Origin of the sequence: Chitinophaga japonensis (genome assembly GCF_007830125.1) — a bacterium.
Classification (GTDB): Bacteria; Bacteroidota; Bacteroidia; order Chitinophagales; family Chitinophagaceae; genus Chitinophaga; species Chitinophaga japonensis.
In genome coordinates this window covers 1-57,671 of record NZ_VLLG01000002.1, presented here as the reverse complement: position 1 = coordinate 57,671, position 57,671 = coordinate 1, and the positions used below count along the sequence as shown (strand labels likewise).

The following is a 57,671-nucleotide window of genomic DNA, read 5'->3' as shown; positions in this document are numbered from 1 at the left end:
AGGCAGGGGATGGACAACCTGCAATCGTTCATTGACAGCAATGCGCCCCTGGCCCGTCTTTTCCGCCCCGAAGCATATTACTATTACTGCTACCTGAAGCAGTTCATGGAGAACAACCCCGATGAACTGTGGCAGTTCATCCGGCAAAAGCAACTGGATACCCGCAACAACTACCTGTTCGCCATCATGGTGGCCAGCCTGGCCGCTACCAACCAGAAAGCGGTGCTGGGCATAGCCGTGCTGACGGATCGGAATGATAACGTGCACTATGTGGATATTCCCTATGCGGACTGCCTGCTGGGGCAGCTAAAGCTGGCCCGTATGGACGACGATGCGCATGTGTACCTGGAAAGATTTATCAGGCGCTATAAAGGCAAGTTCTACCTGAAGCATGCCCTGCAGCGGCTTAGCTGGTACTATTACCTGCACGGGAACATGGACGCCGCCAATAAGTACCGCGCCATGATACTGACCCGCGGCAGCACGGAAGCCGATGAGGACAAGCAGGCCCAGAAAGAGGCCAAAAGCGGCAAATGGCCCAACCCCCTGCTGCTGAAAGCGCGCCTGCTGAGCGATGGCGGCCTTTTCCAGGAGGCGCTGAAACAAATGCAGACCAAAAAGGCAGCCGACTTTGCCCTGCTGGAAGAAAAGCTGGAATATGCCTACCGCCTGGGCCGTATCTATGATGAGATGGGAATGGACGACCAGGCCATTGCCATGTACGAAGCCACTGTAAAAGTAGGCGCCAACCGCCCGGAATACTATGCCGCCCGCTCCGCCCTGCAAATGGGAAACATCTACGAAAAGCGCGGGGATAAAGCCAAAGCCCGGGAATGCTACCAGGCCTGCCTGAACATGGAGGGCCATGATTACAAGAACTCGCTGGACCAGCGGGCGAAGGCCGGGTTACAGCGGGTGAAGTGATGTGCGGATGTGCCGGCAGCGCAAAGCGGAGGGATGCTGTGCGCATATACAATTCGTTCCTGCCGGCTTACTTTGTACCTGCTATGAGCACATCAGCACATTGTTAATAACTTATTGCTTAAAATTCAGGCTTTTCATTTTAATTCGTACCAGTAACACAAACTCCCTATATGTTACAGAAACTGACTATTAAGAACTATGCGATCATTGACCACCTGGAGGTAGATTTCTCCGGCGGCCTTAACATCATTACAGGTGAAACGGGCGCAGGTAAATCCATTCTCATGGGAGCTTTGTCTTTAATACTGGGAGAACGGGCCGATCCCGGCGTATTGTTTGACAAGACCGGCAAGTGCGTGGTAGAAGGCATGTTCAAGGTGAAAAAAGCGCAGGTAGCCGATTTTTTCAGGCAGCATGAGCTGGACCTGGAAGACATACTGATCATACGGCGGGAGATCAGCGCCGCCGGTAAGTCGCGCGCATTTGTGAATGATACGCCCGTGAACCTGGGACAACTGGGAGACCTGAGCAATTACCTGGTGGACCTGCACCAGCAGTTTGACACGCTGGACCTGGAAAAAAGCGATTTCCAGCGCGCCGTGATAGATGCGCTGGTCAACAGGCCGGAACAGTTGCAGCAGTACCAGCAGCAATGGCAGCGCTACAGCCAGGTGCAAAAGGAACTGAAGCAATTGCAGGATCAGCGGGATAACGCCAATAAAGAGCTGGACTACAACAAATTCCTGCTGGACGAGATGGAAGAGGCGGCCTTTACAGAAAATGAAATAGAGCAACTGGATGCAGAATTACAGGTGCTGACCCATGCAGAAGAGATCAAGAATACCCTCACCAGGGTATGCTACCAGTTGAAGGAAGATGAGCAGCCCATCCTGCAGCAGCTCAAACAACTGCAGTCCGCCCTGCAGGGCCTGGCAGGCTTCCAGCAGGAGCTGCCTGCATTGGCGGAAAGACTGCAATCGTCCTACGTGGAGCTACAGGACATAGCGGATGAAGTAGAGCGCATTAATGACGGCGTGCAGTATGACGGCGCCCGCATAGAGCTGGTGAATGAAAGGCTGGCCACCGGCTACCGGCTGCTGAAAAAGCACGGCGTGCAGACCACGGCGGAGCTGCTGCAGTTGAAAGCGGACCTGGAGCTGCGCGTGGAAAGCGCGTTGAACCTGGACGACCAGTTGTTGCAACTGGAAAAAGAACTGGCCGCCCTGCAGCAGTCCCTGCAGCAAATGGCGGATGCCATCACCGCCCAGCGCCGGCAGCAGGCAGCGCCCTTTGAAAAGAAGGTGAACGCCCTGCTGGCGCAGGTAGGCATGCCCAATGCCCGCCTTAAAGTGGATATTGTGCAGGGAGCGCTGCAGCCTTTCGGGCAGGATAATATCGAGTTCCTGTTCGACGCCAACAAGAGCGGGCAGTTTGCGGCTATACGAAAAGTAGCGTCCGGCGGGGAGCTGAGCCGTCTCATGCTGTGCATCAAATCGCTGGTAGCGCAGTCCGTAGCATTGCCCACCCTGATATTTGACGAGATAGACACCGGTATTTCCGGCGAAGCCGCCCGGCAGGTAGGCATGATCCTGCGGGACCTGGCCGGCGCGCACCAGATCATCTGCATTACTCACCAGCCGCAGATCGCCGGCAAGGCCAATGCGCATTACTTTGTGTACAAAGAGGCCCGGTCCGGTAAGGTAACCACCGGGGTGCGGCTGCTTACCGAAGAGGAGCGCATTAACGCTATCGCACAAATGCTGAGTGGCGAAAAGCCTACGGCCGCTGCATTGGAGAATGCCAGGGAGATGGTGAAGTGAGGGAAAGCTAATATCTGATTTTTCAACTATAACAACTATTTTTGCCGAAATCAATTTTTTGACCCAATGGCTCATAACTTACTACAAGGAAAAAAAGGTATCATATTCGGCGCGCTGGACGAGCATTCGCTGGCATGGAAAACGGCGCTGCGCTGTGTGGAAGAGGGCGCGCAGATAGTGCTGACCAATGCGCCTATTGCTTTGCGTATGGGAGAGATCAAGAAGCTGGCGGAAACCTGTAATGCACCCGTGATTCCAGCCGATGTTACCAATATGGAAGACCTGAAAAATCTCTTCACGAAATCCATGGAACATTTTGGCGGTAAAATAGATTTTGTGCTTCATTCAGTAGGTATGGGCATGAACGTGCGTAAAGGCAGGCCCTATACGGACCTGGATTACGACTTCAATCACAAGACCTTTGACATTTCCGCCATGTCACTGCACCGTGTGCTGCAAACCGCCTACCAGGTGGACGCTATCAATGATTGGGGCTCCGTAGTGGCGTTGACGTACATTGCAGCACAGCGCGTGTTCCCGGATTACAGCGAAATGGCCGACGCCAAGGCCCTGCTGGAATCCATTGCCCGCAGCTTTGGCTATCACTATGGCATCCGGAATAAAGTGCGTATCAACACGGTATCCCAGTCGCCCACCAAAACCACGGCCGGCAGTGGCGTAAAGGGTTTTGACGGCTTCATGGCCTATGCGGAGAAAATGAGCCCCCTGGGCAATGCTACGGCCGATCAGTGCGCCAATTACTGCGTGACCCTGTTCTCAGACCTCACCCGCATGGTGACTATGCAGAACCTGTTCCATGACGGTGGATTCTCTTTTACCGGGGTGTCGGCAGCAATCGCAGAACAAATGGAAAAATAATAGCGGGGTTCCCGTTGAAAGTAATGAAAAAGCCGTCCCGTTCAGCTATGTAGCGGGGCGGCTTCATTCTTTTTAGCATAGGAGAGCAGCACAAGGGTCAACAACCTGGATACTTTACGGCCTAATACTCGTCTTCATTGAAGAAAAAGTCGTCCTGAGACGGGTAGTCGGACCATATATCCTCGATCCCTTCATAAATCTCCCCTTCATCTTCCAGTTCCTGTAAATTCTCAATCACTTCTATCGGTGCACCGGAGCGGATGGCGTAGTCTATCAGTTCGTCTTTCGTAGCTGGCCAGGGAGCGTCCTCCAGGTATGAAGCTAATTCTAATGTCCAGTACATGTTATTAAAATTTTTACTTTCTTTAAATTTTCGCAAAAGTATTATTTAATTTGAAATAAACAACTATTACTATTTTAACGGTTAATTACTTTTCTTTGAGTATGTTAGTTGCTCGCAATCTTACCAAAAATTATTCCAACTTACAGGTTTTGAAGGGGGTAGACGTAACCGTTGAAAAGGGGGAGATCGTTACCATTGTAGGGTCTTCCGGGGCCGGGAAAAGCACCCTCTTACACCTGCTGGGCACCCTGGATACCCCCTCTTCTGGGGAGGTATGGCTGCGGGATATGAACCTGACCGCCCTGAGGGGAAACGCCCTGGCCGACTTCCGGAACCGTCATATTGGCTTTATTTTCCAGTTCCACCATTTGCTGCCGGAGTTTACCGCCCTGGAAAACGTATGTGTGCCCGGTTTTATTGCCGGTACCCGGAAAGCGGAGGTCCGGAAGCGGGCCGCGTTCCTGCTGGATACCCTGGGCCTCGGCGACCGGGTGGACCACAAACCCAATGAGCTGTCCGGCGGCGAGCAGCAGCGGGTGGCGGTAGCCCGCGCCCTCATCAATACCCCCGACATTGTAATGGCCGATGAGCCAACCGGTAACCTGGACTCCAAAAATGCCCGGGAGCTGCACCAACTGTTCCTGGACCTGCGGGACCAGTTCCGCCAGACCTTTATCATCGTTACCCATAATGAAGAGCTGGCGCCCATGAGTGACCGGCAACTGGTGATGAAAGACGGAAAAATAATTAGCTGATGGGCGGGTCACACCCGCGGTTTCCAGGTAATTTCCGCTACGCCTAAACGATGCCCCACCCAGCGGGCCAGTACAAACAGGTAATCGCTCAGGCGGTTAATGTACTGTAATATCAACGGATCAATGGGAAGGCCCTGCTCCTGCATGCCCACGCACAAACGTTCTGCACGCCGGCATACGCAACGCGCAATATGGCAGGTAGATACTGCTACATGGCCGCCGGGCAGTATGAAGGATCTCATCGCCGGCAGCTCCCCGTTCATCTGGTCAATGCTGTTTTCCAGGAGCTGTATGTCCCCGGCTTGCAGGTCGGGAATGCTCAATTTGGTTTCCTTTTCCGGATCGCAGGCCAGGGAGGAGCCGATGGTGAACAGGCGATCCTGTATCTCCTTGAGCAGGGTATTGACGGCCTCGTCGTTGATATGGTCATTCACCAGGCCGATGTAAGAGTTCAGTTCGTCTATAGTGCCGTAAGTATCAATGCGGATATGGCTTTTGGGCACTTTGGTGCCGCCAATGAGCGCGGTTTTGCCCTTGTCGCCGGTTTTGGTGTATATCTTAAGCGCCATCGTGTTTTAATTGCAGGTGCTTTTCATTCAGCTTGTCGGTTTCTATTAGGCCGTCCCGCAGGCGTACCACGCGCAGGGCATGGTCTGCAATATCCTCTTCATGGGTCACCAGCACCACGGTATTGCCGGAAGCGTGGATCTGGCCGAATATCTCCATGATCTCCACGGAGGTTTTGGTATCCAGGTTACCGGTGGGCTCATCGGCCAGTATGAGGGCCGGGTTATTCACCAGCGCCCGGGCGATGGCCACGCGCTGGCACTGCCCGCCGGACAGCTCGTTGGGCTTGTGCTTGTAACGATCTCCCAGCCCCACTTTTTTCAATACGTCCAGGGCTCTTTCCTCCCGGTCCTTTTTACTGACGCCGGCATAGATCAGCGGCACCGCTACATTTTCCAGGGCGGAGAGGCGGGGCATGAGGTTGAACTGCTGGAACACGAAGCCTATCTCCTTGTTACGCACGCGGGCCAGCTCGTTGTCTTCCATCTTGCTCACATCATGGCCGCTCAGGATGTACCTGCCGCTGGTAGGGGAGTCCAGGCAGCCCAGCATGTTCATGAGGGTAGACTTGCCGGAACCGGAAGGGCCCATCAGCGCCACGTATTCGTTCTTGAAAATATCCAGGGATATGCCTTTGAGCACCGGCAGCTCGTTGCGGCCGATGAAATAGCTTTTACGGATGTTCTCCAAATGAATGACGGATTCTGGGCGCATAGCAATAGCAATTATTTCTTGATAACTTTCGGTACCCTGAAGTACTGGTCGTTGGAGGAAGGCGCGTTCTGCAATCCTTCTTCGCGGGTAATGGACGGTACCACTTTATCTTCACGGAATACATTGTAGTTGGCTGTCATGAACAACAGGGGGGGAACGTTGCTGGTATCCAGTTCGTTCAGCTTTTCCACAAAAGTGATCATCTGCTGCAACTCCTCCTGGATGCCCGCTTTTTCCTGCTCGCTAAACTCCAGCCTGGCCAGGTCTGCCAGTTGCTGTACCAATGCATCGTTTACTTCCATGATCTCAAAGATAATAAATTCCAAATCCCAAGCACCAAATTCCAAATCCCAAATCCCAAATTCCAAAATTGGCGGATATCATCTGGCCTGTTAGCAACTGCTGTTTACGCAGGCACTTGTCCGGTAGTTTGGAATTTGGGATTTGGAATTTGGAATTTCTTAATTTTGACCTCCATTATGGCAACAGGAAAAGAAATAGTAGTAAGCGGCATCCGCTCCACCGGTTTTTTACATTTAGGCAATTATTTTGGCGCTATCCGCAATTACATCCGGATGCAGGAAGATTATGACTGTTATTTTTTTGTAGCGGACTGGCATTCGCTTACTACGCATCCGGACCCCAAAGACCTGCGGGGCAATGTGTTCCGCGTGCTGGCAGAGAACATCGCCTCCGGCCTGGACCCCGAAAAGGTAGCCCTGTATGCCCAGAGCGATGTGCCGGAAATAGCAGAGCTGTACCTGTTGCTGAACATGCTGGCCTACAAGGGCGAGCTGGAAAAGGTGCCTACCTTCAAGGACAAGGTGCGCCTGCAGCCCCAGAATGTGAATGCAGGCCTGCTCACCTATCCGGTGCTGATGAGCGCCGATATACTGGTGCACCGCGCCGTAAAGGTGCCGGTAGGCAAGGACCAGGAGCAGCACCTGGAAATGGCGCGCAATTTCGCCCAGCGGTTTAACAACCGTTACGGCCAGTTGTTCCCCGAGCCGGTTGCCTTCAATTTCGGCGACAACCTGATCAGGATACCCAGCCTGGACGGCACCGGTAAAATGAGCAAGAGCGAAAATGAAATGGCCACCCTGTACCTGGCGGATACGGACGAGCAGATCCGCAAGAAGATCATGAAGGCCAAAACAGACAGCGGCCCCCTGGAGCCGGGCGCCCCCATGCCGGAAACCATCGCCAACCTCTTTTTGTTAATGCAGCAGGTATCCGCGCCGGCAGTGATCAGCGATTTTGAGCGCGCCTACCAGGACCAGGCTATCCGTTACGGGGACCTGAAAAAACAGTTGGCGGAAGACATGGTACGCTTTATTGCACCTATCCGCGAAAAGGCGCAGGAGTTGCAGCAGGACAAGCCCTACCTGAACCGTATCATGAAAGCCGGTGCAGAGAAAGCCCGGGCAAGTGCGGCACAAACTTTGCAAGCAGCAAGGAAACTGATCGGGATCGACTACTATTGAGATACGATCAATATCCGTTAAGGGGCAACAGGGGAAGTTTTTTTACATAAAACCCATTTATTTATGTAAATTATCCTTCACTATAACACTTACCGGGTCCTAACGACTTACTACTTACCACTATAAATAAGCATGGCAAAACAAAATAAGATCAAGCACATCGCAGTAGCCGGGAACATTGGCGCGGGAAAAACCACCCTTACGGAATTACTGGCCAAACATTATAAATGGGCCCCCCAGTTTGAAGATGTGGAACACAATCCCTACCTCAATGATTTTTATGAAGACATGCCCCGCTGGTCCTTTAACCTGCAGGTGTATTTCCTGCACGGCCGCCTGAAACAACTGCTGGAAATACAGAATGGCAAAGACACCGTGATACAGGACCGCACCATTTACGAAGATGCCCACATTTTTGCACCCAACCTGTATGAAATGGGACTCATGACCAAACGGGACTTTGATAATTACTTTAACTTTTTTGAAACCCTGAAATCGATGGTAAGACCCCCGGACCTGCTGATCTACCTGCAGGCGTCCGTGCCCACGCTGGTAGCGCAGATACAGAAACGCGGCCGTGAGTATGAGGAGAATATACGCCTGGACTACCTGAAACGGCTCAACGAATACTACAATAACTGGATAGAGAAGTATAAAGAAGGCCCCTTGCTGGTGATAGACATTGACAAGAACAAGTTCCCCGACAGCGAGGAAGACCTGGGAGAGATCATTTCCCGGATCGACTCCCAATTATATGGGCTGTTTTAAATTTTTTCTTTTTTACTTTTTACTTAATTTGCCCCCTCTCTCTGTTGCATCCCATCTCTCCCTCAAAATTTTGTTACCAACCAACCATTCTTATGAGAAGGAGCATTGTTACTATTGTTTTCACCCTGGGTATTTCCACGTTATATGCCCAGCCGGTGTGGCTGCCCGGAGGTCCGCAACAGGTAGGCGGTACCTACAGCCAGCAGTTCCAGCACGTTTTTTCTGCTTTGCACAACCAGGCTGCACTGGCAGCGCTGCCCGCCATAACGGCCGGGGTATATGCAGAGCGCCGCTTTATGCTGAAAGCCACCAGCCTGTATGCGTTAGGCCTGGCAGTACCTACCGCTTCCGGTACATTCGGTCTTTCCCTGCGGCATTTCGGCTATACGGCCTTTAACCAGCAGCAGTTGGGCATTGCCTATGGCAGGAACCTGGGTAGCCGCGTGAGCATCGGCATGCAGGTAGACTACCTGGGCCTGTCTATGCAGCAGTATGGCCGTACCGGTACCGTGACCTTTGAGGCGGGCTGCCTGTTCCATGTTACGCCGCAGTTGCATGCGGGTGTCCACGCCTTTAATCCTGTAGCGCAGCAACTGGACAAAAGCGGCCGGCAGGATATACCGGTAGTGTACACGGCCGGCGCAGGCTACGAAGCTTCCAGGGACTTTTTATTGAGCGCAGAAGTGGTCCATACCACGGACCGCGCGCTTACCACCCGGCTGATGTGCGAGTACCGCATTGTACCGCAACTGTCTGTGCAACTGGGGCTTTCCACGGACCCGCAGCTCAGCGGCGGCGGCGTGCGCTTCTCCTGGCAATCCCTGCATATTTATTTGTCGGCCCATTACCATTCACAATTAGGTATTACCCCGGCTACCGCCATTACCTGGCAGCCCCACCCTAAAGAAGCATAGCTTATGACCCGTACCATATTGATAGGAGGCTGCCTGGTGCTGGCAGCCTGCCTGCCCCTGGATGCCCGGCAATTGCCGGACTACCTGCCTGCTGCAGCAGAAGAGCAACTGGAGAGCAGCGAAACAGCGGTGGAGGACGACAGCCGCTGGCAGGACCTGCAGGCTTATACGCGGCACAAGATCCCGCTGAACACGGCAGATGCCGCCGCCCTGCAGTCGCTGGGACTGCTCACGCCATTGCAGGTACGCCACCTGCTGGATTACCGCCGGCTGCTGGGCGCATTTGTCAGCATTTATGAGTTGCAGGCCGTGCCTGGTTTTGATCCTGCCCTGGTAGGCCGGCTACAGCCCTATGTAACCGTGGGCAATGACCTGGAGCCGCATTATACGTTGCGGGATTACACGCGGAAGGGAGAACATGCCCTGCTGCTGCGGTATGGCCGGCAGTTGGAAAGCGCCCGCGGTTACCGGCCCCGCGATACCCTGCCCCCGCATTATGCCGGTACCCCCGACCGGCTGCTGCTGCGTTACCGCTACCATTTTCCGCGCTATGCCAGTTGGGGCGTTACCATGGAAAAGGATGCCGGGGAGCAGTTCTTTAAAGGCGCCCAAAAACAGGGCTTTGATTTTTACAGCGCCCACCTGTTCATCCGGAATTACAGGCATATAAAGGCGCTGGCCCTGGGCGATTTTACGGTGAACATGGGGCAGGGCCTTACCAACTGGCAGGCTTTCGCGTTTGGTAAAAGCCCGCTGACCGGGCAGATCAGGCGGGAGGGGGAAGTGCTGCGGCCTTATTCCTCGGCCGGGGAATTCTATTTTTTCAGGGGCGTGGGCATAACCCTGCAGCAGCGGTACTGGCAGTTGACCGGCTTTGTGTCGCGGCGCAGCCTGGACGGGAACACAGGCAATACGGACTCGCTGCAGGCGGAAGCCGCCATCAGTTCCCTGGTGCCCGGGGGCTACCATCGTTCCATAGCGGAAGCCGCCAGGCGGGGCGCGCTGCAGCAACTTACAGCCGGTGGCAACCTGGCGTATGACAATGGCAACTGGCATATAGGGCTGAACGTTATTCAGCATCGTTTTTCCGCTCCGCTGGAGAAAGGGGATGCGCCCTATGACCAGTTCTCCCCGGCAGGCCGCCAGTTGTTCAATGCCAGCCTGGATTATGCCGGCACCTGGAAGAACGTGCATTGCTTTGGCGAGGCGGCCGTGGATGGCAACGGTCACCTGGCCATGGTGCATGGGCTGGTAGCCAGTGTGGCGCCGGCTGCGGATGTGGCGCTGCTGTACCGGCATTACAGCCGTGCTTACCAGTCCATGTACAGCAATGCGTTCGGCAACAACCAGCACCCGGTGAACGAGAGCGGCTGCTATGCAGCAGTAGCGCTGAGGTTTACCCCGCAACTGAAATGGGAAGCCTATGCGGACCTCTTTCGCTTTCCCTGGTTGAAATACCGCAGTGATGCGCCTTCCACCACCGGGCGGGAGCTGCTGATGTCGCTCACCTACACACCCGGGAAGCTTACAGAAGCCTTTATCCGCTACCGCTACAAGACGGGTATGGAGAATATGGCCGGCACGGACAGCTATATAGCGCCGGTGGTGCCGGTATCCAGGCGCAGTTGGCGCTGCCAGCTAAGTATGTCGCCGGGCCCGCAGTGGAAGCTGCGCAGCCGGCTGGAGCTGACGGATTACCACAAAGAAACCGTGCATGAGCAGGGCTGGCTTTGCTACCAGGAGCTGCAGTACCGCCTGCCTGCTTACCGGCTGCGGCTGTCCGGCAGGCTTACCTGGTTCAGCACCGGCGGCACCGGCAGCAGCGTATATGCCATGGAGAGCAATATGTTATACAGCTACAGCGTGATGCAGCTTTACGGGGAAGGCTGGCAGTATAATATTAACCTGAAATGGAACATCAACCGGCGCCTTGCCTTTTGGGCAAGATGGAGCCGGGTAGCCTACCGGGATGTGACCAGTATCGGGAGTGGCTGGGAGGAGGTGGCAGGATCCCGGAAAAGCAGTGTTCAGTTGCAGGTACAACAGTTGTTTTAGCAAGGAAACCGGGCAACTTGCCAATAAGTGTAAAAAATACATATTTGGGTATTTTCAATTTAACTACCTGTTTTTTAACAGCAATATGAATTAAATATTAAAATATCCTTAACGATATGTTAATTTTTTCTTGGGTCGAAGTAAAAATTTTATCTAAATTGTGGGCCGTGTCAACCAAAATCTAAATCGTTCATAATGAAAAAGGCGTTACTCTTTTTCACCATGCTTATGGTGATAGTAACCCTGGCCTTTGCACAACAACGCCAGGTTACAGGTAAGGTAACAGGAAGCGATGGAGCTCCTATACCGTTTGCTACAATCCAGATTAAAGGGACAAACTCAGGTACCACCACCGACCAGGACGGTAATTTCAAATTAAATGTTACGGGCAACGACGACGTATTGATCGTAAGAAGCGTAGGCTTTGGTACTAAAGAAGTACCTGCAGGCGCTTCCAGCACGGTAGACGTTGTACTGGAAACCAGCAGCGAAAGCCTCCAGGAAGTGGTAGTAACTGCATTGGGTATCCAGCGTAAGAAAAACGAATTGCCCTACTCCGCGCAGAATGTGGCCGGCGAGGACCTCGTTAAAGTAAGGGAATCCAACATCTCCAACTCCCTGTCCGGTAAGGTAGCCGGCCTGGAGGTGCGCAGGAACAACAGCTTAGGCGGTTCCACCAACGTGGTGCTGCGTGGTAACAAATCCCTGTCCGGCAACAACCAGGCGCTGTTTGTAGTGGATGGGGTACCTATTGACAACTCCAATACAAACTCAACTGATCAGCGTACAGCTCGTGCCGGTTACGACTATGGTAACGCTGCTGCGGACATCAACCCGGATGACATTGAATCTGTGAACGTACTGAAAGGAGCCGCCGCTACTGCACTGTATGGTTCCCGCGCTGCCAATGGCGTGATCATGATCACTACCAAGAAAGGCCGCAGAGGCCTGGGCGTAACGGTGAATTCTGGCGTAACCATCGGTAAGGTAGACAAGAGCACCTTTGCCAAGTACCAGAAAAGCTACGGCGCCGGTTACGGTCCGTATTATGACTCGCCGGACGGTTACTTCTTCTACGAGGATGTAGACAATGATGGTACTCCCGATCTGATAGTACCTACCACAGAGGATGCCTCCTGGGGAGCAGCGTTTGACCCGAGCCTGCAGGTATATGGCTGGTACTCTTTTGACCCCAGCAATCCTTACTTCGGACAGAAAAGACCCTGGACGGCAGCAGCGAACGATCCTTACTCATTCTTCCAGACAGCTACCTCCACTGTTAATAGTGTCATGGTAGACGGTGGCGGAGACCAGGGTTACTTCAAATTAGGTTATACTAAGAACATAGATAAAGGCCTGCTGCCTAACAGTAGCATTAAAAAGGACCAGATCAACTTCGGCGCTTCCTATAACATTACGCCCAAGCTGACTGCCAGCGCCTCCGTCAATGCTACCATCCTGAAAGGGCTGGGCCGCTACGGCACCGGTTATGACTCCAAGAACCTGATGACGAATTTCCGCCAGTGGTGGCAGACCAACGTGGATATTAAAGAGCAGGAAGATGCCTATAACAGGACCAAGGAAAACATCACCTGGAACCAGGCGGGAGTAGGTACGTTGAATCCCATTTACTGGGATAACCCTTATTGGACCCGTTACGAAAACTTCCAGAACGACCAGAGAAACCGTTATTTCGGTAACGTGATGATGACTTACAAGATTGCGGACTGGGTGGATGTAATGGGCCGCGTTTCCCTGGACCGCTATAATGAAAGGCAGGAAGAGAGAATTGCCATCAGTAGTATTGATCCTTCTGAATATTCCAGGTTTGAGCGTTCCTTCAGCGAGTACAACTACGACTTGATGCTGAACTTCCACAAGCAGCTCAGCAGCGACTTCAACCTGGGCGGTGTGCTGGGTGGCAACGTAAGAAGGACCAAGATCGAGTCCATCCGCGCCACTACCAACGGCGGACTGCTGATCCCCCGTTTGTATGCCCTGCTGAATACCGCCAACCCGATGGAAGCGCCTGAAGAGATTGCCTCCCTGGAAGAAGTAGACGGTATTTTTGCTGCCGCCAACCTGGCCTATAAGGAAATGCTGTTCCTGGATATTACCGCCAGAAGGGACCAGTCTTCCACGCTGCCGGACGGCAATAACGCTTACTACTATCCGTCCGTATCACTGGGCTTCCTGTTCTCCAAGCTGACAGCATCCAGCCTGCCCTGGCTGTCACATGGTAAGGTGAGGGCTAACTACGCAGAAGTAGGCGCCCCGGCTCCCGTACTGTATACCAAGGATTACTATGATGTGCCTACCGGTATCGATGGCGTGCCCCTGGCCTCTATTAACAATACCAAGTATAATCCTGACCTGAAACCGGAACGCACCAAGAGCTGGGAAACCGGCCTGGAAGCAGGCTTCCTGAACGGCAGGGTAGGTTTTGACGTAACATATTACAACACCCGCTCCCTGGACCAGATCGTGGCCATGCCTGTTTCAAGGGCCACCGGTTACGACTTCAAGGTGGTAAATGCCGGCGAGATCCAGAACAAGGGTATAGAAGTATCCGCATTCGGTACACCGGTAAGAACACCTTCTTTCTCCTGGACCATTAACGTAAACTGGTCAAGGAACCGTAACAAGGTAAAATCACTGCCGGAAGGCGTGCAGAACCTGCAGCTAGGCGCCATGCAGGGCGGCGTTTCTGTTAATGCTTCGCTGAATGAGCCTTACGGCACCATCAGGGGCACTAACTTCGTGTATAACGAAAATGGAGAAAAGCTTGTTGATGAAGATGGTTACTACCAGATATCCGGCACTTCCAATGAGATTATTGGTAATGTAAACCCTGATTGGATCGGGGGGATTTCCAATACCCTGAAGTATAAAGACCTGGCGTTGAACTTCCTGGTAGATATGCGCAAGGGTGGTGATGTGTTCTCACTGGATATGTACTATGGTCTGGCTACCGGTATTTATCCTGAAACAGCGGGCTTAAATGACCTGGGCAATCCTGTAAGGAACTCTCTTTCTGACGGCGGTGGTATCATCCTGCCAGGCGTAACAGCAGATGGCAAGGTGAACGAAACCCGTGCAGAGATGGCTTATGGTACTTACGGTTACGTCTATAACCCGGCTGCAGCTTTTGTATATGACGCCAGCTATGTGAAGCTGAGGGAAGTATCCCTGACCTATTCACTGCCCAGGAGCCTGATGTCAAGGCTTCATCCTATCAAAGGAATTGACTTTTCACTGATAGGCCGCAACCTGTGGATTATTCATAAAAATCTGCCTCATGCAGATCCTGAAGAAGGCATGAGCTCCGGTAACGTACAGGGTTACCAGGCAGGTGCTTACCCTACCGCCAGAACCTTTGGTTTTAACGTTAAAGTGAGATTCTAAAAAATCTATCAATTATGAAGAAGCTGAAATTAACATATATACTTTCTACCGCAGCAGTGCTGCTGGCAGTATCCTGTACCAAGGACCTGACCAAACTGAATGAAAATGAGAAAAAGCCCGATGCGGTAGTGGCATCCACCCTGTTCGCCAATGCGGAACTGGCGGTAACGGATGTTTTGACCAGCACCAACGTAAACCTGAACATTTTCAGGTTGCTGGCCCAATACTGGACTGAAACCACTTATACGGACGAAAGCAGGTACAACCTGGCGAACCGTAATATTCCCCAGAACGTATGGCATGCGCTGTATCGCGATGTGCTGACAGACCTGGCGGAGGCAAAAGCGCTGGTGGAAGCCGATGCTACCCTGGATGCCGGTGTGAAAAAGAACCAACTGGCGCAGATCGATATAGTGAATATCTATACCTACGCTGTTTTAATAAATACCTTTGGTGACATTCCTTACACAGATGCCCTGGATATAGAAAATCTTTCTCCTAAGTACGATGATGCCCACACCGTTTACCTCGACCTGCTGGACAGGCTGGATGTGGCTATCAATAACCTGGACGTAGCTTCAGAAAGCTTTGGCAGCAGCGATTTATTGTATCGTGGAGATGTAGCCGCCTGGGAAAAATTTGCTAACGCTTTGAAGATGAGGTTAGCAATGGTAATCGCCGATTCAGATCCGGCTGTGGCTAAAGCAGCTATTGAAGAAGCTTCGCCCAATGCATTTTCTTCCAGCGATGATGACGCCATTTTTGAGTATTCCACTATTCCACCAAATACCAACCCGCTATGGGTGGACCTGGTGCAAAGCGGTCGTTTGGATTTCGTGGGGGCCAATACAACAATAGACACCATGAATGCCCTGAACGATCCCAGGAGGCAGTTTTACTTCAATGAAGCGCCCGGAGGGGGATATAAAGGTGGCATTTATGGCGCCAGCAACAGCTATAGCTCATTTTCTCCCGCAGGTGACCTGCTCCGCGCCAAAGATTTTCCTTCTGTATGGATAGACTATATGGAGGTAGAATTTCTGCGTGCTGAAGCCGTTGAAAGAGGGTTCACTGTAGGCGGTACTGCCATGACACACTATAATAACGCTATCACTGCTTCCATCATCAATTGGGGCGGTACGGAGGCGCAGGCGCTTACTTACATTGCTCAGCCTAATGTGAATTATCTTACTGCTACCGGCGGCTGGAAAGGAAAAATAGGCGTACAAAAGTGGCTGGCGCTGTACAACCGCGGTTTTGAAGCCTGGACAGAGTGGAGAAGACTTGATTATCCCGAGCTGGTAGCTCCGCCGAGAGCATTATCAGACATTCCGGTACGTTATACTTATCCTGTAAGTGAGCAGAATCTGAATAAGATCAACTATGATGAAGCTGCTGCAGCTATTGGTGGGGATGATGTAGCAACGAAGCTGTTCTGGGATATGCAGTAGCAGATGTTAAATACATAATATTCCATATTGTGAAAGAGGCTGTCTTTTTTCGACGGCCTCTTTTATTTTTGCTATTTCATTTTAGTTAATATCTTTGTAAAGTTGGTAACCCATATAGTATACACCCTATATCAACTACCCTTTGATGGTTTGAGTACAGGGAGCCCTAATCAACCTTTATAGCATATTCACAACCTAAGTGTGTAATCAGAATACAAGTCTATATTAAGCACTTATATTATTTGTTAACAGTTATAAACTCAACTCCATGAAAACCCAATTTACTCTCAAGTCCCTATTCGCTTTATTATTTTTTATTCATTTTCAATCTCAATTATTCTCGCAAAGTATCAGCGGCCCAGCTACAGTATGTCCTAATGCAGGAACGGTACGTTATACTTTTAATAACGCCTCCCCATGTTCCAATCTTCAGTGGCAGATACAGGGGGGACAGGTAACTATTATAAATCAGGTGAATAATTACATTGATCTTCAATTTCCGGCAGTACCATCGGATGTTACCTACCGCATCAATGTCGGTTATATCTGTACAGCAGGTAACGGGAACACCTCCCGTGATGTATTGGTGAAGGCTGGACCTACTATCGCAACTCTCTCTAGAGCTATATCCTGTGGTTTCCAGGGGAACTATACGTTTGATATAGATGTCGTGCCTGGGACCTGGACGGATGTACAATGGACTACCAATACTGGCTGGGTGCCCGGAAGTGAATGGCACGACCCAGGGACGATTGAGTGGCATCATAAAGAATACACCGTCAATAATTTAAATGGCGGTTATGTTAAAGCTGTTGTGCTGGGCACAGGATGTTCCAATGCGCCTATTTACGAATTGACTTACAACATTACCAGGTCTCCTGATAATACTTTACCTGCACCCGCTTTTACGTCCGGTAGCGCTACAGGTGTTTGTGGCACTTCTGTGGTTAATGTTGCGGTTACCCCGCCGCCGGGTAGCGTAGCTCCTACCGGGTACCGCTGGTACAGCACTCCGGCTAATGTGTTGAAAATAAACGGAGGGGTGCATAATGATGCCAGTACAGCATTGCTCACCTCTACTCCATCCGTTAATATAACGGTCAATGGTACTCAGAGCGATGTAGCCGCTACGGTTTACGTAAGTGCAGAATATCCCGGTGGATGCAATACGGCTTTTGCGCCCAGGCAAATAAATGTAGCCGGTACAGTCCCTGCTGCCCCTACAGTTACTTCTACACTTTTATCAGATCCTGGCGAACCTACAGAGTACCTGTTTACGGCAACTCCTATGAGTAATGTTATCTACGATTGGTACTTATCCGGGGGGACATTAGTAAAGAGTAGTACCGAGAACACGTTTGATGAATATTTCCCCTGTCGTGTTAGCCGGACTTATTATTGTATCGTCCGTAACTCCTGCGGCTCCTCCGCTCCCAGCAACAGCGTAACGAGAACCGGCGGATGCAGGGATAGGGAACGGGTAAGTAACTTTACTATTTCCCCTAACCCTGCTACCAATATTGTCACCATTGCTGTAAAGGAAAACCCAGTTGCTAAATCAGCAGAAACATCATCCGTAGCCTCATTTAACGAAGTTAATATATATGATTTCAACGGCAACCTGGTGAAGCGCCAGCAATATGCTCCGGCCAGGCAAGGAACCATAGATGTAGGCAATTTAAGAACAGGCACCTACTATATTGAAATAAAGAACGGCCAGTATACAGAAAAACAGACATTGATCATCCAGAAATAGCGGCATACCGCCCCCCTATAAAAAAAAGAGACCTTGAATCCAAGGTCTCTTTTTTACTTTTGTACCTTAAACCTACCATCATGGATAATCAGCATGAAGAGCAGAACCAGTTGAATATAGAACTGAGTGAGGAAATTGCAGACGGTATCTACGCCAACCTGGCCATTATCACGCATTCCAATGCGGAGTTTGTAGTGGATTTTGTGAATGTAATGCCCGGCCTGCCTAAAGCCAGGGTGAAGTCCCGTATTATTTTAACGCCTCAGCACGCCAAGCGTTTTATGAAGGCGCTGGTGGATAATATCAAGAAATATGAATCGGTGCATGGCCCTATACAGGACCAGGACCCCGTATCACTCCCTATGAATTTTGGCGGACCTACCGCCCAGGCCTGATCAAGACTACTGATACAAAAGCATGAGCCATATTCTTTCCTACCCTTTACTAAGGGAATTTACCCAGGAGGTATTTGTACGGATGGGCTGTTCCCTGGAGCATGCGGATAAAGCCAGTGAAGTACTGCTGTCCGCCGACCTGCGTGGCGTTGATTCGCACGGCGTGGCCCGCCTCAGCGGCTATGTGCGCCTGTGGGAAGCCGGCCGTATCAATACCCGGCCCGATATGCATATTGTGCATGAAACGCCCAGCACGGCCGTAGTGGACGGAGATGGCGGGCTGGGACTGGTAGTGGCGCCTTTTGCCATGGAAGTGGCCCTGCTGAAAGCGGAAACAGCGGGCAGCGGCTGGGTCAGCGTAAAAAATTCCAATCACTTCGGCATTGCCGGCTATCATGCCATGATGGCCCTGGAACGGGATATGATAGGCATGGCCATGACCAATGCCAGCCCCCTGGTAGCGCCCACTTTTGCCAAAGAGCGCATGCTGGGCACCAACCCGATCGCCGTAGCCATTCCCGCCGGGGAGCAGCCGGCCTTTGTAGCGGATTTTGCCACTACCACGGCGGCTAACGGCAAGCTGGAGATATTACAGCGCAAGCAGCAGCAGGCGCCCTACGGGTGGATACAGGACAAGGAAGGCGCTCCCAGCGCGGACCCGCACGAGCTGCGGAACGGGGGGGCTTTGCTGCCCCTTGGCGGCGACCGGGAACACGGAAGTCATAAGGGGTATTGTTTGGGAGCAATTGTTGATATATTTTCGGCCGTTCTTTCGGGCGCCAATTACGGGCCCTGGGCCCCGCCCTTTGTGAGCTTTTTGCCCCTGCCGCCGGATCCTGTAGGGGAGGGACTGGGTCACTTTTTAGGCGCAATGCGGGTGGATGCATTCCGCCCCGCAGCGGAATTCAAGACGCATATGGATCAATGGATCGGGCGTTTCCGCTCCGCTGAGCCGGTCAGCGGTGAACAGGTGCTTATACCGGGCGATCCCGAACGGGTGATGGAGCAGGAAAGACGGGAGCAGGGCATTCCCCTGCTGGAGCCGGTGCTAAAGGACCTGCAGGAAGTAGCAGTGAAGTTTAAGCTTACACTCAATATATAAAACACTCAAAGAAGTAAAATGAAAGTTTTAAAATTTGGCGGCACCTCAGTAGGCAAGCCGGAACGTATGCACGCTGTGGCCAGGCTGATATCTGCGGATAGCGACCCCAGGATCGTGGTTTTGTCTGCCCTTTCCGGCACTACCAATGCATTGGTGGAGATCGGGCAGTCGCTGGCGGAAGGCAATAAGGAACAGGCTAAACAGCAGATCGACAAGCTGGAGAAGCACTACCGTACCTTTTGCGAGGAGTTGGTGAAGCAGGAAGCCCCGCGCGCCAAAGCTAAAGCTGTAGTGGATGAACATTTTGAGTTCCTGAACATCATTCTCAAGATATCTTTCAACGAAGCCCTCAATAAAGACATCCTGGCCCAGGGTGAGCTGCTGAGCACAAAGCTGTTTACCGTGTACCTGGAAGAGGCCGGCATACCCGCCGTGCTGCTGCCCGCGCTGGACTTCATGAGCATAGACGAGTTTGAGGAGCCGGAGATACCCAAGATCAAGATCAAGCTGGGCAACCTGCTGGATAAGCAGAAAGGACAGCACCTGTTCATTACCCAGGGGTATATCTGCCGCAATGCCAAAGGGGAAGTGGATAATTTAAAACGCGGGGGCAGCGATTATTCTGCATCGCTGATAGGCGCCGCCATCCAGGCGGACGAGATCCAGATATGGACGGACATTGACGGGATGCACAACAACGATCCCCGGGTGGTAAAGAAAACCTTCCCGGTAGAGCAGCTTTCCTTTGATGAAGCGGCGGAGCTGGCCTATTTTGGCGCTAAGATCCTGCATCCTGCCTCCATCTGGCCGGCCCAGCATTTCAACATACCGGTAAAGCTGCTGAACACCATGCAGCCGGAGGCCAAAGGCACCATCATTACCGAATTGCCCAATGGCGACGGCGTGAAGGCAGTAGCTGCCAAGGACGGTATTATCGCCATCAAGATCAAGTCCAGCCGCATGCTGCTGGCCTATGGGTTCTTGAGAAAGATATTCGAGATATTTGAGAAATACCGTACGCCCATTGATATGATCACCACTTCCGAAGTGGCCGTATCCCTCACCATCGATAACCAGCAGCAACTGGACCTGATACTGAAGGAGCTGCAGCCTTTCGGCACCGTGGAGCTGGATCATCATCAAACCATTGTATCTATTGTGGGCAACGAGGTGGCTGCTACGCCTTCTATCCTGCACAAGCTGTTTGAGGCGCTGAACGAGGTGCCCCTGCGCATGATCTCCTACGGTGGCAGCCGGCACAATATTTCCATACTGGTAGGCGGCCAATACAAGGAGCGGACTTTACAACTGCTGAATAAGGGACTGTTTAATCTCGGGTAGGAGGTTTCAATATTATTTTTTTGCCTCTTTCAACCGCTGGTCAAACGCAAACGGGTGCTGGCTGGTCACGGCAATCCCCTCCGCCTCCGGGTGCAGGGGATTGATCAGGTAATTGAACTCTTCCGGGATCACCACGGAGGGGATCTTCAACACCGGGTATTTACCTTCTTCCAGCCAGGCGTCGCCTACCTTTTGCAGCTCGGGGAAGGGCGCCAGCGATTGCCAGCCGGAAGGCAGCTCTTTACGGTGGATGGTTTTTACCGGCACCTCGTCCGGGATTTGGATAGTAGCAATGCAGAAGTCCTGTACAATGTTCTTCAGGGGCACGTGCACCAGTACTTCCAGGGCGGATAAGGCCCGGCTGCCGGCGGTGTATACTACGGGGTGGCCCTTGCTGTTCCAGCGCCCGCCGTACAAACGGGCGCCAACGCCATTGAGATCAGTAATGTAAATGCATTTGCTGATACGGTATACTTCCATTCAAAATAGGGTGGGTTATGCAAAAATGCCGTGCGCTATTTTGCCAAGTTCGTCCTGGATCAGTTGAAATCCAAAGGTGGTATCAAGTAAAGAAATAGGTGGTTGGTAGTTGAATGCGGGTAATGGCGTGCGCATCCATTCTTTGAAATTTTCCAGGTCGCCAAATACCTGGGTACCGTGCTGGTAGAGCTGTGACAGTAAGATGGCCCTTTCGGAGGTGTCTGCAGACAGCTTTTCATCGTCTGCATAGCGTTGGAGCGTTCTCTCGGAAATATGCAGTATGCGGGCCACTTCGGAGAGGGAGAAAGATAGCTGCTGGCTCAGGTTCATCAGCGCCTTTTTAATGACCCCCTCCCGGGAAAGCTGTATGAAATCAAAGTAGCCCCGTCCTACGCCATAAGGCATGGCGCTCTCCTGTACTACCAGTAAGGTTTGTTCCTGCACGTGGTACTCCCTGTTTTTGTGTTTCATGATACCTACGACATTTGTCACAAATATACGGCTTTTTGTCCGGTTGAAAAATTTTTATCCTCAAAATACCCAATTTTCCGCATATAGCTGATTTCCAGGGTAATAACGCCGTATTCCTCCGCTACTCTTCCCTCCAGGATATAGAAACCGCTTTTCTGTAAGGGGTATTGCCGGAAGCTTTCGGGAAAATGTACCGTGTCCAGGAACGCGCCGTCCCGGTCCAGGAATGTGCCGAAGCACATGGGTGCGCCCTGGGTAGTGCGTATGTGCTTGGTGCATACCAGGTAGCCCAGGGCCCGCACGGTTTGCCCCACATGCCTGTGCAGCTCCTTTACCGGCAGGTAGCTGCTTTGATCATGCTGCAGCACATCAAAGGGAGAGCACAGGGGAAACCCCAGCAATGCTATTTCATCAAAGGCGTCTTCGTGATCGTGATAGGCCAGCCGGGGCAGTTGGTAATCGGGGGGCGGCTCGCGGAACAGGGACAGGGCATGTTCTGCGCCGGCGTCTTTGCTTTTCAGCAGCAGGCTGCTTTTCCACAGCAGCTCTTTTTTGGTGTGGCCGCTAAAGTGAAAGGCGCCTGCCCGTATCAGGATGTCCAGTTGTTCCGGTGGCGGCTGCATGCGCTCGGTAAAGTCCTCCAGGCCGGTATAAGGGCCATATTGCTCCCGCTCCGCCAGCGCTTTCCTGATCCAGCCCTCTTCCAGCCCTTCTACATGGATAAAGCCGGTATACACGTCCATACCTTGTATATGCGTAGGATACCGGCTGTTGTTGATGCAGGGCGGGTGCAGGGTAACGCCCGTTTTTTGCAGCTCCCGGAAATACAGCTCCCGGTTGTAAAACCCGCCGAAGTTATTGATCACGGCCACCATGAATTCTGCGGGGAAATAGGTTTTCAGGAACAGGCTCTGGTAGCTTTCCACGGCATAGGTGGCGGAGTGGGCCTTGGAAAAGGAGAAGCTGGTAAAGCTGGCGATCTGCCGCCACAGCTCCCGGCTTACCTCCTCCGGGCGGCCCAGCCGCCGGCAGTTGCTGAAGAACTGCTCCTGCAACTGCAGGAAGGCGTCCGGTCCGCGGTACTTGCCGGCCATGCTGCGGCGCAGGATGTCGGCATCGGCCAGGTCCATATCCGCATACTCATGTATCACCTTGATCACATCTTCCTGGTACACCATGATACCGAAGGTTTCCTGCAGCACTTTTTGAATGATGGGATGCAGGTAGGTCACCTTGCCGGGGTTCCGGAAATGCTCCACGTACTGCCGCATCATGCCGGATTGCGCCACGCCCGGCCGGATGATGGAGCTGGCGGCCACCAGGGTCAGGTAATCGTCGCACTCCAGCTTTTGCAGTAACTGGCGCATGGCCGGGGATTCAATGTAAAAGCAGCCGATGGTGTTCACGGTCCTCAATTGTTGCCGTACGTTGGGATCTGCCGTGAACTCCCGGATAGCGTGAATATCTATATCCACGCCCCTGTTGGCTTTGATAAGGTCCAGCGAGTCGCGGATATGCCCCAGCCCGCGCTGGCTCAGGATATCGAACTTGTGCAGGCCGATGGCGGCCGCCTGGTGCATGTCTAACTGGGCCGTGCAGAAGCCCTTGGGAGGTAGGTGGGTGGCGCAGTACTGGTGAATGGGCGCCTCGCTGATCAGGATACCGCCGGCGTGGATGCTCAGGTGGTTGGGAAAGGCTTTGCCGGCCGTGGTCATCTGCTGGCTGAAACGCAGTATCTGCCGTTGCACGCTGTCTTCCTCCAGTTTAATGTCAAAGGGATTATCCAGTATGCGGTCTATTTCCTTTTTAGGCAGGCCGTATACCTTGCCCAGCTCGCGGATGATGGCGTTTTCCTGGAAGGTGGCCACAGTGCCCAGCAGCGCCGTATAGTCGATGCCGTGAGTAGCGAACACATGCCGGATCACATCGTCCCGGTCCCGCCAGGAAAAGTCAATATCAAAATCGGGAGGCGAGCTGCGGTAGGGGTTCAGGAAGCGCTCAAAATACAGGTTCAGCGCAATGGGGTCTACATCGGTAATGCGCAGGCAGTAGGCAATAATGGAATTGGCCCCGCTGCCCCGGCCTACATAAAAATATCCTTTATGCAGGGCGTATTCAATGATGTTGTGCGTCACCAGGAAGTAGGCGTTGAAGTCCTGCTGTTCTATGATCTGCAGCTCTTTTTCAATGCGCATTTTCGCCTCGGCGTTATCAGTGCCGTAGCGGTATGCCATACCCTGGCAGGCCAGTTCCCGCAGCCGGTCGCGGTCTGCAGCAGCGCTGCCCAGGAAATATTTTTTATTGCGGTGTGTCCTGAAATCAAAATGCAGCTCGCAGGCTTCCATCACCTGCAGGGTATTGCGTACAATATGGGGATATTGTTCGTAGTGTTCCAGCAGCGCTGCCGGTGGTATCCAGCATTCATCGGGCCCGGCGGTGGTATGGGCCGGCAACTGGCTGATGAGGAGGTTCTGGTCTACTGCCCGCAGCACGCGATGCAGTTCGTAGTGCCCGGCATCCTGGAAAGTAACGGGCTGCAGCACCACCAGCTTTTGCCGGTAGGCCAGTGTGTCTGTACGGAACAGTTTGTTCACTTCCCGGGGCCGTATGCCCACCAGTTCATGCGCTGCCAGTTGCTGTAAGGATCGGCTGCCCCAGGCGTAGATCACAAAGGTGTCCGGCAGGAAAGGGGCCTGGTCCGGGAAGGGCGTTTCCTCCTGCAGGTGGGTGGACAGAAAGCGGTTAATGTGGAACCAGCCCTCCATGCTGCGGGCCAGCAGGATATATTTGAAGGCCTGCCCGTTGCGGCATTCCAGCCCGATAATGGGCTTAATATTTTTTTCATGACAGGCCTGTACAAAGGTCCATACATCGGCGGTCATGTTGATGTTGGTAAGCGCCAGGCTGGTAATGCCCATTTGTGCAGCGGCCGCTACCAGGTCTTTGGTGGCGATGGTGCCGTAGCGCAGGCTGAAATATGTTTTGCAGTTCAGGTACATTAAACGTTCGTTGCCTTCATCAGGTATTGCCATCCAAACCGCCGCTTGATGTGGTCAATGGCCTGGTACAGCGCGATCATCTCCTGGGTATCGTCAAACAGGCTGATCTGGTAATTGCCCTGCACCAGGTGGCTGAAGCGCACGCCGATCAGGCGTACCAGCAGGCGGCGGTCGTACAGCTTGCGGAACAGGTCTTTCACTTTTTCCAGCAGCACATGGTCGCAGCAGGTGTAGGGAATGGACATTTGTCTGGTAACGGTTTCAAAATCGGAGTAGCGGATCTTCACCGTTACGCAGCCGGTGAGCTTGTCCTGCTGGCGCAGCTCAAAAGCGATCTTTTCCGTCATGCGCACCAGTTCGGCGTGCAGGAACTGCATGTCGATGGTATCGGCGGCAAAGGTGCTTTCGGTGGAAATGGATTTCTGTTCATGGTAGGGGATCACGGGCGTTTCGTCAATGCCGTTGGCCTTGTTCCAGAGGGCGATGCCGTTCTTGCCCAGCCAGGCTTCCAGCAGGGATACAGGTACCTCGCTGAGGGTTTTTACGTCTTCCACGCCCCGGCGGTGCAACCGGGCGGCCGTTTCCCGGCCTACCATGGGCAGCTTGTCCACCGGCATGGGCGCCAGGAAGCTCTTTTCGCCGCCAAAGGGCACTTCCCGCTGCCCGTTGGGCTTGGCTTCATTGGTGGCCACTTTGGACACCATTTTGTTGGAGGCCAGTCCCAGGGAGATGGGCAGCCCGGTTTCCTGCATGATCTTTTCCCGCAGTGCGGTGGTCCATTTCAGGAAGCCGAAATACTTTTCCATGCCGGTCAGGTCCAGGTAAAATTCATCGATGGAGGATTTTTCGTACAAAGGGGCCTCCCCGGCAATGATCTCGGTCACCATGCGGGACATTTCGCTGTATTTTTCAATATCGCTGCTGCGTACAATGGCATGGGGGCAGAGTTTGAGCGCCGTTCTCATGGGCATGGCGGAGTGGATGCCGTAGCGCCGCGCTTCATAGCTGCAGGCCGCCACCACAGCCCGGTCGCTGTGGCCGCCTACCAGCAGGGGTTTGCCTTTTAAGCGGCTGTCCTTCAGGCACTCTACGGATACAAAGAAACAATCCAGGTCAAAGTGCGCAATGGACCGTTGTTGTAAAGAGATCATGGCATGTGTGCTTAATGGAGAAAATTTCCCTGTCCAAATGTACTAATAAAATTAGTATTGCTAATTATGTTAGCAATTTATTAACGAAATATCCAGAACATAATTGGCCTGGTTACTGTAGTATTTATAGATGCCAAATCCACTGACAATGAAAATTTAAATATTAAGGAATGAAAAAGCCGGATATTCGAAAAGAGTTATTGATCCTCTTGCTGCTGCTTATCCCGATGGCTTACCTGGGGATTATCTGGAACGGGCTGCCGGCCGTGATCCCCACCAATTTCAACCTGCATGGCGAACCTCAACGGATGGGCAATAAAAGCGATTTCCTGTTGCTGATGATATTCCTGTTCCTTACCAACCTGGTGCTGTATTTTCTTTTCCGTTACATGCCCAATACGGAAGAAGAGGAGCCGCCGCCGGATGCCGCGGCGCACCAGCGGGAGTATTACCGCATCCGTTTTATGATACATGTGTACCTGGCCATCTTTACCTGCCTGGTCATATTCATGGTAAGCCGGGGACTGCCTTTCTTTATGGAGCGCTGGACCTTTGCCGGGGTGGGATTGCTGATCGCCCTGCTGGGCGCGTACCTGAGAAAGCTGCAGCCTAACTATTTTGTAGGGGTAAGAACGCCCTGGACCTTACAAAGCAGGGACATCTGGAAAAAAACGCACCGGATGGCGGGCAACCTGTGGTTATGGACGGGGATCGTAACAATTGTGGCGGGCTTCTTCCTGCCACTGGTAACAGGGGTATTTTTATTGATCTTCATCGGCGCCATACTGGCGGCGCTGCCTTACATTTATTCCTTCCGCTTGTCGAATGATGATAAAGGCTAAAAGGATGTGCGGGCCCGCACATCCTTTTAGCCTTTATATTAAAACCAGTTTCTTCCCAGCGCTTCCCGGAACGGCCAGGGGATCAGCAGCAGTATCAGCAGCAGCGCCAGCCCGTAGAAGATCAGCGCGCGTTTATGTTTTAACGCGTCGGTAGGAGATTTTTTCACTTTGGAGCGGCCAATGTGCACCAGTATCAGCGCCAGCAGGGCCATGGTTACGTGCTCTACGGCAAAAAAGCGCAGCACGCCGTCTTTCATGGCGGCGCCCATATCGGCACGGGCGGTCTTTACCAGCGGGCTGATGAAGTAAAGGATCAGGCCTACCAGGAATTGTATGTCAAAACTGATAGAGAAGAAAAGGCCCGCTTTGTTGTCGGCGGCGGTAAACGGTGTTTTACCGTTCACACCTTTCCAGGCGCGGATAAACGCCCATATACCTGTCAGTAGAATAACCCATCTTAATATGGAGTGAATAATCAGCAGGATGCTCATAATGCTTGCGTTTTCGTTGAGTTGGATTTTTTTCTCAGGGGCAAAAATAAGTGAAGCGGTCAGAAAATACCCGGAAATATATTTGGTAATTACAAAAAATAATTACTAAATTTGTTAGTATTGTACTAAATTCTTTAGGGATATGTCCGTAGCGTGTCAAAACCTGAAATACCTGCGTAAGCAAAAAGGCTGGACCCAGCAGGAGTTTGCAGATAAATTAGGGATCAAACGCTCCCTCCTGGGAGCTTATGAAGAAGAGCGGGCCGAGCCGCGCACAGAGGTACTGGAACTGGTCAGCGACATGTTTCGCGTGTCCATTGACGACCTGCTGCGCCGCGACCTGGGCTCCCAGAAAGATAACTTCCTGGAAAAGAGGCGGCAACAGAAGCTGGGCAACAGCCGGCAGCAGATAGAATTTGTGCCGGTAAAGGCCGCCGCCGGCTACCTGGCCGGGTATAATGATGATGAGTTCATCGAAGAGCTGAACACTTTTACCCTGCCCATGCTGGGCGCCGGTCACTTCCGCGCTTTTGAAATAGCCGGGGACTCCATGCTGCCCACGCCTTCCGGCTCCGTGATCGTGTGTCACAAAGTGGATGCATGGGAAGATATCCGGAACAATGAAACCTATATTGTAGTCACCAGCCGCGAAGGCATTGTATACAAACGCCTGCTGAAGAGCAACCGCTCCAAAGGCAAGATCACCCTGGTATCGGATAACCCCCAGTTTGAGCCGTACTCCGTGGGCATGGAAGACGTGCTGGAGCTCTGGCAGTCAGACGCCGTTATCAGCAAAACCGGGCAGCAGAGCCGCCTGAGCGTCAATCACCTGGCCGACATGGTCAGCCATTTGCAGGACCAGGTCAGCATGCTGAAGAAGAAGATCAGGGATTAATGCGTAGCTGCGCAGTGGTGATCAAAGATGCTGATTAATAAGTATTGTATTGTTATCCCCCGCTTTTCTAAAACCGATCCAGGCCGCTTGTGTTTACTGGCGGCTTCTTTTCTTGCATGCATGCGCGCCTTTCTGGCGCTGTAAAAAGCACCTTCGTTACTCTACAAAGCGGTAACTGGCATGGGTGTCATAGTCAATATGATGCTTCTGCTTCAGCTCCTGTATGTATTCCAGGGTACGCACGGTATGCGGGCTGGCAACGGTATCGCCTATGCGCTCAAACGTATGCAGCAGGGTTTCTTCCAGGCAACCGGACAGGCTCATGCCCTTATGCTCGGCAAGGTCCTGCAGCAGGGCGGCCAGCCGTTTTTCCAGGCGCACCGGCACATCTACCCGTTCAATTTTAAGGGGAGGCCCCTCCAGGTGGTATATATAATGCCCGAAGCCCAGGTAGTTACCGTCCAGGTCCTTTATTTTATAATCACGTATGCCATATTCCCGGTCATCTATCGGCTCCACTATTTCCACACCGTTGCCCCGGTGAAACGCGTATAGCTCATCGGCATTATCAATAACGAAATTTACCTCTGAATGCCCGGCCACATAAGGCGTGCCTTTGGCCAGGTGCAGGGTGGTCTGGCCCAGGTCTACCCCCGCGTAGGTAGGCGGCTCTCCCCAGGTAAAGCGGGGAGAAAAGCCAAGGCGGCTGGTATAAAAATCAACAGCGGACCTGATGTCATTGACCAGCAGCGTGGGGAAAAGCTGGCTGTGCGTAACCTGGGCGGTGGGGAGCGTCATGGCGCGTTGGTTTTAAACAGGGTTAAGTTACAAAAAAAGAGAGGGAATCTTATCAATAGATCGCTGCCGCCGCCTTGAACGTATTACAGTGCGCATTCACAATATCCCGGATACCCGCAGAATAACCACCCCCCATTGCCACCGTGCAGGGAATGTCGTGTTTCCGCAGATGGGCAAACACCATTTCATCCCTTTGCAGGCAGCCGGCCTGCGTTACTTTCAGCTTGCCGAATTTATCCGTCTCCAGTATGTCCACACCGGAGAGATAGAACGCCATGTCCGGGCGGGCATGGTCTGTTAATGCCGGCAAGGCGTTTTCCAGCAGTTGCAGGTAAGCGCTGTTGTCCGTGCCGTCCTTCAGCGGGATGTCCCAGTCTGATCTTTCTTTATGAAAAGGGTAATTGTTAGCCCCGTGCATGCTGAAGGTGAACACCCGCTCATTATTGGCGAACAGTGCTGCCGTGCCGTTGCCCTGGTGCACATCCAGGTCAATGATCAGTATGCGCCTGGCCAGTTTTTGCTGCAGCAGGTAGTTGGCCGCAATGGCAAAATCGTTCAGCAGGCAAAAGCCTTCGCCGCGGTCGGCATAGGCGTGGTGCGTGCCCCCCGCCACGTTCAGGGCCACGCCGTGTTGCAGGGCATGGAGCGCGCAGTCGATGGTGCCCCGGCAAATGGTGATCTCCCGCTGCGTGAGCGCGGGAGATTGCTGAAAGCCGATGCGGCGCTGCTCCCGCTCGCTCAGGGTCTGCTGCCGCAGTTTGCGCCAGTACTCCGTATCGTGCGTGAGCAGGATGATGGCTTCTTCCAGCGGCGCCGGCGCAAAGAGCTGTGCCGGCGTGATCACGCCTTCCCGCAGCAATTGCTGGGGGATCAGCTCATATTTCTCCATCGGGAAGCGGTGGCCTTCCGGCAGGGGATGTACATATATGTCGTCAAAAGCGATCTTCAACACAGGTATTGCGGCTATTATTAATTCTTAATTATTCATTATTAATTGTACTACTGCACCTGGAAAATGCTGCTGTTCGCTATCGCAAACACTGCTTCATCCTCCTCCGGCCGCAGCATGGCCAGGCCCGTAAAACGGCCAAAAGCAGGCAGTATGCCGCAGTGCCGCCCAAAGTAGAAGCAGGGCAGCCGCAACCGCTGCCGGCCGCTGCCGGCAATGGCAATACCGGGATGCAGGTGCCCGGAAAAGATGTAGGCCCCCGGCTGTTCCGGCGTGCAGGGTTCGTGCATGAAATGGATATTGCGCAGGGTTAGCGTATCGTGCAGGCTAAGCTGCAGGGCTGCATACAGCTCGTCCTCCAGTATGTCGTGGTTGCCTTTTACCAGCTCAAAACGGATGTGCGGGAACTGTCCGCGCCAGAGGCGGAAATATTGTACATCGTTATTCAGGCTGCTGTGAAACAGGTCGCCTACCACGATGATCCGCTCCGGGCGGTAATGCGTGATGAGCTGTTGCAGGCGGAACAGGTCTTCCTGTATAATGCCCGCCGGTACGGCAATGCCGGCTTTGCGAAAATGGGCGGACTTGCCCAGGTGCAGGTCAGACAGTACCAGCGCCTTTTCTTCTTCCCAGAACAGCGCCCTGCCTGCAGATAAATGCCATGTTTGCTGCTGAAAATTAAATACCATTTCCTCCACGGCGCAAAATTAGAAATGTAAGGTGATAAAGCCTAAAATACTATATTTACGCTGGTTGCACTGATCCTTATTCCATGTTGAAGCACTGCCTACAGATTCCACTGTTATTACTACTATTGCTGCACTATACCTACGCACAGGAGCAGCCCTACCGCTTTTCGTCCCTGAACAACAACAACGGCCTTTCCAATAACCAGGTGAACTGCATTTACAAGGATGCCAGGGGCTTTATGTGGTTTGGCACCCTGACGGGCCTGAACCGTTACGACGGCTATACCTTTAAAGTGTTCCGGCACAGCCAGGGCGATTCGCTTTCCCTGAACGATGATTATATCAGCGGTATTTTCCCGGCGCCCGGCAACCGCCTGTACATCAAGACCCGTAACGGGGATAATCTCTACGATCCGGTAAAAGAGCAATTCTCCGACGCGGTAAGCTGGCTCCGGGAGGCCGGCCTCCCGGCCTATGGCGTTAATAGCCTGAGCCAGGCAGGCGGTAGCTGGTGGGTAGCTTATGCGGACTCCGGCCTGTACCGGCTGGACAGCGGTCGTAAAGCAGTGCGGGTATTGCGGCCCGGCAGCAGCAACGTCCTGGCGGATATCAGCCCGCTGGCGGACCACCGCCTGGCCGTGCTGTATCTCAATGGCGATATCGAAATGTTGGACATGCGCTCCGGCAAGGTGGTTTCCCGTACGGCCGCCGTGGCCCGCTTTATTGACAAGCAGCCGCTTGCCCTCCGGCTTTTCGTGGACAGGGAGCAGGATATATGGGTGTATATGCCCGGCACGGATTTCGGCGTGGTGTACTATGATCCCGCTGCCGGTACGGCCAGGCGGCTCTCCAGCAGGAACGGCGTGCTGAATAATGATATCATCAACAGTATCGTGCAGGATAACAAAGGCCTGGTATGGATAGGCACCGACCATGGCGGCATTAACCTGGTCAATAAAGACGGCTTCAGCTCCCGCGTTCTCCAGAACAGGGAGGAAGACCCGGCCAGCGTGGCGGAGAACGCGATTTATGCACTGTATAAGGATAACCTGGGCATTATCTGGTGCGGCACCTACAAAAGAGGCATCAGCTACTTTACCGAGAACATGACCAGGTTCGGCCTGTACCGCCATAAGCATGCTGACAAAAGCAGCCTGCCTTACAATGATGTAAACTGTTTTGTGGAGGATAAAAAAGGCAACATCTGGATCGGCACCAATGGCGGGGGCCTCCTGTACTTTGACCGCGCCACCGGCGCTTTTACCCGCTACCGGCACAACCCTGCTGACGACAACAGCATCAGCGGCAATGTGATCCTCAACCTCTATATTGACAGCTATCACAACCTCTGGATAGGGTACTATTTTGGCGGCATGGATCTTTACAGCAATGGAAAGTTCACGCACTTCCGCCACGATGAAAAAGACCCCAACAGCCTGTCCAGCAAATCCGTGTGGAAGGTATACCGGGACCAGCGCAATAATTTCTGGGTAGGCACCCTGGGCGGGGGACTGGACCGTTTTGATCCCGGCAACGGCATTTTCTATCATAACAATGTAAGCCTGCCCAACTCCGTGCACAGCGACTTTATCACCTCCTTTGCAGAAGACCGGAACGGCAACCTGTGGATAGGCACCGCCTATGGCATCGATGTGCTGGACAAGGCCAAAGGCGTTTTTGTGCATTACCTGAACGCTACGCACCAGTTGAGCAACGATAATGTAAACGCCCTGCTGATGGACAGCAACGGCCACATGTGGGCCGGCACCCGCGACGGCCTGAATGTGTTTGACCCGCAGGCGCAGCAGTTCCGCTCCTTCCGCATAGCCGACGGACTGCCGGATAACAACATCATCAGCATCCTGGAAGATAACAATCATCACCTCTGGGTAAGCACCAGCAACGGCCTTAGTAAAATTACCGTGCAGCAAGGGGAGGACGGTATCCGCATCCAGTGCAGGAATTACGACGAGCAGGACGGGCTGCAGGGCAATGCCTTTAATGTGAATGCAGCCCTGAAGCTGCGTTCCGGTGAGCTGGTATTTGGCGGGGCGGACGGGTTCAACATCTTTAACCCTTCCAGCATACGGCAGCACAAAAAAGCGCCCGCCGTTGTGTTCACCGGCCTGCAGTTGTTCAACCGCACCATTGCCGTAAACGAAAAGCTGCACAACCGGGTGATACTCACTACCGCCCTGCCCGAAGCAAAAGAGATCCGGCTCCGCCATCATGAGAACGATTTTTCCATAGATTTTGCGGCGCTGAGCTACATCAATACGGACAAGAACCGCTATGCCTACATGCTGGAAGGGTTTAACAAGGAATGGATCAACACGGACAGCAAGAACCGGCGGGCCACCTATACCAACGTGCCGCCCGGCGAATACACCCTGCGGCTGAAAGCCGCCAATGAAGACGGGGTATGGAATGAAAAGGGCATCGCCCTGCGCATCAGCATACTGCCGCCTTTCTGGAAAACGCCTTTGGCTTATGTAACATATGCTTTATTGCTTTTCGGCGTCCTGTTCTTCTCCCGCAGGATGGTGATCCGGCGGGCGCACATGCGTTTTGCCCTGCAGCAGGAGCGCCGGGAAGCGCAGCGCCTGCATGAGCTGGACATCATGAAGATAAAGCTGCTCACCAACGTAAGCCACGAGTTCCGTACGCCGGTATCGCTCATACTGGCGCCCCTGGAGGAGCTGCTGAAGCATACCGGGGAGGGCGATAGCAAACAGAGGCTCCGCCTGATGCGCAGCAATGCCAAAAGGTTGCTGAACCTGGTGAACCAGTTGATGGATTTCCGGAAGATGGAAATGAAGGAGCTGAAGCCCGATCCCGCCTGGGGCGATGTAGCCGCCTTTGTGAAGGAAGCCGCCTGCTCCTTTACGGACCTGGCGGAGAGAAAGCAGGTAGCCTTCTCCTTCCGGTCCGATTGCCCGCATTTGTACACTTATTTTGACCACGACAAGCTGGAGCGGATACTGTTCAACCTCCTGTCCAATGCCTTTAAATTTACCCCGCAGGGCGGGGCTGTTACGGTAATGGTGCAGGTGGAGGAAAGCGCCGGCACTGCCTGGATGGAGATCCGGGTGGAGGATACCGGTATCGGTATCCCCAAAGAACGGCAGGACAAGATCTTTGACCGCTTCTTCCAGAGCGATGCGCCGGGTGGCGTAGCAAGCCAGGGCAGCGGTATAGGGCTGGCCATTACCAAAGAGTTTGTGCGGCTGGCCAATGGCGCCCTGGCGGTGGAAAGCGAGCCGGATAAAGGCAGTTGCTTTACGGTACGGCTGCCCTTTGACACAGCGGAAGCGCCGGCCGGGGCTGCCCCGCTGCCGGAAGAACCCTTATCCCGGCTGGCCGAAGGAATGGCCGGTACCGGCCACGCGCCGGTAAAGCAGCTATTAACGGGTGAAAAAAAGCAGACGGTGTTGCTGGTGGAGGATAATGATGATTTCCGTTTTTATTTAAAGGAGAATCTTTCCACGTTCTATACCATCATTGAAGCAACCGATGGCCGGGCCGGCTGGCAGAAAGCTTTATCCGCGCACCCGGACCTGGTGGTGAGCGATATCAACATGCCACTGATGGACGGCATGGAGCTGTGCCGGAAAATAAAGCACGATAACCGTACCCGCCATATACCGGTCATCCTGCTAACGGCGATGGCGGGAGAGGGGGAACAGTTGCGGGGACTGGAAGCCGGCGCGGTGGATTACCTGGTGAAGCCTTTCAATTTCGAGATCATGCTGTCGCGGGTGCGCAATATCCTGTCCCGCCAGGCGCCGGTAAAGCTCACCATCGGGCAGCCGGCAACGGAAAGCGGCGCGCAGGTGCCCTCTGCCGATGAGAAGTTCCTGCAAAAAGCGCTGGATATCGTGGAAAAGCAGTTGTCCAACGCCAACTTTTCCGTAGAAGAGCTGAGCCGGGAGCTGTGCATGAACCGGGTGTCTGTTTACCGGCGCATCTTTTCCATTACCGGGCAAACACCGGTGGAGTTTATCCGCGCCGTGCGCCTGCAGCGCGCCGCCCAGTTGCTGGCCAAAACAGAAATGAACGTAACGGAAGTAGCCTACGAGGTAGGATTCAACAACCCGAAATATTTTGCCAAATACTTTAAGATAGCCTATAAAATGCTGCCCTCCGCCTACGTGGCCAGCATGAGAAAATAGCGCCCGGCCGCCGGCTGTAACATGCGGCTCCCTCAAAGTAACATTTCATACCCCCGGCGCAACATTTTATCCCGGATAATAAACATCACTATACCCTGGTTTTCAACCGGTAGGAATACTTTTACCCGGACGTTATGAATTCAACCAAAGTCTACAAGTGAACGCTCATTTTTATTAAATCTTAATGATCCACGCTATGAACAAAACCAGTATTACAGGAAGATCATACCTGTTGCTATGGGTATTGATTGCTGTCTGGGTATCCGCTATGCCAGTAAAGGCACAGGATCCTTCCGCGGGGGGCGGGGGACGAAAAATTTCCGGTACCGTTACCGCACAGGAATCGGGCAGGCCCATCCCGGGAGCTGCCGTTATTGTTAAAGGGACAAAGCAGGCCACGGCCACGGACGACCAGGGCCGGTTTACCCTCCAGGTGGAACCGGGGCAGACGATCCGGGTCTCTTCCCTGGGCTTTGCGCCCAGGGAGCTGAAGGCGGGCGCCTCCGCTACCATGAACATCAGCCTGGAAGACGACTACCATTTGCTGAATGAAACCGTGGTAGTAGGCTATGGCCGCATGAAAAAAACGGACCAGAGCAGCGCGCAGGTGTCCATCAGCGCGGCGGACGTAAACCGCACGGTGAACACCACCATTGACCAGGCCATACAGGGCAGGGCAGCCGGCGTGTACGTGACCCAGAATTCCGGGCAGCCCGGCGGCGGTATCTCCGTCAACATCCGCGGGGTCAACACCCTGAGTGGCACCAACGAGCCTTTGTATGTGATTGACGGAGTGCAGATACAACCAGCTACCGTTGAGTACAGAGCCACCAGCTCCACCAACCCGCTGGCCGGCATCAACCCTGCCGACATTGAGTCCATTGAAATTCTGCAGGGGCCTTCCGCCACGGCGGTATACGGTTCCCGCGCTACCAACGGGGTGGTGCTGATCACCACCAAACGCGGAAAGGCCGGGAAGATCAAGCTCACGTATAACTACCTGTACTCCCTGCAGGACCGCCCGGACGCGCTGGAGACCATGAGCCTGCGGCAGTTCGCGGAAATGAACAACGAGATCGCCGCACTGCTGGACCGCACGCCCACCCCGGAGTTCCAGAACCCTGCCGTGCTGGGCGAGGGCACCAACTGGCAGCGCTCCCTGTTCAAAACATCGCCTTTGCAGAAGCACCAGGTAACCGTGAGCGGCGGCGCTGCCAATACTACTTACTATATGTCCGGCGAGTACTTCAGCCAGGAGGGGGTGGCAGTAGGTTCTGATTTCAACCGCTACTCTTTCCGGCTGAACCTGGATAACCAGGCTTTCGACTGGCTGAAGCTGAGCGCCTCGCTGAACTTTTACCAGACTAGGGAAAAGCTGGCCTCTACCAGCGAGGACGTGATCCGGAATGCCATTAACCTGGCGCCCAATGTCCCGGTGAAGAACCCGGACGGCAGTTGGGGCGGCGCTACGGAAAACGAGTATGGCAGCAATGCCCGGTTTGCGCCTTTAAACCCGGTGGCCATCGCCAACCTGGTCAGCAACAATTTTAAAAGGACCGGCGGCCTGGGTGGCGCCAGCGCAGAAGTGAACATTATAAAAGGGCTGACCTTCCGCACCAGCTTCAACGGGAATTTTGAGTATGGCGACGGCAGCAAGTTCACCCCCACCTACCGGCTGGGCTATGTATCCAATGAAAAGGCCAGTTTGGCCATCCGCAACGACAAGAATTTTTACTGGAACCTGAACGAGCTGCTGCAATACAATACCGAAATAGGCAAGCACAGTATAGGCGTAATGGTGAGCCATGAAGCGCAGGCCTGGAATTACCAGAGCATTAGCGCGCAGCGCGTGGGCTTTGCCAGCAACGACATTCCTTCCCTGAACCTGGGCGATGCGCAGGGGCAGACCACCGGCAGCACCAAAGGCTCCGGCGCGCTGGAATCTTACCTGGGCCGTATCAACTATACCTATAATAATAAATACATCCTGCAACTGGCGGGCAGGGCAGACGGTTCCTCCAACTTCGGGCCGGAGAACAAATGGGGGTATTTCCCCTCTGTATCCGCCGCCTGGCGGGTATCGCAGGAGCCTTTTATGCAGGGCGTAGGTTTTATCAACGACCTGAAGCTGCGCGCGGAATACGGCACCACCGGCAACAACGGCAGTGGCGGCGCCCAGTATGCAGCGCTCAACTCTGTGACCACACCCTGGGGGGCGGGCTTCCGCACCGGGCAGTATGGCAATGCCGGCCTGAAATGGGAATCTACCGAAACAAAGAATATCGGATTTAACCTGAGCATGTTCAGTGACCGCGTGCAGTTGGAAGGCGATTTCTATATCAAGAAAACCGACAACCTCCTGATGCCGAACCCCTTGCCGGCCTACATGGGCACCCAGGGAGAAGGTGGTATTAACCCGCCGGTGGTGAACATCGGTTCCCTGCAGAACAAGGGTTTCGGCTTTACACTGAACACGGTGAACATTGATAACAAAAGCGGCTTCACCTGGAGGACCAATTTCAATATCTCCTCTTTCAGAACAAAGATCACCAAGTTCTATTCCGATGCCGCCTTCCTGTCCAGGTCCGCCTGGTTCATGAATAACTTTACTTCCCGTTCCGTAGTGGGTGGAGCGCCCTGGCAGTTTTACGGCTATGTAGCAGAGGGGGTATTCCAGTCTGTGGATGAGATCAATAAAAGCGCCATACCGGCACAGTCAGACGGTACCCGCCTGCCCGTGTCGGAGAACGGCGGCGTATGGGTAGGCGATATCAAGTACAAGGACCTGAACGGCGATGGCATCATCGACTCGCGGGACCAGACCTTTATCGGCAACCCCTGGCCCAAGCTGACTTTTGGCCTGACCAATAGCTTTTCCTACAAGGGCTTTGACCTGAGCATACTGGTCACCGGCGCGCAGGGCAATGATATCTTCAACTACCTGCGTTTTGAGAACACCAATCCCGGTAATGTGAACCTGGGCCGCAATATGCTGCAGGAAACCTACAATTATGCCCGCATTACCACCGACGGCAGCGGTAATGCCATGCTGGCCAATCCCGGCACCACGGTGCCCCGGATAGTGGCCACGGATGTAAACGGCAATGGTAACCGCTTTACCAATCTTTTCGTGGAGGACGGCTCCTATATCCGTATCAAGAACGTGCAACTGGGCTACAACATTCCGCATAACCTGCTCCGGCAGCAGTCGGTAGTAAAAGGCATCCGGCTCACCGCCGGGGTGCAGAACCTGGCCACCTTCACCAAATACAAGGGATATGACCCGGAAGTAGGCGCCTACCTGGGAAAAGAAGTGCAGTTGAACAACCAGTTCATTGGCGTGGATGCCGGCCGTTATCCTTTAACAAGGCTGTACACCGCCAGCATAGCAGTTGATTTCTGAGCTAAAAACCAAAATTTATGAACACCTATAACAAGATATATCTTGCCGTCCTGGCGCTTTGTGGCACCCTGGCCGGCTGCAGCAAGGACTTCCTGAACCGGCCGCCGGAAGATGCGATCGTGGACGCCAACTTTTACCAGTCCACCGAGCAGGTGCTGGCCGGTACTGCACCGCTGTACAATATTGTATGGTTTGCCTATAATGACAAAGCCTCGCATGGCATAGGTGACGGCCGGAGCGGCATACTGATGTCCGGCTCCTACCAGGTGGAGAATATCCGCATGCAGACCACCGACGTAACACCGGAAGTGTACAGCTCCTGGACCGCTTTCTTTAACGTGGTGGCGCAGTCCAACATGGTCATCGGCAACCTCACAAAATATACCGCGCCCTCCGTGCCGGAGAATGTAAAGCAGGCTGGCATTGCAGAAGGCCGCTTTATGCGCGGCGTAGCATATTCCTACCTGGTGCAGAACTGGGGGGCGGTGCCCATTATCACGGATAATAACGTGCTGCTGACAGATACTTCCATTACCCGCAACACGGTGGAATCCGTATGGGAGTTCATTATCCGCGACCTCCGCTTTGCAGCGGAAAACCTGCCGGCCACGCCTTTGCTGAAAGGGCGCATCACCAAATGGTCCGCAGAGGGCATGCTCGCCAAGATGTACCTTACCCGTGCAGGCGTAGGCGTTAGCGGCACCCGCAAGCAGGCGGACCTGGACAGCGCCGCCTGGTTTGCCCGCGATGTGATCATGAACAGCGGCGCTACCCTCATGAGCAATTACGAGGACCTGTTCCTCATGAAGAATAACAACAATTCCGAAAGCCTGTTTGCCCTGCAGTGGAAATACGACGGCGACTGGGGTACGCAGAACAGCGTGCAGGCCTTCCTGGCCTATGGCTCGGAGATCACCGGCTTCGGCGACGGCTGGGGCGGCGACCTGGGTGGGTCTTATGACATACTGAAAATGTACTCCGCCAATGACAAGCGCCGCAAAGGCACCTTCATGTACCCCGGCGATCATTACTCCTACATTCACCAGGCAGTGGATGATCCCAACAATCCCGGCAAAAAGATCATACAGGAGTTGCAGGTGCCCTGGAACTGGGTAGGTACGGAACGGTATAACACCCGCGCCTGGGTGAAAAAGTATGTAGTAGGCCGGCCGGAGGATAACGATGGCAAGGTAACGCAGCAGCATACTGAGATCAATACTTACATGCTGCGCCTGGCCGATGTGTACCTCGTGTACGCGGAGGCGCTGCTGGGCAACAATGCCTCCACCTCCGATGCCGAAGCGCTGAAATACTTCAATGCTGTGCGCACCCGCGCCGGGCTGGATGCGAAGACCATGATCACCTGGGACGATATCTACAAGGAAAGGCGGCTGGAGCTGGCTATGGAAGGGCAGGCCTGGTACGATATGGTGCGCCTGCACTACTACGACCCGGCCAAAGCGCTGTCCATACTGAGCAACCAGGACCGGGGCACCTACCGTATTGTGCCGAATGCAGAGAACAATGCCACTTCCTGGACCATTACCTCGGACGAGCCGGCATTTTACCCGGTAACGGAAAGCAATTTCCACCTGCCTATTCCCGCAGCGGAACTAACGGCAGCGCCTAACCTGCGCAAACCGCCCGTGCCTTATGAATTCTAACTCAAAAAAGAGAACGTTATGACCAGACATATTTTAATTGCCGTCATTGCCTGCCTGCTGCTGGTATGCTGCAAGAAGGACGATATCTCCGCTCCGCCGGTGATCACCGGCGTGAGCCTGCTGGACCCGGCCAGCACAGACAGCACGTTTACCGAAGCCCTGCCCGGAACGCTGCTGCTCATTACCGGGCAAAACCTGGGCGGCGTGACCAGCATCGCCTTTAACGGGCTGGACGCTTATTTCAATCCTACCTACAATACCAGTACCCATGTGATCGTGACCATCCCGGACGATGCGCCTACAGAGGCTACGGACCCGCAGGTGCCCAACACCATCCGCATGGTGACCACGCATGGAGAAACTTCCTACACTTTTACCATTACCATACCGCCACCCGCTATTGCCTCCATCTCCAATGAGAACGCGCTGCCCGGCGATTCCCTGATCATTTACGGCAGCAGCCTGTGGCTGATAGACCGGATCGTTTTCCCCGGCGGCCGGGAAGTAACGGACTTTGCGTCCAATGAGGGCGGCACCCGCATAGGGCTGCTCATGCCCGACCTGGGCGATGACACCGGCCGGCTGGTAATACAGGCCAAATACGGCAACGCCATGTCCGACGGGCCGCTGAACGATCACCAGAGCGGCGATGTGATCAGCAATCTTACCGACAATGGAGAAAGCGGGGAACTGCCGGTGTTCAACTGGGGCTGGTGGGGCGCTGTAAGGACCTCGGACGCTACGCTGTTTCCCGGCACACGGGGCGCTTACCTGCAGAATATTTTCGGCGGCGTAGGCGCTAATAACGGCGCCTGGTGGGAAGGCAACCGCTCCGGCAATTTCTCGGACGTACCTATGTTCACCGCCGATATCATGACCAAACAGGCCTCCAATTATGCGCTGAAGTTCGAGATCAATACCAAGGAGCCCTGGACAGCAGGTATCTGCGTGCTGCGTTTCGGGGATAATTATGCGTACCGCTTTATGCCCTTTACCAATGCAGCGGGGCAGGTGTTTGACACGGAAGATAAATGGCAGACCGTAACTGTGCCGCTGTCCGAGTTCAGGACTGCCGACAGCGGGATCGAAGGCACCGGCGCCAATGCCGCCGTAATGGGCGACCTGCTGAAAGCTGGTGGCGTGGTGGCATTCACCTATCGTTTTATTACAGAGGATGATCCCGTGGATGTGTACAATGCGGCGTTTGACAATTTTCGCATTATTAAGATAAAATAACTTTGGTTGTCTTAGAATATGTTATGCCCGCAGAAGTCTTTTTGCGGGCATAATATATACACCGGCAAAGGAGCAAATAAACACTAACGAATGAAAAAATTAACCGGTATCTGGCTGCCATGCATGGCGCTGGCCATTGCAACAGCCTGCAGTAAAAAGAAGTCAGACACGTATTCAGAGAGCACTAACGGGAATGACACTACGGGAACGGTAGTAACGCCCAGCGATCCGCCGGTAGCGGCCAGCATCGGTTTTTTTATGGATGGATGGGCGGCCAGGAATTTTACCCCGCCTGACTTTACGGAGATGGCGGCGCCTGCCGCGGCCGACGATACCGTTACCGTAGATGCTTCCTCCATCGTTACTAAAATATCGCCTGCGCTGTTTGGCAACAACAGCAACCTGTACATGAGCCAGATGGTAACGGCGCCTGTACTGCTGAACCATATTACCAACCTGCACCCCGGCATTATCCGCTTCCCCGGCGGCAACCTGAGCAGCGTCTTTTTCTGGAATGCCGCACCTGGCAATCATCCTGCCGATGCGCCCGGCCAGCTACCGGACGCCAACGGTAACAGCACTGATGCCGGCTACTGGTACGGCGGCAATACGGCGGACTGGACCCTCTCGCTGGACAACTACTACAGTATGCTGCAGCAAACCGGCAATGAGGGCATGATCACCATCAATTACGGCTACGCCCGCTACGGCACAGGCGCTGACCCTGTGGCCGCCGCCGCGCACCTGGCGGCGGATTGGGTGCGGCATGACAAGGGACGTACCCGCTACTGGGAAATCGGCAATGAGAGCAACGGCACCTGGCAGGCCGGCTACCGCATTGATCCTTCGCAGAACAAGGACGGCCAGCCGGAAATAGTGACGGGTGATCTGTACGGGCGGCATTTTAAAGTATTTGCGGACTCCATGCGCGCGGCCGCCGCTGCTATCGGCAGCACCATTCACATCGGCGCGCAATTGCTGGAGCATGAGCCGGCTTATTGGGCCACTGCCACGGACAAAACCTGGAACAGCGGCGTGCTGCAGCAGGCCGGCAACGCGGCGGATTTCTTTATTGTGCACAGCTACTACACGCCTTTCAACACCAATTCCAACCCCCCGGAAATACTGGCCTCTGCCGCCGCGGTTACCAAAGCCATGCAGGATCATGTAAAAGCTTCTGTCACTGCGGCCGGCGTGGACATGAAGCCCATAGCGCTTACGGAGTGGAACATCTTTGCCGTAGGCTCAAAGCAAATGGTATCGCAGGTGGCCGGCATGCATGCCGTAATGGTGCTGGGTGAACTGATGAAAAATAAGTTCGGGATGGCCAGCCGCTGGGACCTGGCCAATGCCTGGGACAACGGGAATGACCACGGTCTTTTCAGCCAGGGGGAAGCGGCTTCCGGTGAGACCAGGTGGACGCCCCGGCCGGCTTTTTACTACCTGTACTTCTTTGCTAAAATGCTGGGCGACCGTTATATAAATGCCACCGTGTCCGACAGTACGGCCACCATCAATGCCTATGCCTCCACTTTCAGCTCCGGGGAAGTATCACTGACGCTGGTGAACCATGGCGCGATGGCCAGGAACGTGCAACTGGACTTTAAGAACTTCCGCCCCGGCAGCCGCTTTTACTGGTATGTGCTGACCGGCGGCGACGGCAGCGGCTTTTCCCGGAAAGTGCTGGTGAACGGTAACGGCCCTGCAGGCATCGCCGGCGGCCCGGACAACTACGCCAGCCTGAAAGCGTATGCCGCTGCTGCGCAGCAGGGTATCAGGGTGGCGCTGCCGCCTATGTCTGTAGTGTTCATGGTGATAGATAAGTCATAGTGTTATATCAGGCATGAAAGGGAGAAGGGAAAAGGGAAAAAGGACAAAGCCGCGAAATAAGGAACAGGCTCGCTTCCCTTCTCCTTTTTCCCTTTTCCCTTTTCCCTTTTCCCTTTCACATTTCAAACCTGTTTCAGCATTTTTTTGATGCGGTCTTCCAGCTTTTCGCTGGTGAGCTGTTCCCGCAGGCTGTCTACCTTGATGGGGAAGCAGAAGGGGGTGAGCCGCGCCGGCTCCGTGATCACGATGCGGCTGTGGTAAATGCGCTCCAGGGCTTCGCGCAGGCGGGCCTCTTCCATCTGGTAAAAGAAGGCTTCATTGAAGGCCTGCCGTAGCAGCAGGTTGTGTGCATCATAATCCTTGAACACGTTGAACAGTAAGGAAGCGGATGATTGCAGGTGACGGCTGGTCTTGTGCTTGCCGGGATAGCCCTGGAACACCAGGCCGGCAATCACCGCAATGTCGCGGAACTTGCGTCGCGCCATTTCCGTAGCGTTCACGCTCATAGGCAGTTCCGTGCCCAGGTTTTCCGGGGAGAACAGTTCGTTTACGTTATCCGCATCCACGGGTATGGGCTGGTCACTGAGCAGCTCGAAACCGTAATCGTTCATGGCAATGGAAAAGGTGATAGGCTGTGTACGGCTGATGCGGAAGGCCAGCAGGGCCGCCATTACTTCATGCACCAGCCTTCCCTCAAAGGGATATACGAAAAGGTGGTAGCCGTCTTCCGTTTGTATCTTTTCTACCAGCAGCTCCTTGTCGCCCGGTATGTGGGAGAGCTGTTCCTGCAGGTCGAACAGTGGTTGCAATATGCGCAGCTCCGGCTCCTGTGAGGCGCCGGAAAGCGCTTCGTTAAAAGTGCGGCGCAGTATCCGGCCCAGGTTGGCGGAGAGGGGCATGCGCCCGCCGCCCCAACTGGGAACAATGGCCCGTTTGGCTTTGGATTTGCGCACCAGCACCGTCATGTCCTTGATCATCACAAACTCCAGGATGTACCCGCTGATGCTGAAGGTATCGCCCGGCTGCAGGCGGGCAATGAACCATTCCTCTATCATGCCGATATAGCCGCCGGACATGAACTTTACTTTCAGCATGGCGTCGCTCACGATCACGCCGATGTGCAGGCGGTGGCGCATGGCGATCATGCGGCTGCGGCAGCTATAAAAATTGCCCTCCCGCTCCAGCTTGCGGAACTCGTCGTAGCTCTGCAGCGCTTCCCCGCCGGTGGTGAGGAAGGAGAGTATCCATTGCCAGTCGTCCGTAGTGAGATGGCTGTAGCAGAAAGTGCCCGTCACTTCCTCCCATATCTCGTCCGCATCAAAGCCGTCGGATACGCCCAGCGTCATCAGGTATTGCAGCAGCACATCATAGGCCAGCAGCACAGGCAGGCGGCTTTCTATCGTTTCTTCCGCCATGGCGGCTTTGAGGGCCGCCGCTTCCACCAGCTCCAGGGAATGGGTGGGCAGGAAATAGATGCGGCTCACTGCGCCGGGCTGGTGCCCGCTGCGCCCCGCTCTTTGCAGGAAGCGGGCCACGCCTTTGGGGCTGCCTACCTGTATCACGGTATCCACGGGGCGGAAGTCCACGCCCAGGTCCAGGCTGGCCGTGCACACTACCGCCTTCAGCACGCCGCTGTGCAGGTTCTCTTCTACCCAGGCGCGCAGCTCCGCGTCAATGGAGCCATGGTGCAGGGCGATGGCGCCGGCCAGGTCCGGGCACTGGCGCAGTATTTCCTGGTACCATATTTCAGACTGGGAGCGGGTATTGGTAAAGATCAGCGTGGTGCGGCTTTCCAGTATTACGGGCAGCGCCTTGGGCAGCATGCGCAGGCCCAGGTGCCCGGCCCAGGGATATTTTTCTATCTCGTCCGGCAGCACGCTTTCCAGCGCGATCTTCTTTTTCAGTTGCGCGCGTATGATCACGGCCCGGGGATCGGGTTGGCCCAGCAGCACGTCCAGCGCTTCGTCCAGGTTGCCGATGGTGGCGGAGATGCCCCATACTTTCAGTGGAGGGCGGCCGGCTTTTCGGGCCAGCCCTTTGAGGCGGCTCAGGGCCAGCTCCACCATCACGCCGCGCTTGCTGCCCAGCAGCTCGTGCCACTCATCCGCCACTACGGTGTGCAGGGAGGTGAAGAGGCGGGCATATTCTTTCTGCGCCATCAGCACGTGCATGCTTTCCGGGGTAATGATCAGCACTTCCGGCATCTGCTTTTTCTGCTGCTGCCGTACGGCCGTAGGCGTATCGCCGCTGCGGATGCCCACCTGCCAGGGCAGGTCCAGCTCCTGCAATACCTCTTCCATGGCGCGGCCAATGTCCTTGGCCAGCGCCCGCAGCGGGGTGACCCACAGCAGTTGCAGGCCATTCTTCGTTTTATCGCGGTACGTTTCCGGGTGACGGTCAATCCAGTCTATCACCACGCCCAGGAACAGGGCAAAGGTTTTGCCGTAGCCGGTAGGGGCATTCACCAGCCCCGACCTGCCCTGCCGGTAGGCTTCCCATGCCTGCTCCTGGAAGGCAAAAGGCTGCAGTTCCCTGGCAGCCAGCCAGTCGGTGATCACTTTCCATCCTGCGGTCATACTGTGAAAGTAAGTAAGAATTAATAATTCCCCCCGTAATCTCCCCCGGCCGATCCGTTAAGCCGGAGATACCATTCGTTAACCCGCCCTGTTGCCCTACACCTGGCAGCAGCATCTTTGCACGCAGTAAACCCTTTACACCATCTAAAACTTAAAATGACAATGCAACAAAGATTTTTTTTACCATTTGCTCTGCTGCTGCTTGCAGGATGCCTGTTCTCCTGTAAAAAGGACATTGACATTATCCAGTATCCACCCTCGGCATTCAGCCTGGACAAATTTGAACAGGGTATTATAGACTCGCTTGAGGGCAAGGCTGTGGGCTATAGCTACAGCATTTCACAAAATGGCCGGCAGGTAAGGAAAGGAGCAGGCGGCGCAGCGGTGGCCGCATGGGATAGCCGGCACGGACTGGCCGTTCCGCATTCCTGGAATAAGAGACAGGACCTGGCCAGTTGTAGTAAAACGATCACCGCGCTGACGCTGATGCGCTTACTGCAGGACAAGAACATGAATGAAAAGGCCCTGCTGATCGATTACCTGCCTTCGTTCTGGGAAAGCCCGGCCTGGAGCTTTAATGACATCAACTTTGATATGCTGATGCAGCATAAAACAGGCATGCTTGAGGGTGAACTTGATTATTACAGCCTGAAGCAGCGGGTAGAAGGCGGCGGTATTTTCCTGCATGGGAACTACAATTATCGGAATATCAATTACGCCTTCTTACGTATAGCAATTGCCTACCTGAGCCATGGAGCAGAGCTGAAAGCGCTGGAGGAGAAATACCTCAAAGACCCTTCTGCGGTAAGTGAATCACTGCTGATAACGGCTATCAACAATTATTACATTGAACAGGTAAATCAAAAGGTGTTTGCGCCCTGTGGCATCCCGTACACTTATCCAAAGCCGGATGGAGAAACCAACCCGACCATGAACTACAATTTTAAAACCCAGGACCCGGGATGGAACAAAGGGGATATGACGCAGTTTGCCGGCAGCGCAGGCTGGAGGTTATCTTCCGAAGAGCAAAACAATATACTGGCGCACCTGAAATACACCGAAGATATTTTGAATAATACCTGGAAGAAAAAAATGAATGACAATTTATACGGATGGAGTGCTGTCCGGAACCTGAAAGGAGGACCGGCCTACTCTCACGGGGGGTATCATGAAGATAAATATGCTCCCAATAAGGCGCCGGACCCCAAGGGAAGAGGTTGTTATACCATTCATGTGCTCTTTGGCAATAATATTGAGGCGGCCGTCCAGGTCAACTCCCTGGGCGGAACAGGAGCGATGGCGGGCGTTGTGTTTCCTGCCTATAATAATGCCTGGAACAAGTAATAATGAAGGTTTAACTTATTAATTGCTGTAAATAAATTTATAACAGGGCCCGTGTATTAACGAGGCCCTGTTCTGGTACCCATCAACCTAAAAATGTTTAACTGCTATTTCATGAGTGGTCTCGCCTTTCCCATTAGGCGGAACGGGAAATCCTCCAACCTGGTACCGTTTCGATCCACTGTTATAATACCAGGAATTTAGACCGCTGATCATTTGTTTTATATAGAAAATAAATTCCTCCGTTTCTTTCTGGTACGGGCTGAAATCCGGCAGGTGGTCTGCCAATGTTACAAATTCTTCTACAAATTCGTCATGCATTCGCATGCCCGCCGTACAGGCTTCATCAAAAGATATTTTATTGTGATGTTGTAATAATGTAATGATGTTGAAAGTCTCTGATTCTATTGATAGCTCTTTCCTGATCGTTGCAAAATCGTTCTGAAGAGCAACAATTATAGCCTGCAGCATTACTATGCGCTGGATAACGGTATGCTTATAAATATAATCAGGTAAAGCAAAACCGGTTAAGGTACATATCTGGTCAATAAATGGGATCATGCCTATGGAATTGGCGCGGATCAAATGGAAAAGGGGAAGTGGGGGAACGTCCTTGCTGATCTTGTACGGCGATTCTTCCATGGTCCCGTCATTAAGAAACCGGTATTTATAGTTCATAGCTATCCGTTTAATCCAGGAATCGGGCATCCCGAAGGCAATCCACTCCTTTCTATTGGTTTGCATTTGACGAAGTATCCCTTTTTCCTCCGGCCGGGGCTCGTCTCCCATCATTACCTCGAAGACCCGGTCCCTGAAGGCGGCTATCTCCTTTAGCGGTAAAAGCTCTACATAATCGTCAGTTACCGTCATATAAATTACGAAACGTGCTACGGCACGGACTTTGTCCCGGTCGGTAACGGTGGGTACCATAAAAGCGCCTACATCGGCTAACCGGTTCTCTTTATACCTTGCGCGCGCCTCTGGCGATAGAAATTGATAGTCCTCGTCATACCAGTTACATTCCTCTTCGTTGAAGGCTCCAACGAAGGGGCTTTGAAAGACTGGCCAGGGATATACTGGCTTGGGCACATTTAACGGCGTGTTCATAGTGTTGAATGTTTAGGGTTTTGTTATTAGAGGAATAGCCCGGAAGATACCTTTCAAAGGTATGACCAGCGACAGGAAGCCTGATCGCAGCGTTTGAAATGCAAAGATGTTTTTCTACTGCGATCGTGCTGCTTTGTTCGTTATTATTTTTGATGTGTTAAGTAAGCCCTGAAGAATAATCCCGGAAGGAATCCCCTATTATTATCCACTAAATATTTCAACAACTTATGAACGCACAAATGCTTTCCAGGTTCCGGTATCCATTCCCAACCCTGAAAAATCCCTTTGCCGAGGCCCTCCAGGAGCTAACCGAACACGAGTGGATAGACAAGGAATACCGTTGGCTATACCAGGATGATGAAGCTACAAGGTTGAAGTATAAAAGAACTCAAACAGCGCACATTGCCTCGCAATGGTTTCCTACCGCAAGCTATGAACGGTTGCAGCCTGTTTGCCGGCTGATGCTTTGGACACTCTACAATGACGATATATACGAAGAAGCGCTCCCCGAGGAGATACGCCAGGTGCACACACGCACCATTGCCATATTGAAAGGAGAGATGACCGCAGGGGAGTCCAGGTTGCCGCTTGGCCAGCTATTGGCTGCTTTAAGGATGGAATTGTCAGCATTCCTTACCCCGGGTTCCCTGCAGCGTTTTGTTGCTGCCCTCAGCAGTTATTTTACAGGGCTGGAGCAGGAAATGAGCTACAAGGCCAGGAAGACTTTCCCGGGCGTGGAGGAGTGCCTGGCTATCCGGGAAAACTCGCTATGTCTTCGCCCCTTCCTGGAGCTGGCAGATATGGAAACCAGGCAGCCGTTGCCGGATGAAATACATGACCACCCTGTAATGCAGCGGCTCATGTCCCTGGCTATCCGGATGATGGTATGCTTTAATGAAGTGCAGTCCGTAATAAAGGACGAAGCTACGGACGGCATTTATTATAATGTGGTAAAGGCCATTCAGCATAACCGGAATCTTTCACTTGAAGAGGCATGCCTGGAAGATCTGCATATTCATAACGAATACCTGAGAGAGTTTATTCATCTGCAGTCATTTCTGCCGGATTTTGGCAAATGGCAGGATGTAGTAATTAACCGGGTGCACTATATAAGCATGACGTTAAGCGGCTGGAAATCTATCTCCTTTAACCTGCCAAGGTATAATAGTACAGACGGTTTCCCTGCTGTTAATGTTTTAAAGCAGCAAAAGTATAGGTAGCGCCTTCCGGCTGTCGGCCCCCAGGCCTGTGCATTATCTCATTTCCGTTAGAAGGGCACCCTTATCTTCCACCGCCAGCCGGTGCATCACCCCGCATTTCAGCGCATAATTATTCCGCTGGTGCCCTACGGGAAATTCGAAGCAAACAGGGTAGGACAGGTGTTGTATCCGCTCCATGATCATATCATACACCGTGCGGCCAAATTCCTCGCCAGGATCATCGGGCTTGATGCGGTTAAAGCCCCCGATGATCAGCCCTGCCAGGTCGTTCAGCTTGCGGGAGCGGAACAGGTTGCCCAGCATGCGGTCCAGGCTGTACAGGTATTCCCCCGCATCTTCCAGGAAAAGTATTTTCCCGACGGTGTCTATCTCCGAGTTGGTGGCCGCTACGCTTTGTATCATGGAGAGGTTGCCGCCAATGAGAATGCCTTCCGCTATGCCCATGCGGTTGCGGGTATCCGGCGGGGCGCTGTATTGCATCCGCTTGCCTGTAAGCGCCTGCTGTATGGAGAGGATGGTGTTCTGCACCTCCGGGTCGGCGGTAGCAAAGTCGTCCGGGAAACTGTTGCACATCTTGGAGTGCAGGGTGGCAATACCAAAGTGACGGTTAATGTGTGTATGCAGCACCGTGATATCACTGAAACCGATGATCCATTTCGGGCGCTGGCGGAATCGGGAAAAGTCCAGCCGGTCCACAATCCTGGCGCAGCCGTAGCCGCCGCGCGCACACATGATGGCCCGGATGTTATCATTGTCCAGGAGCGACTGCAGGTCCTGCCGGCGCTCCTCATCGGTGCCGCCAAACGTGTAGTCCCGTTGGCCGATGGTTTGCCCGGCGTGTATCTTAAAGCCCCAGCTTTCCATTATGCGCACCGCCGCTTGTATCTCCTCCGTGGTAATGTAGCCTGCCGGGCTGGTAATGCCGATGGTATCGCCGGGTTTGAGATAGGGCGGTATGAAAGGGTAGGATTCCGCGACGGATCTTGCTGCTGCCCGGGACCCGCGGCCCAGTGCGGGGATGCCCAGGCCGGCGCCCAGTAGCGCAGACAGGAAATGCTTACGGTTCATGGATTAAATGTAATAAAATGCCCGGAAAGGGGGGCGGTCAGGTATTCCGTGATATAATTACCAGTTAATAATTCGTAGCACTGCCTTTCAATGGAACAGAAGTGTTACAGGCATTATAATTATTACTGTGTTATGCTACTAAGTAGCAATTTGAATGGGGATAATAAGTATGGTGTCCCGTCTTTTAGCCTTGTAGCAGCCTTGCAACAAAAAGGAGCCAGGGATGGGTATACAACGAAAATTTTTTAGGGGAACTCGAAAGAAAATGTATTTTTACTGCTCGAAAGATTTACCCCATCTCTATGAGATTTTTTTGTTATGTGATCCTGTGCCTTGGTTGTTTGAATACTGTTTGTGCCCAGGACAGTACCCTTTCTCATTTACAGCAATTCCCTGGTAAATATTTTGCCCAGATCAATAGCAAGTCCAACCGATTTGAAAAGCAGGTGAGCAGGCGCTCGGAGAAAGCCCTGAACAAACTGGCCCGCCAGGAAAGGAAAATGCAGGCCAGGCTGGCAAAGATCGACTCTGTAGCGGCCAAGAACATCTTTACCCGCTCTATTGATTCTCTAGGTAATTTAAAAAGCAAGCTCCATCAAAAAACAGCCGGCCTGCAGGCCTCTGCTGGCAGCTATTCCGGCTACCTGGACACGCTGCAAAATTCCCTTTCTTTTCTCAAGGATGCCAAAAAACTGGGCGAACAATCCAAAGCCCTGCAAGACAAGTTGAATGGTTCCTTGCAGCACGTGCAGGCGCTCCAATCCAAGCTTCAACAGGCAGAGCAGATCAAGGCCTATATCCGGGAGCGGAAACAACAGTTGAAGGAGCAGTTAGCCCAGTACACTGGTTTTAGCAAGGACCTGCAAAAGATCAACAAGGAAGCTTATTATTACGGGCAGCAACTGCGCGAATACAAGGAATTGCTGAAAGATAAGAAGAAGGCGGAAGCCAGGGCCATGGAGCTGTTAAAACAGGTGTCGGCCTATAACAGCTTTTTACAAAAGCACTCCCAACTGGCCAGTTTGTTCAACTTGTCCGCCGCCGGCAATACGGCTCAGAACCTGGAAGGCTTGCAGACCCGTGCCCAGGTGGAGCAGCTGATCCAGCAACGGCTGGGTAGCGGCGGCCCCAATGCGCAGGCAGCGGTGAGCCAGCAGCTCTCGCAGGCGCGGGAGCGCTTCAATGAACTGAAGGACAAATTCCCCAATGTAGATAATGCCGCTGATATGCCGGACTTCAAACCCAACGAGATGAAGAGCAAAAGCTTTTTGCAGCGGCTGGAGTTTGGCGGCAACCTGCAGTTCCAACGTTCTTCCCAATATTTCCCGACCACCAGCGACATTGCCGGGCAGGTAGCCTACCAATTCCACAAGAATGGCAGCGCGGGCATCGGCGCCGCATATAAGCTGGGCATGGGCACCGGTTTTAACAACATCCGATTTTCCCACCAGGGGGTAGGGCTGCGCTCTTTCCTGGACTGGAAGCTGAAAGGCACTTTTTACATCAACGGCGGTTTTGAACAGAACTACAACAGCCAGTTGCTGAACGAGGAGCAGTTGCGGAATTTCGACAACTGGCAGGGGAGCGCCCTGATCGGGATCAGCAAGAAGTACAAGATAAGCAGCAAGCTGAAAGGGAATATTATCCTGCTGTATGATTTTTTACATAACCAGCATGTGCCCAGGACGGACCCTATAAAGTTGAGATTGGGCTATAATTTTTAACCCGTCAGTAGTATGCAGATAGATTACGTAGTGTTAACCGAATGTTGCCTGAAATAAAAGTTTAAAAACATCACACATTAATTATGTATAAAAAGTTACTCTTCCTTTTGCTGATCGGCATAGCCGCATCCAGGAGCTATGCCCAGAACTATGATGTCCTGACCTATGCCTTTAACGGCACTGCTACCAATGGGGTAAAGATCAAAACGAATTTGCCGTTTACTGACGGCAGCCAGATGCCAACATTGATCTTTGAGGGCTATAATTATGTTGGCTCAAGTCCCGTAGGGCTGTTACTGACCTACTACATATATAACGGCGCCTTTATAAATGCCAGGGTGTCTTCATATGGCACTTACACGCCACCTATTTACCTGGCTAATGAAGGAGGGAAAGTAGTGATTTTTATTGATAGCAAAGATTATTATCTCAGGTTCAGCTTAAGGGCCTTTGGTAGGGATAGGTCCGCGGAAACAGCTACTAATTACCAGGGTTGGACTACCGCAGATGAGGCTTTATTGGCTACTGCTACCGCAAAGCTGTTGGTGCCTTATCAAAACCAATTTTCCGGGAAGGTAAGCATTGGAACCAGCGCTCCACAGGCGGGCCTTCATGTAACCAATGTCAACACTTTGCCAAATGGGGAACTGGCTGCTGCCGTGTTGGGCAATGCCTACAACCACTGGACTTACTTTGGCAGCACAAGCGGCGGGAAGATCAGGGGTAGCAGTGAAGGTTATCTTGCATTAGAAACTAATCCCAGTGGAACTAATAAAAATTTGTACCTCAATGTAACATCTCCCGGGAATATTCTTATGGCCGGAGGAGGAGGAAATGTGGGGGTCGGAACTTCCAATCCCGGTTCTTACAAGCTTGCTGTTAAAGGTACTATCGGTGCACAAAAGGTAAAGGTGACTCAAACCGGCTGGGCAGATTTCGTGTTTGAGCCGGCGTATAATCTGCCTTCCTTAGCTGAACTGGAAACCTTTATCCATGTGAATAAACATTTACCAGATGTGCCGACGGAACAAGAGGTGGTCAGCGAAGGGCTGGACCTGGGAGAAATGGATAAAAAACTGCTTCAAAAAATCGAGGAATTGACCCTGTACCTTATAGATCAAAACAAGAAAATCGAAACCCAGCAGGAAATGATTGAAACCCTTAAGACAGAGGTGTCACAATTAAAAGCTAGCGTTCAATAATTTCTGCAATTCAATATTAAGCGGACAGTACAATTATACCAATCCTTTTAACTATGAAAAAAGTATACCGATTTCTTCCATTTGTTTTTTTAATTCAGTTTGCTACTACTACCGTATCAGCCCAGGGCACCCGGCAGTACTATACTAACAAGGCAATATCCGGGCAGACAGAAGAAACGCAGGGGGTCAATTACTTATTGCTGCATAAAGCATATGCGGACGCTTTAATGGCTGATCATTACGTAATGGGAAAGATATCAGCCATCAGGGGGGGTGCCTGCTGCTGGAACCGCAAGTGGACGGTAGAAGTAAATACCGCCAGCGCTTATAACACTGACCGTGGAAGTATTATCACTTATAATGAACCGGCTTCGCTGGTGACGCTTATTTATAATGGCGAGAAGTACCTGGCGGTTTCTATTAACAACAACTCCAGCCTTAATGCTTTCTCCTTTACGGGATATGCCCAGAATGACTCCCTTAAGCTTGTGTATGATGATAACGTTAGCAATGTGACGCCCTTTACCAACTATGATCCGGTGACCATACAGGGAAATGTGGGGATAGGGATTCCTGGCGCTGCAGCTAGGTTGCATGTTACTGCTCCGCAGGGAACGACATTGGCGAAATTTACACAATCTGATATTGTGCATACGGATGCTTATTTAAGTATAGAAAACTCAACCACCGTTACCGGGCATTTTATTCCTGTTTTAAGAGGACGTAGTAAGGCCCCTGGCAGGCCCTTTGGTGTATCGCTGGTTGGCGAAGCCGATGATATTGTGCCGCCGAACGATGAGTCTTATGGCGGCGCGGTTATAATAGATGGCAGAAGTAAAAATGGGACCGCGCTGGTAAATAATAATGTGCTGATGGTGAACAATTATACCCAAAACCTGGTGGCGGTGAAGGCGAATGGGAGTGTAGGGATAGGGGTTACAGATACCAAGGGGTATAAACTGGCAGTAGCGGGGAGTTTGATCGCGGAAAAGGTGAAGGTGAAGCTGCAGGGGAACTGGCCGGATTATGTGTTTGAGGAGGATTACCAGCTGCCGTCTTTGGCAGCAGTAACAAGCTATGTGCAGGAGCATAAGCATTTGCCGGGAATGCCTGCCGCGGAAGAAGTGGAGAAGGAAGGAGTGGATGTAGGAGAGATGAATAAGCGGTTGTTGAAGCAGGTGGAGGAGATGATGTTGTATATGATGCGGCAACAAACTAAAATTGAAGCACTACAGGAAGAGATAGAAAAATTGAAAAGTAATAAAAACAATTAAGCAAAATATTTAATAAAGTATTATGAAAAGGAGACTTGCTTTTTTGGTATGTTGTTGCATTACTGTCCAAAGTTTGTTTGCTCAACTCAAACCAATAGCTCCACTAGAGCCGGAAGCTGCAGAGTTATTTAAATACACGAATATGCCGGTCAGCCCCTTGACTGGTGTCCCCGAGATCAGTTACCAGTTGTATGAAATCAACACTGGTAAAATCAAATTGCCGATAACATTGAGTTATCATGCTTCCGGTATTAAAGTAAACCAACGAGCAACCTGGGTGGGGTTAGGTTGGTCTCTTGTACCCGGTGGGACAATTTCACGGACGGTTAGAGGGAGTATAGATGAGGATCAAAACTATGGATGGTTTAATCATACCGCTTCGCTGGATGATATCTCGTGGGGGACGGCGACTTACGACGAGATGCGTAACTGGAATGATGGTCGTCCCGATCCGGAGCCTGATTTTTTTAATTATAATTTTCCTGGCAAATCCGGCAGATTTATTTTCTCGCGGAATACCCGTTCATTCGTAACTATTCCTTATGATCCTGTTGTTATTAACCGTGTTGTATCTTCCAATTCCACGACTAATAATACCTATGAGATCACCGATGATGATGGTACCCGGTATTACTTCGAGAATAAGAAGAATGTCGCGCAAGATGAAGATAATGCTGGTTTGCAGTCGCATTTACAGGAATGGAATCTTACCAGGATTATTTCAAATGATAACGCGGATACTGTTTATCTGAATTACGATTATTTCAGCAGCGGCGGAGATCAAAGTACGGAAGTGGTTACGAATTTTTACCGGACTTATCATCGGGAAAATGGTTATCCTCAGTTTAACATGAATGATATTACTTCTAATATTACTTATTATTACCATAATACAAGTAAGCTAAAGGAGATTGTCTTCAGGCAGGGGAAGGTTGTTTTTTATGCTAACACTATGCGAACTGATTATGGCGGTCCTGCTTTGGATAGTATTGTGATTTATAGCAAGAATGCCAGCGATTATGAGAGGGTGAGGAAGGTTTCATTTGCCTACGATTATTTCTATAGTGGAAATACGCCGGCAAATTCTGTTGACTACCGGCTAAAATTGTTGTCGTTCACTAAAGAGGATATTAGTGGTGGACAACCGGAAACCTATCGGTTTGAATATAATAATACCCCTTTGCCACGTGTTTTTTCCTATGCAGCAGACTATTGGGGTTTTTATAATGGGGCTAAATATAATACCAGTTTAATGCCTAATAAGCTACCTGTTCAGGAAATCTTAAAAAGGTGGGGCAACGTTGGAACCGCTAACAGAGCGCCCGATGATAATTTTATAATGGCAGGGATACTCAATAAGATTACTTACCCAACCGGAGGATATACAACACTGCAGTTTGAGCCCAATAAGTACAGAACGATACATCCGGAAGTAGTAAATACCACATTGGCCTATTTTAAGCTGTATGGAACCGGGAGGAATTCTACAGTGACTAAAACAGCTGATTTCCAGGTGATATCTCCTAATCCGGGAGCTACTACTCATTCTGCCACTCTTACCATGAATTTTTCACCATTTTCTCCCAATGCTATCAATGTTGCCCAGCAAGTACAGCTTAGGGATCTAACTACAGGAACCACGATTGCTACCTGGAGCTCAACTGATTTTGGCATGGAGTATGACGACTCGCATACTGTTACTTATACTCATTTATGTAATACCGCACATACTTACCAGGTATATGTGGCTGTCAACGATTTATCTACAACTTACCTGGAAATGACCGTGACAAGCACTAAGAATGATTCCAGTAATATGATAAAGTCAGGTGGAGGTATTAGAGTTCAAACAGTTTCAAGTTATGATAGTGACAATTCTCTTCAGAAGAGAGAAGTGTATAAATATGGGGCAGATGAAGGTGGTATCGGATATATGTCTTATTCCCCTGACGATATGATCGATTATAATTTTGCAGAGTGGAGGACCAGAAGGATAGAGGATGCTGCTTCGGGATGTGCTGTTGTAGGTGGTGAAAAGATTGTTTATTTTGGGCAGCAATTATACTCCACCGTTAGTTTTCAGGGCGCTAATGTTATATATCCATTTGTAACCAGGTATGAGTATGGAAATGGAGTGCCAAATGGTAAAACAATTTATCAATATCTTACACCTAATGATTATGTGGTTATTCCGCAACCTAATGGAATGGGAGGAAAGGAGATTATTGATAATACGTTGTATGATGTGATGCTACGAACGGAACATATCTATAAGTATAATGTAAGTGATCAATCCTTTAGACTATTGAAACAAGTAACCAATAATTATAGTTTGTTGCCTAATGTCAGAAGTGAGAATGCAGTAAAAATGTCAATGGCAGTTGAATATTTAACTATCGCCCATTGCACGGCAGAGCACCCAACCGACTTTGGTTATATGAATTACACTGTCAGAAGCGGGGGATATCGCCTGAGCGGCACAAAAGTGGAGGAGTACGATGAAAACGGCAATAAACTCGTGGATACAGTGAACTATGCTTATAATTCACATGGTTACCCTACTAGAATAAACCGCCTGGATAGCAAAGGCAGGACAATATCCAATGTAATGCTTCATCCGGGAGACCATGCAATCTCTGATGCGGAGGTTGCCATATTAAATAAAATGGTCACCCGCAATATGATCCGGCAACCTTATTGGAAAGGAAATTATGTAAATAATAACCTTATGAGTTATCAACATACTTCCTTTAAGGATCAATGGAGTATGAATACTGATTTGATCGCCCCCGAAACAGATAGTTTCTGGTATTCAGGGGGAAGTGGCAATCTTACTCCAAGTGCGATTCATTACCAGGCATATGGTAAGTACGGTAATATGCTGCAGGTAACAGAGCAGAAAGGGGTTACTTCCAGTTACACCTGGAATGCAGATGAAACTTACCCTGTGTCACAAACGGTGGGTGCTCCCGTAAACATGGTGTTGTATGATGGCTTTGAGGACGCGGGCACCTGGGCTGGGGTTAGCAGGGACGGTGCACAGGCCCATACAGGGCGCTATGCGGGTCTGATTGAAAATGCGCAAAGTCGTGTAAATACTGGATGGAAGACTGTTAGCTTAACCGCATCCACTAAGTTCAAATATTCCGGTTGGATATATAGCAATGGCCCTGGTGCAGCAATTGCCTTTGTTATGAAGAGAAGTGGAGAAACAGGCGCCTATTCTTATATTGATAATATTGCTACTTCTCAAACAGGTAAGTGGGTATATGTTGAAAAGGAGTATACGGTACCAGCAGATGTTGTTTCAATGAGTGTCCGGCTTGATAACAACGGAAGTGGTAAGGTATGGTTTGATGATGTCAGGCTGCGTCCATCCGAAGCGCAGATGACTACCTATACATACACACCTTTGG

At 52.4% G+C, this 57,671-nt stretch carries 42 protein-coding genes (1 of these 42 running past the window's edge); 27 read left to right on the top strand and 15 right to left on the bottom strand.

All coding sequences use genetic code 11. The features are described 5' to 3' along the window. The 3 genes from LX66_RS00215 to LX66_RS00205 all read left to right on the top strand — a co-directional run. Positions 1–924, top strand: partial view of a tetratricopeptide repeat protein gene (locus LX66_RS00215; RefSeq protein WP_145709874.1) — the 3' portion only. Its footprint begins 555 nt before the window's first position; only the last 924 of its 1,479 coding nucleotides appear in the window; its start codon lies off the left edge, out of view; it ends in the stop codon at positions 922–924. A 170-nt stretch (positions 925–1,094) separates the two neighbouring features. Further along, on the top strand, positions 1,095–2,744 hold the full coding sequence (gene recN / locus LX66_RS00210) for a DNA repair protein RecN (RefSeq protein ID WP_145709873.1): 1,650 nt from the start codon (positions 1,095–1,097) through the stop codon (positions 2,742–2,744). A gap of 66 nt (positions 2,745–2,810) precedes the next feature. Further along, the gene (locus tag LX66_RS00205; protein WP_145709872.1) at positions 2,811–3,623 is read left to right on the top strand and encodes an enoyl-ACP reductase FabI; all 813 of its coding nucleotides are present in this window, start codon (positions 2,811–2,813) and stop codon (positions 3,621–3,623) included. Between the two features lie 121 nt (positions 3,624–3,744). On the opposite strand, the gene LX66_RS00200 is transcribed toward LX66_RS00205, so the two are convergent. Beyond that, the gene (locus tag LX66_RS00200) at positions 3,745–3,966 is read right to left on the bottom strand and encodes a DUF2795 domain-containing protein (RefSeq protein WP_012794455.1); all 222 of its coding nucleotides are present in this window, start codon (positions 3,964–3,966) and stop codon (positions 3,745–3,747) included. Positions 3,967–4,115: 149 nt separating this feature from the next. Between LX66_RS00200 and LX66_RS00195 the strand changes: the two genes are divergently transcribed. Beyond that, entirely contained in the window at positions 4,116–4,721 is a 606-nt protein-coding gene (locus LX66_RS00195; protein WP_244620246.1) for an ABC transporter ATP-binding protein, read from the top strand. Positions 4,722–4,729: 8 nt separating this feature from the next. Here the strand turns inward: LX66_RS00195 and LX66_RS00190 are convergent, their stop codons facing one another. The 3 genes from LX66_RS00190 to gatC are packed head-to-tail and all read right to left on the bottom strand — an operon-like array spanning position 4,730 to position 6,304. Next, positions 4,730–5,290, bottom strand: a complete 561-nt coding sequence (locus tag LX66_RS00190; protein WP_145709870.1) for a cob(I)yrinic acid a,c-diamide adenosyltransferase — start codon at positions 5,288–5,290, stop codon at positions 4,730–4,732. Beyond that, positions 5,280–6,002 (bottom strand): ABC transporter ATP-binding protein, encoded by a 723-nt coding sequence (locus LX66_RS00185; RefSeq protein ID WP_145709869.1) that lies wholly within the window; start codon positions 6,000–6,002, stop codon positions 5,280–5,282. Before LX66_RS00185 ends, LX66_RS00190 begins: the two co-directional genes overlap by 11 nt. Positions 6,003–6,013: 11 nt before the next feature. Beyond that, positions 6,014–6,304 carry an Asp-tRNA(Asn)/Glu-tRNA(Gln) amidotransferase subunit GatC gene (gatC, locus tag LX66_RS00180; protein WP_145709868.1) on the bottom strand — a complete coding sequence of 97 codons (291 nt, stop codon included), beginning with the start codon at positions 6,302–6,304 and terminating at the stop codon, positions 6,014–6,016. Between the two features lie 177 nt (positions 6,305–6,481). Between gatC and trpS the strand changes: the two genes are divergently transcribed. From trpS to LX66_RS00130, 10 genes are all read left to right on the top strand, one after another. Continuing rightward, on the top strand, positions 6,482–7,486 hold the full coding sequence (trpS, locus tag LX66_RS00175; RefSeq protein ID WP_145709867.1) for a tryptophan--tRNA ligase: 1,005 nt from the start codon (positions 6,482–6,484) through the stop codon (positions 7,484–7,486). Between the two features lie 132 nt (positions 7,487–7,618). Then, positions 7,619–8,254, top strand: a complete 636-nt coding sequence (locus LX66_RS00170) for a deoxynucleoside kinase (protein ID WP_145709866.1) — start codon at positions 7,619–7,621, stop codon at positions 8,252–8,254. A gap of 92 nt (positions 8,255–8,346) precedes the next feature. Next, a complete protein-coding gene (locus tag LX66_RS00165; protein WP_145709865.1) occupies positions 8,347–9,168 on the top strand; it encodes a hypothetical protein in 822 nt (273 codons plus the stop codon). 3 nt (positions 9,169–9,171) lie between these two features. Then, positions 9,172–11,223: a ComEA family DNA-binding protein gene (locus tag LX66_RS00160; protein WP_145709864.1), complete on the top strand. Its 2,052-nt coding sequence runs from the start codon at positions 9,172–9,174 to the stop codon at positions 11,221–11,223. A 195-nt stretch (positions 11,224–11,418) separates the two neighbouring features. Further along, entirely contained in the window at positions 11,419–14,628 is a 3,210-nt protein-coding gene (locus LX66_RS00155; protein ID WP_145709863.1) for a SusC/RagA family TonB-linked outer membrane protein, read from the top strand. 14 nt (positions 14,629–14,642) lie between these two features. Then, positions 14,643–16,079, top strand: a complete 1,437-nt coding sequence (locus LX66_RS00150; RefSeq protein ID WP_145709862.1) for a SusD/RagB family nutrient-binding outer membrane lipoprotein — start codon at positions 14,643–14,645, stop codon at positions 16,077–16,079. Between the two features lie 268 nt (positions 16,080–16,347). Further along, the gene (locus tag LX66_RS00145; RefSeq protein ID WP_145709861.1) at positions 16,348–17,835 is read left to right on the top strand and encodes a T9SS type A sorting domain-containing protein; all 1,488 of its coding nucleotides are present in this window, start codon (positions 16,348–16,350) and stop codon (positions 17,833–17,835) included. 80 nt (positions 17,836–17,915) lie between these two features. Next, complete coding sequence (locus LX66_RS00140; protein WP_145709860.1) at positions 17,916–18,230, top strand: DUF3467 domain-containing protein; 315 nt, start codon at positions 17,916–17,918, stop codon at positions 18,228–18,230. Positions 18,231–18,252: 22 nt separating this feature from the next. Continuing rightward, positions 18,253–19,332 carry an Ldh family oxidoreductase gene (locus LX66_RS00135; RefSeq protein WP_145709859.1) on the top strand — a complete coding sequence of 360 codons (1,080 nt, stop codon included), beginning with the start codon at positions 18,253–18,255 and terminating at the stop codon, positions 19,330–19,332. An 18-nt stretch (positions 19,333–19,350) separates the two neighbouring features. After that, positions 19,351–20,673, top strand: a complete 1,323-nt coding sequence (locus tag LX66_RS00130) for an aspartate kinase (RefSeq protein WP_145709858.1) — start codon at positions 19,351–19,353, stop codon at positions 20,671–20,673. A 12-nt stretch (positions 20,674–20,685) separates the two neighbouring features. Here the strand turns inward: LX66_RS00130 and LX66_RS00125 are convergent, their stop codons facing one another. Genes LX66_RS00125 through dinB form a run of 4 tightly spaced genes read right to left on the bottom strand, consistent with a single transcriptional unit; the run spans position 20,686 to position 25,774 of the window. Continuing rightward, entirely contained in the window at positions 20,686–21,153 is a 468-nt protein-coding gene (locus LX66_RS00125) for an RES family NAD+ phosphorylase (RefSeq protein ID WP_145709857.1), read from the bottom strand. A 15-nt stretch (positions 21,154–21,168) separates the two neighbouring features. Then, positions 21,169–21,624: a type II RES/Xre toxin-antitoxin system antitoxin gene (parS, locus tag LX66_RS00120; protein WP_145709856.1), complete on the bottom strand. Its 456-nt coding sequence runs from the start codon at positions 21,622–21,624 to the stop codon at positions 21,169–21,171. 17 nt (positions 21,625–21,641) lie between these two features. Continuing rightward, positions 21,642–24,656: a DNA polymerase III subunit alpha gene (locus LX66_RS00115; protein ID WP_244620245.1), complete on the bottom strand. Its 3,015-nt coding sequence runs from the start codon at positions 24,654–24,656 to the stop codon at positions 21,642–21,644. Beyond that, a complete protein-coding gene (gene dinB, locus LX66_RS00110; protein ID WP_145709855.1) occupies positions 24,623–25,774 on the bottom strand; it encodes a DNA polymerase IV in 1,152 nt (383 codons plus the stop codon). Before dinB ends, LX66_RS00115 begins: the two co-directional genes overlap by 34 nt. 170 nt (positions 25,775–25,944) lie before the next feature. Between dinB and LX66_RS00105 the strand changes: the two genes are divergently transcribed. Continuing rightward, positions 25,945–26,616, top strand: coding sequence for an SdpI family protein (locus LX66_RS00105; RefSeq protein WP_145709854.1), 672 nt, complete (start codon positions 25,945–25,947; stop codon positions 26,614–26,616). 38 nt (positions 26,617–26,654) lie between these two features. On the opposite strand, the gene LX66_RS00100 is transcribed toward LX66_RS00105, so the two are convergent. Further along, positions 26,655–27,107 carry a hypothetical protein gene (locus tag LX66_RS00100; protein ID WP_244620244.1) on the bottom strand — a complete coding sequence of 151 codons (453 nt, stop codon included), beginning with the start codon at positions 27,105–27,107 and terminating at the stop codon, positions 26,655–26,657. Between the two features lie 142 nt (positions 27,108–27,249). Here LX66_RS00100 and LX66_RS00095 point away from each other — a divergent pair, with 142 nt between their 5' ends. Beyond that, positions 27,250–28,002, top strand: a complete 753-nt coding sequence (locus LX66_RS00095; RefSeq protein WP_145709852.1) for an XRE family transcriptional regulator — start codon at positions 27,250–27,252, stop codon at positions 28,000–28,002. 156 nt (positions 28,003–28,158) lie between these two features. Here LX66_RS00095 and LX66_RS00090 read toward each other — a convergent pair whose 3' ends face one another. The 3 genes from LX66_RS00090 to pdeM are packed head-to-tail and all read right to left on the bottom strand — an operon-like array spanning position 28,159 to position 30,438. Next, complete coding sequence (locus LX66_RS00090; protein ID WP_145709851.1) at positions 28,159–28,800, bottom strand: VOC family protein; 642 nt, start codon at positions 28,798–28,800, stop codon at positions 28,159–28,161. Positions 28,801–28,852: 52 nt separating this feature from the next. Next, positions 28,853–29,752 carry a histone deacetylase family protein gene (locus tag LX66_RS00085; RefSeq protein WP_244620243.1) on the bottom strand — a complete coding sequence of 300 codons (900 nt, stop codon included), beginning with the start codon at positions 29,750–29,752 and terminating at the stop codon, positions 28,853–28,855. A 47-nt stretch (positions 29,753–29,799) separates the two neighbouring features. Then, a complete protein-coding gene (gene pdeM, locus LX66_RS00080; protein ID WP_145711956.1) occupies positions 29,800–30,438 on the bottom strand; it encodes a ligase-associated DNA damage response endonuclease PdeM in 639 nt (212 codons plus the stop codon). An 83-nt stretch (positions 30,439–30,521) separates the two neighbouring features. Here pdeM and LX66_RS00075 point away from each other — a divergent pair, with 83 nt between their 5' ends. The 5 genes from LX66_RS00075 to LX66_RS00055 all read left to right on the top strand — a co-directional run bounded on the left by LX66_RS00075 (position 30,522) and on the right by LX66_RS00055 (position 42,743). Beyond that, positions 30,522–34,610, top strand: coding sequence for a hybrid sensor histidine kinase/response regulator transcription factor (locus LX66_RS00075; protein WP_145709850.1), 4,089 nt, complete (start codon positions 30,522–30,524; stop codon positions 34,608–34,610). 196 nt (positions 34,611–34,806) lie between these two features. Then, positions 34,807–38,013, top strand: coding sequence for a SusC/RagA family TonB-linked outer membrane protein (locus LX66_RS00070; RefSeq protein ID WP_145709849.1), 3,207 nt, complete (start codon positions 34,807–34,809; stop codon positions 38,011–38,013). Positions 38,014–38,030: 17 nt separating this feature from the next. After that, on the top strand, positions 38,031–39,677 hold the full coding sequence (locus LX66_RS00065) for a RagB/SusD family nutrient uptake outer membrane protein (protein WP_145709848.1): 1,647 nt from the start codon (positions 38,031–38,033) through the stop codon (positions 39,675–39,677). Between the two features lie 18 nt (positions 39,678–39,695). Beyond that, a complete protein-coding gene (locus LX66_RS00060; protein ID WP_145709847.1) occupies positions 39,696–40,913 on the top strand; it encodes a glycan-binding surface protein in 1,218 nt (405 codons plus the stop codon). Between the two features lie 90 nt (positions 40,914–41,003). Further along, positions 41,004–42,743 (top strand): alpha-L-arabinofuranosidase, encoded by a 1,740-nt coding sequence (locus tag LX66_RS00055; RefSeq protein WP_145709846.1) that lies wholly within the window; start codon positions 41,004–41,006, stop codon positions 42,741–42,743. 122 nt (positions 42,744–42,865) lie between these two features. Here LX66_RS00055 and LX66_RS00050 read toward each other — a convergent pair whose 3' ends face one another. Continuing rightward, positions 42,866–45,319: a ligase-associated DNA damage response DEXH box helicase gene (locus LX66_RS00050; RefSeq protein ID WP_145709845.1), complete on the bottom strand. Its 2,454-nt coding sequence runs from the start codon at positions 45,317–45,319 to the stop codon at positions 42,866–42,868. Between the two features lie 162 nt (positions 45,320–45,481). Here LX66_RS00050 and LX66_RS00045 point away from each other — a divergent pair, with 162 nt between their 5' ends. Further along, positions 45,482–46,663, top strand: a complete 1,182-nt coding sequence (locus LX66_RS00045) for a serine hydrolase (protein WP_158642494.1) — start codon at positions 45,482–45,484, stop codon at positions 46,661–46,663. Positions 46,664–46,750: 87 nt separating this feature from the next. Here the strand turns inward: LX66_RS00045 and LX66_RS00040 are convergent, their stop codons facing one another. Beyond that, a complete protein-coding gene (locus LX66_RS00040) occupies positions 46,751–47,767 on the bottom strand; it encodes a terpene synthase family protein (protein WP_145709843.1) in 1,017 nt (338 codons plus the stop codon). A 227-nt stretch (positions 47,768–47,994) separates the two neighbouring features. Here LX66_RS00040 and LX66_RS00035 point away from each other — a divergent pair, with 227 nt between their 5' ends. After that, entirely contained in the window at positions 47,995–48,987 is a 993-nt protein-coding gene (locus LX66_RS00035) for a terpene synthase family protein (protein ID WP_145709842.1), read from the top strand. Positions 48,988–49,020: 33 nt separating this feature from the next. Here the strand turns inward: LX66_RS00035 and LX66_RS00030 are convergent, their stop codons facing one another. Beyond that, a complete protein-coding gene (locus LX66_RS00030; protein ID WP_145709841.1) occupies positions 49,021–50,055 on the bottom strand; it encodes a S66 peptidase family protein in 1,035 nt (344 codons plus the stop codon). 302 nt (positions 50,056–50,357) lie between these two features. Between LX66_RS00030 and LX66_RS00025 the strand changes: the two genes are divergently transcribed. The 4 genes from LX66_RS00025 to LX66_RS00010 form a co-directional block, all read left to right on the top strand. Beyond that, positions 50,358–51,779 carry a hypothetical protein gene (locus tag LX66_RS00025; protein WP_145709840.1) on the top strand — a complete coding sequence of 474 codons (1,422 nt, stop codon included), beginning with the start codon at positions 50,358–50,360 and terminating at the stop codon, positions 51,777–51,779. 83 nt (positions 51,780–51,862) lie between these two features. Next, positions 51,863–52,981, top strand: a complete 1,119-nt coding sequence (locus LX66_RS00020) for a hypothetical protein (protein WP_145709839.1) — start codon at positions 51,863–51,865, stop codon at positions 52,979–52,981. 53 nt (positions 52,982–53,034) lie between these two features. Continuing rightward, positions 53,035–54,255: a hypothetical protein gene (locus tag LX66_RS00015; RefSeq protein WP_145709838.1), complete on the top strand. Its 1,221-nt coding sequence runs from the start codon at positions 53,035–53,037 to the stop codon at positions 54,253–54,255. A 22-nt stretch (positions 54,256–54,277) separates the two neighbouring features. Further along, on the top strand, positions 54,278–57,671 hold a 3,394-nt coding region (locus tag LX66_RS00010), incomplete at its 3' end, for a carbohydrate binding domain-containing protein (RefSeq protein ID WP_145709837.1).

Coding starts and splice junctions, on each gene's coding strand:
- LX66_RS00135 (WP_145709859.1), top strand. CDS start 18,253: ATGAGCCATATTCTTTCCTACCCTTTACTAAGGGAATTTACCCAGGAG.
- LX66_RS00190 (WP_145709870.1), bottom strand. CDS start 5,290: ATGGCGCTTAAGATATACACCAAAACCGGCGACAAGGGCAAAACCGCG.
- LX66_RS00025 (WP_145709840.1), top strand. CDS start 50,358: ATGAGATTTTTTTGTTATGTGATCCTGTGCCTTGGTTGTTTGAATACT.
- LX66_RS00150 (WP_145709862.1), top strand. CDS start 14,643: ATGAAGAAGCTGAAATTAACATATATACTTTCTACCGCAGCAGTGCTG.
- LX66_RS00035 (WP_145709842.1), top strand. CDS start 47,995: ATGAACGCACAAATGCTTTCCAGGTTCCGGTATCCATTCCCAACCCTG.
- LX66_RS00125 (WP_145709857.1), bottom strand. CDS start 21,153: ATGGAAGTATACCGTATCAGCAAATGCATTTACATTACTGATCTCAAT.
- recN (WP_145709873.1), top strand. CDS start 1,095: ATGTTACAGAAACTGACTATTAAGAACTATGCGATCATTGACCACCTG.
- pdeM (WP_145711956.1), bottom strand. CDS start 30,438: ATGGTATTTAATTTTCAGCAGCAAACATGGCATTTATCTGCAGGCAGG.
- LX66_RS00015 (WP_145709838.1), top strand. CDS start 53,035: ATGAAAAAAGTATACCGATTTCTTCCATTTGTTTTTTTAATTCAGTTT.
- dinB (WP_145709855.1), bottom strand. CDS start 25,774: ATGATCTCTTTACAACAACGGTCCATTGCGCACTTTGACCTGGATTGT.
- trpS (WP_145709867.1), top strand. CDS start 6,482: ATGGCAACAGGAAAAGAAATAGTAGTAAGCGGCATCCGCTCCACCGGT.
- LX66_RS00145 (WP_145709861.1), top strand. CDS start 16,348: ATGAAAACCCAATTTACTCTCAAGTCCCTATTCGCTTTATTATTTTTT.
- LX66_RS00060 (WP_145709847.1), top strand. CDS start 39,696: ATGACCAGACATATTTTAATTGCCGTCATTGCCTGCCTGCTGCTGGTA.
- LX66_RS00020 (WP_145709839.1), top strand. CDS start 51,863: ATGTATAAAAAGTTACTCTTCCTTTTGCTGATCGGCATAGCCGCATCC.
- LX66_RS00105 (WP_145709854.1), top strand. CDS start 25,945: ATGAAAAAGCCGGATATTCGAAAAGAGTTATTGATCCTCTTGCTGCTG.
- LX66_RS00075 (WP_145709850.1), top strand. CDS start 30,522: ATGTTGAAGCACTGCCTACAGATTCCACTGTTATTACTACTATTGCTG.
- LX66_RS00130 (WP_145709858.1), top strand. CDS start 19,351: ATGAAAGTTTTAAAATTTGGCGGCACCTCAGTAGGCAAGCCGGAACGT.
- LX66_RS00065 (WP_145709848.1), top strand. CDS start 38,031: ATGAACACCTATAACAAGATATATCTTGCCGTCCTGGCGCTTTGTGGC.
- LX66_RS00045 (WP_158642494.1), top strand. CDS start 45,482: ATGCAACAAAGATTTTTTTTACCATTTGCTCTGCTGCTGCTTGCAGGA.
- LX66_RS00200 (WP_012794455.1), bottom strand. CDS start 3,966: ATGTACTGGACATTAGAATTAGCTTCATACCTGGAGGACGCTCCCTGG.
- gatC (WP_145709868.1), bottom strand. CDS start 6,304: ATGGAAGTAAACGATGCATTGGTACAGCAACTGGCAGACCTGGCCAGG.
- LX66_RS00030 (WP_145709841.1), bottom strand. CDS start 50,055: ATGAACCGTAAGCATTTCCTGTCTGCGCTACTGGGCGCCGGCCTGGGC.
- LX66_RS00140 (WP_145709860.1), top strand. CDS start 17,916: ATGGATAATCAGCATGAAGAGCAGAACCAGTTGAATATAGAACTGAGT.
- LX66_RS00055 (WP_145709846.1), top strand. CDS start 41,004: ATGAAAAAATTAACCGGTATCTGGCTGCCATGCATGGCGCTGGCCATT.
- LX66_RS00205 (WP_145709872.1), top strand. CDS start 2,811: ATGGCTCATAACTTACTACAAGGAAAAAAAGGTATCATATTCGGCGCG.
- LX66_RS00160 (WP_145709864.1), top strand. CDS start 9,172: ATGACCCGTACCATATTGATAGGAGGCTGCCTGGTGCTGGCAGCCTGC.
- parS (WP_145709856.1), bottom strand. CDS start 21,624: ATGAAACACAAAAACAGGGAGTACCACGTGCAGGAACAAACCTTACTG.
- LX66_RS00165 (WP_145709865.1), top strand. CDS start 8,347: ATGAGAAGGAGCATTGTTACTATTGTTTTCACCCTGGGTATTTCCACG.
- LX66_RS00100 (WP_244620244.1), bottom strand. CDS start 27,107: ATGAGCATCCTGCTGATTATTCACTCCATATTAAGATGGGTTATTCTA.
- LX66_RS00050 (WP_145709845.1), bottom strand. CDS start 45,319: ATGACCGCAGGATGGAAAGTGATCACCGACTGGCTGGCTGCCAGGGAA.
- LX66_RS00155 (WP_145709863.1), top strand. CDS start 11,419: ATGAAAAAGGCGTTACTCTTTTTCACCATGCTTATGGTGATAGTAACC.
- LX66_RS00170 (WP_145709866.1), top strand. CDS start 7,619: ATGGCAAAACAAAATAAGATCAAGCACATCGCAGTAGCCGGGAACATT.
- LX66_RS00185 (WP_145709869.1), bottom strand. CDS start 6,002: ATGCGCCCAGAATCCGTCATTCATTTGGAGAACATCCGTAAAAGCTAT.
- LX66_RS00115 (WP_244620245.1), bottom strand. CDS start 24,656: ATGGCAATACCTGATGAAGGCAACGAACGTTTAATGTACCTGAACTGC.
- LX66_RS00040 (WP_145709843.1), bottom strand. CDS start 47,767: ATGAACACGCCGTTAAATGTGCCCAAGCCAGTATATCCCTGGCCAGTC.
- LX66_RS00090 (WP_145709851.1), bottom strand. CDS start 28,800: ATGACGCTCCCCACCGCCCAGGTTACGCACAGCCAGCTTTTCCCCACG.
- LX66_RS00070 (WP_145709849.1), top strand. CDS start 34,807: ATGAACAAAACCAGTATTACAGGAAGATCATACCTGTTGCTATGGGTA.
- LX66_RS00095 (WP_145709852.1), top strand. CDS start 27,250: ATGTCCGTAGCGTGTCAAAACCTGAAATACCTGCGTAAGCAAAAAGGC.